The sequence below is a fragment of the Methanoregula sp. PtaB.Bin085 genome (assembly GCF_002067035.1).
In the GTDB taxonomy this organism is placed as follows: domain Archaea; phylum Halobacteriota; class Methanomicrobia; order Methanomicrobiales; family Methanospirillaceae; genus Methanoregula.
Genome location: NZ_MVQB01000060.1, coordinates 1 through 57671 on the forward strand (window position 1 = coordinate 1; position 57671 = coordinate 57671).

Here is a 57671-nt window from a genome sequence, read left to right on the forward strand (position 1 = left end):
AGTTGATCAAAGGAGAAATTTCCGACAAAAAACTGGCAGGGTTTGCAGGTAAACTGGAAGAGGCTCTGGGAAAGATTTCCCATTCATTGGAATTCGCACACAGTTATCAGGACATGGGTATGAAACCACCCCGGTGGTCGGAAGTAAACCAGATATTTCTCCTTGCTATCTCCCATCTGGATTTTTCGAGGATCAAACACATCGTGAAACTTGACGGGCTTGAAATTTTTGCAGATCCGCTGCTTGAACGGGCTTTCCAGATCCTTGCCGGAAATACCATCACCCACGGAGGTAATGCAAAGCAGGTTTCGCTTACCTGTGTTGAAATGTCCGATGGAGACCTGAAGATTGTTTACCAGGATGATGGTCAGGGTATTGCAGAAAATGTGAAAAGGGAAATATTTTCAAGGGATTTTTTACATAAGAAGGGGCTTGACCTCTATCTCGCACGGGAAATACTTGAGATTACCGGCATGTCCATTGTGGAAAATGGGGTACAGGGTGAGGGGGCACGGTTTGAGATTACAGTACCGAAGGGGGCATGGCGGTTTACCGGTAAAAAGGAATAATGTGAAAATCACACACCCATTCCCATTATCATCCCGACAATCTGCTGAGCTGTTGCCGGGTCCAGGACCTGAGTCAGGACCAGCCCAGCCATCGAGATGAACAGGGTCCAGAATACTTTCTTGACCTGCTCATTCTTCCCGAACGCTTCGATCGCTGCATCCGTATCTGTCTTCATGGCCTGCTGAATCAGCTTCGGCAGGAACAAGAAGAGCGGTAGGAATAGGACTGCAGCACCGATGAACGCAAGGGAGATCTCTGTCCGGCCTGCCATGAAGATCCCGAGCGGGACCGCAAACACCCCGGCCAGGATCGCTGCCATCCCGACCTCACCGAACCAGAAGTAATGCCGCTTCTCGGCATAGGTCAGCCGTTCGATATCTGTCAGCGCTGACAGATCGAAGATGCCGAGCGTGTTCAGCATCCCATACCATACCGCGTGCGTCTCTTCCGGGTCGGCAATGATGCCAAGGAAGAGGATGATGACCGGGCCGATGAGCAGGATGATCGGGAGGTGGGCCAGCACCAGGACCAGCCCGAGCAGGATCCCGGTCCCGCAGATAGCGCACCGGGTCTGCACCTCGTTCTCAAACATCGTCGTCCTCCGCGATCCGGATCCGGAAGACCGGGCTCGTGTACCCGCCATTGGCCGGGCTGAAGTCCCGGACCCGGCCCATCTGGGCCCACTTCCGGCGTCCCGTGCGGATCTGGACGGTATGGATGCCCGGGGCCCGGGGATACACCCGCCGCCCGTCAATATCGTGCATCTCCATATATGGCGGGATATCGAACCAGTCCGGCCAGAACCGGACACCGTGCGGGATATCCGTGCCCCGGTACAGGTCCTGCAGCCGCAAGGGCGACATGTTGTCGTAGATCAAATCGATGATCAGGTTTTCATCCTCCTGCTCCGGGTGCAGTTCCAGCTCATAGAAGATTGGGTTACGCCGCACTTCATCGCGGGTGAGCGGTGTATCGACCGTCAGCGGCTCTAGTCCGCCGAATTTCCCGCGATACAGGCCGGTCACGGTTGCAACCGGCTGCACATTCTCAGAATCCATGATATTCCTCCTTACATTGCTCGTGCTCGTCCCGGAGTTTCTTGAACTCCTCAACGACTTCATCGTATTTTCCGATCTTCTGGTAGATCGCAAACAGCATAGGATAGAGCGGAAGCACAGTGGCAAGCACTATCCCGAGGGTTTCCGTTTCCATAACGGTCCTCCGAAATGACGAGAGAACCAAAAGAGAGGGTGACCGGGGGGTCACATTCCCTCCCGGCTCTATTCGTCAGGCTGTTCAGGCGAGAGCTGCCACAGTGTCCGCCCAGGTCTCAACGTTCGTCCGGATTGCGTCATCCGAGTACGAGGTGATGGTGACCCGGTCGCGGCTGAAGTTCACCATGTAGATCTCACCGTTTGCGTCGTGGCACCGCAGGGTTGCCGAGAATGCGTCCTTCCCGAGATCGTGGACCACGGTGCCGCCGTGTGCCGTGCTGACCGCAGCGGCTGCAATGATCGCAGTCACACCGGCATTGAACTTTGCCAGGGTGTCGAACTTGTGGCTGCCCGTCCCGACGGACTTGGCTTCGGTGTCCTGATAGACGAACTTCGCGGTGTATGCCTCCTTGGTCTTCTCGACCGGGGGGTGGCTCTCACCGGCAGTCATATACGCTACACACTCAAAGGGATTGTCGGTGATGACCGACTGGACGATCGTGTTGAACGTCGCAACATCCGCAATGGGTTCTGCAAGGGTGCGGGTTGCACTCTTGACATTTGCACTCTGTACGAAATCTGCCATACTTCACTCCCGCCCTTGGGCCCTTGGGCTGAACAGTACTCTATTAGACAGGGGGCTTAGCCTTTGCTGAAGGGGGGAAAAGAGGGAAAACCGAACCTTTAACGCTCATAAAAATGAAGATTCAGCAAGGTGTTCATACGCAGGAAATTCAACCAGGCAATATTATCAAAGGTTCTCTCTGGCCGGAACCAATTGAGATTAAATCGATAAATAAAACTGGAAATTTTGTTCATATCGTTGGAGCCACGACGGTTTCAAAAAAACATATCGATCAGATAATCCCGGTTTCAGCAATTGATTCATTCGTAGTATTGGGAAAGGAATGCAATTGCTGTGAAGAGCCCCTCAAAGTTTTTCTTGCCCTTGAAACACTCCGCTATCGTTATGCATCAATGTATGATCCCCTCCTTGCGATGAATACATCAAAAGTCGATCCGCTCCCTCACCAGATCGAAGCTGTCTATGGTTATGTCCTGAAACTTCCTAGAATACGTTTCCTTATCGCAGATGACCCTGGTGCCGGGAAAACCATCATGGCCGGTCTCATCATAAAAGAACTTAAATTGAGAAATCAGGCAAACCGAATTCTCATTGTTGCCCCGGGGCATCTTAAAGATCAATGGAGACGGGAACTTCTGGAGCGGTTCAAAGAACACTTCACTCTCATAGACCGGAGCATTCTTGATGCTCATTTTGGAGAGAATGCCTGGGAGCGTGAGAACCAGATTATCACATCGATTGATTTTGCGAAACGAGAGGAAATTCTTCCCACAATAGCCTCAACACGGTTTGATTTGATCATTGTTGATGAAGCTCACAAGATGAGCGCATACAAGTATGGCGATGATACCAAGAAGACCGATCGCTATCAGATGGGTGAGACATTATCCCGCATTACTGAGCACATGCTATTCCTCACGGCAACTCCTCACCGGGGAGACCCGGAGAATTTCAGGCTGTTTCTTGATCTCCTTGAACCGGGATTCTTTGCAACGAATGACATGCTTAATGCATCCATTCGGGGAAAAGATAATCCCCTGTTCATCAGGAGGGTGAAAGAGGATCTCAAAGATTTCGAGGGAAAGCCACTCTTCCTCCCCCGCCATGTGAGGACCCAGCAATTTAATCTCGGGCGGGATTCACAGGATGAGATGCGGCTCTATAATGAGTTGTCGCGATATGTTAATACCGAATATAACAAGGTCCTGAGTAAGGATAAAAAACGGAATGTTGCCTTTGCTTTGGTAATTTTGCAGCGCCGCCTCGCTTCCAGTACATTTGCCCTCCTCCGGTCTCTCGAACGAAGAAAAAAACGGCTGGAAGAATTGCTCGAAGGAGCCCAAGAAAAATTGAAGGCACCAAATCTTGCCTCTGATCTGGACGCACTGGAGGAGTTAAGTGAGGAAGATCGCTGGAAAGAGGAGGAAATCTGGGAGACCCTCAGTGTCGCTGAGAACCGGGAGGATCTTCGGAAAGAGATCGGCATTATTGATCAGATGATCTCCCACTCGAAGACCATCATCCAGCGAGAAGATGAAATAAAATTGAGGGAGTTGCGCGATGCCCTCCAACGATTGAGTTCCACTTTCCCAAATAAACCTGACCGGAAGATCCTTATCTTTACCGAATCGCGGGATACCCTCGATTATCTGGAGAAAAAGATCAGGGAGTGGGGTTATTCTGTTAATGTGATTCATGGTGGAATGCGGCTCGATGACAGGATAAATGCTGAGAAGGTTTTCAAGAATGAGACCGAGGTGATGGTCGCCACCGAAGCGGCAGGAGAAGGTATCAACCTGCAGTTCTGTCACATGATGATCAATTATGATATTCCCTGGAATCCGAACCGGCTTGAACAGCGGATGGGGCGTATTCACCGGTATGGCCAGCAGAAGGAAGTCTATGTTGTTAATCTGGTTGCCGAAGATACCCGGGAAGGTCAGGTACTTGTTCGGCTGTTCGCCAAGCTCAAGGAAATCAAAGATGCAATGGGGAACGATAAGGTATTTGATGTGCTCTCGGAAGTGCTGTACAATACCAGCCTCACGCAACTGTTGATGGATGCTGCCGCGAATGCCCGTAATATCGACGAGATATTGAAAGACCTGGAATTCACCGTTGATGACGAGTATATCAGCAAAGTAAAAGAAAATCTCGGGGAGACCCTTGCGACCCGGTTTATCGATTATACTCAAATAAAAGAGATGGCGCAGCGGGCCCGCGAGTATCGGTTGATCCCAGAGTACACCGAGAGTTATTTCAAGAAAGCTTTTGTTAAAACCGGCGGAACTCTCAAGGAACGGAAGAATGGCGGTCTGACGATTGATACCATATCCGCTGACATTAAACGGATTTCAGAGCGGGATACCTTCAAGCGGGCCTTCGGGACGTTATTGAAACGGTATCCTTACATCGTATTTGACAAAGAGGTTGCATTTAAAAACTCGGAAGCAGAATTCGTATCCTTTGGTCATCCGCTTTTTGAGGCAGTCATGCTCTGGACCGAGGAAACATTTATCGAGGCACTTAGGAATGGTGCGACTTTTATTGATCCTGATGGCGTCCTTGATGGGTATATTCTCTACTTTGAAGGGGAGATCCGCGACGGCACCCTGGAAATTGCGGGCAAACGACTCTTCGCATTTTTCACTGATGGGAAAAATGTCACACCGATTGCCTCCGATGTAATCTGGGATCTCGCCGAGAGCACCATTACAACTCCACAATGTGTCGAAGTTGAGGACCTCAAAAATCTGGTGTTCACGTATGCTCTCGAAAAGCTTCAGCACTATCAGCAGGAACTTTTAACGGAACGGAAACGGCAGGCATCGATCAAGACAAAATACGGCGAGAAGTCTCTTGAATATTTGATCTACAAACTCGAAGAGGAACTTATCACGCTGAACGACCGTAAGGAGCGGGGTGAAGCCGTTGATCTTCCGATCCGGAATAAGGAATTGCAGAAATCCGGGTATCAGCATGCCTTGGTTGATCTCAAAGACCTCATCAAGAAAGAGACAAGCCTGACGATGTCTGCACCGCATTATGTCGGTATCATACGGGTGCAACCGCCCGAGCATATCGGTCGTGAGATGCGGAGCGATGCAGAAATCGAGCGGATTGGCATGATATTTGTCATTGAGCATGAACGCACAGCCGGGAGAATACCGGAGGATGTTTCGGTAGAAAATCTTGGGTTTGATATACGGTCAACAGCCAAAGACGGGAGCATTCGGTATATCGAAGTGAAAGCCCGGGCTGAGATTGGTAAAGTCGCGCTCACGCAAAACGAATGGTTCAAAGCAAAACGGTTCAAGAATGATTATTACCTGTACGCAGTCATGAATGCCGGGTCGAATCCGCAGCTCTATATCATCCAGAACCCGGTTGAACGAATCAAGGCGGAAGAGCGGGTTGATGTCGTGAGGTACATGATTGCTTTTGAGGAGATTCAGAAAGCTGGAGGAATACAATGACCACGGACAAACGCTTTATCGAAGAATCTTTCCCGGTCAAAGAAGTCGGACTTGAATCTGCTCGTGAGAAATCTATTCGACATGGCCACATCTCAACGCTGCATATTTGGTGGGCTCGCCGTCCCCTTGCATCATCTCGTGCGACTGCTTACGCGGCGCTTGTTCCTCCCAAAAAAGGGGAATCTGAACAGAAGAAACAAAGAGATTTTATTATTGAACTCTCGAAATGGGAAAACTCCAACAATCATCCACTTCTCGAAAAAGCCAGAGAAGATATCTTCAAGGCTAACGGGGGTATGCCGCCAAAAGTACTAGATCCTTTTGGAGGAGGGGGATCTATACCTCTCGAAACATTACGACTTGGTTGTGAAACATATTCTAACGATTACAACCCCGTTGCGGTATTAATTCAGAAGTGTACGCTTGAATATCCACAAAAATATGGATATCAATCACACAAAGACAATTGGGGCGAACTTTCAGGAAGAACTACAAATCCCCTTATTGAAGATGTAAAAAAATGGGGAAACTGGGTACTTCAAGAGACGATGAATGAGATTGGGAAATTTTATCCCCCCGATCCTGATGGATCTGTTCCTATTGGTTATATTTGGGCTAGGACGGCCTCTTGCCAGAACCCATCGTGTGGTGCGGAAATCCCATTATTAAGACAATATTGGCTTTGCAAAAAAGAGCAAAAACAGATTGCATTGTTTCCTTTTGGTGTTAAAGGAAAAATCCAATTCAAAATCGTTGGTGACGGTTATGAGGATATACCTGATGGATTCGATCCAGATCAAGGAACGATCTCTGGGGCAGTGGTGTCTTGTCCAATTTGTGGTTCAACTATAGATGCTAAATCCAATCGAAAAGTATTCCAAAACCAAACCTCACAAGAAAGAATGCTATGTATTATTTCTCATAAAAAAGGCGCACCCGGAAGGACTTACAGGCTTCCAACGAAAAAGGATTTGGATATTTTTAAAGAATCGGGTTTGTATTTAAGTAAAAAAGAGGAGGAATTAAGAATTAAATGGGGAATGGAAGCAGTCCCCGATGAACCTATTCATACACCGGACCATAGAGAATACCAACCGGGAAATTTATTGTATAATTTTACTCCTGTGGTTTTATACGGATTGACAAAATGGCGAGATCTGTTTAATATTCGTCAAAAATTAGCAATGGTTACTTTTTCAGAGAAAATCCGTGAATCCTTCAAATTAATGGAGAAAAACAATTTAGATCCGGAGTATTCCAAAGCAATTCTCACATATCTTGATTTTATTTTAGCTCGTCAGCTTGATTACAATTCGTCTCTCTGTGTTTGGGTACCGGTGGGAGAATTTGTGGCTCATACATTCGGTCGTCAAGCTCTTCCAATGGTGTGGGACTATTTCGAGTTATACCCAGATAGTAATGCTACTGGTGATTGGAATTCCGCAATGGAATGGATTTTAAGAGTAATTGAGCATACTTCATCGGTATCAAAAGAATTTGCAACGATTACACAATTCTCCGCAACGGCGTTGGAATATCCTGAAAATCACTTCGATGCTATTTTCACAGACCCACCTTACTATGATAATGTTCCGTACGCGGACCTCTCTGATTTTTTTTACGTATGGTCAAAGCGAGTAATCGGAGACCAATATCCAGAACTATTTTCGACTCCCGCAACTCCAAAATCCAACGAAATTATTGCTGAGTTACCCTTGTTAAGAGGATTGAATAAAGAAAAAGCTTCGAAAAATCTGAGTGGTATTAAGACCAAAGAACATTTTGAATCAATGCTAAAGAGAGCATTTAAAGAAATTTTCCGCGTATTAAAACCGAACGGCATTGCAATTATTGTTTACGCTCATAAATCCACAGAAGGGTGGGAAACACTCATTAATTCTTTACTAGACTCTGGATTGATTGTTTCAGGAGCATGGCCAATCAATACCGAAAGAGCAGGCCGCCTCCGTTCACATGATTCTGCTGCTCTCGCCTCTTCAATCTATATCGTCGCCCGTAAAATGGAACGGCAGCCAACCGGATTTTACAATAACGTGAAAGAAGAACTCAAAACCCATCTGAATAAAAAGCTCGAACGACTTTGGCACGAAGGGATTTCAGGAGCAGACTTCTTCATCGCAGCTATCGGTTCCGCCATCGAGGTTTTTGGAAAATATGAGCAGGTAATGGATTACGAGGGCAACGTTGTCAGAGCCGATCGGCTACTCCTGGATGTTCGTAAAATCGCGACCGATTATGCCGTGAGACAGATCCTCCACAATGGATTCGCTGGCGAGATATCGGACATGGCTCGGCTCTATGTTCTTTGGCGATGGAACTATTCTGAGGCAAGAGTGCCATTCGATGAAGCCCGCAAACTCGGGCAGAGCTGTGGTATCGATATCTCGCATGAATGGAGCCATACCGGATTTATCAAAAAGGATAAGGAGTTTGTCCGGTTGCTCGGTCCGCAGGAGAGGAAACTGGAGGACTTGGAAGGATCGAAGGATATGATTGATGTCCTCCACCAGGTCCTCCTCCTCTGGGAAAGAAGTAAACGGGATGAAATGATCAAAGTCTTACAACAGACAGGGTATGGTAAAAGTGAAGCATTCTATCGTGTGGCGCAGGCAATTTCTGAATCCTTACCAAATGAAAGCAAGGAGAAGAAATTGCTGGAAGGCTTCACTGCCGGACGTGAGCGGTTGACAGAAGAGGTAAGAAGAGAGGGAAGACAAGCGAGGCTGGATGTATGATATCAGAGAAAAATTATTGGATGAGAGGGCAGGGTAAACTATGAAGGCATTTCATACCGTAGCGGTGCCCCACAAAGATATTCTCGACGGCAGACTCACCATGGATGTTTTTGCTGCGGATCTGTGGGAAGTCAGCAAGAACCGGGGACCAGATGAATATCGCGATGCAAAGAGATTCTTCGAGCATACATATCGCACAGAAGGACTCTCTAACCTCCTCGATGTTGTTCAGAAACGCCTCGAAGGGAAAGGTGGAGATCCCGTTATCCAGATTCAGACTCCTTTTGGTGGCGGCAAAACCCATACTCTCATTGCACTCTATCATAATGCAAAAATCTGGGATTCAAAAACGATTGTCATCGTTGGAACAGCATTAAGTACTGATACCACGCTTTGGGGAGCACTCGAACAACAACTCACCGGAAAGATTACAAAATGCAAAGGACAGACTGCCCCTGGCAGAGAAGTGTTAAGAGATTTATTGGATTCTCACCAGCCGGTTCTCATCCTTATGGATGAGGTCCTCGAGTACGTTACCAAGGCTGCTGGCGTGAAAGTCGGGGACAGTACACTTGCATCACAAAGCATTGCGTTCATGCAGGAACTGAGTGAATGCGCCGGGATATGTGAAAAGGTCTGTCTGGCCGTCACCCTCCCTGCAAGTATTCTCGAACATTATGATGAGAAAGCCGAAACCCTCTATCAGCAATTACAAAAAGTATCCGGCCGCGTTGAAAAAATCTATACACCCGTCGAAGAACACGAGATAACAATGATTATCCGTCGCCGCCTGTTCTCAACTATCGACGATAAATACGCAAAAAAAGTCGTAAAGGAATTTATGGATTATGCCGATAAGGAGGGTATCCTTCCCGCTGGTGTCCAGCCCAGCGAGTACCGGGACCGCTTCGTTGCTTCTTACCCGTTTATGCCGGAAGTAATCGATGTACTTTATCACAAGTGGGGAAGCTTCCCGACATTCCAGCGGACCCGGGGTGTGCTTCGCCTTCTCTCCCTCGTAATTTATGCTATCAAAGGTCTGAACAAACCTTACATCAGCCTTGCAGATTTTGATCTATCCAACCAGGAAATACGCCAGGAATTACTCAAACATATTGGAGCGGAATACAACAGCGTACTCGCAGCAGATATTACCGACGCACACGCAGGAGCAAAACTTGTCGATTCACAAATCGGCAATGCATATCAGGGATTCCAGTTAGGAAGAAGAACGGCGACAACAATTTTTATGTATTCATTCTCAGGAGGGGCAGAAAGAGGGACAACCGTTGGGGAAATCAAACGCTCTGCAACAACTATGGACAATCCTTCCAGCGTGATTGTTGTAGCTGTTGACTTACTGAAAGGAAAATTATTCTACCTCCAGAACATCGGCGATAAATACTATTTCAAAAATCAGCCAAATATCAATCGAATAATTCTCTCAAAGATCGACAATATCAAGGAGTCGGAAATTGTTGAAGCGGAAAAGGAGAACCTTAAAGCCAATCTCAAAGGCGGGAAATTCCGAATATCGCTGTGGACAGAAAACTCTGCTGATATCCCTGATACTGATGAACTGAAACTGGTTATTCTTCGGAAAGAAAATAAGAAAACCATTGAGGATATCATTAAGAACAAAGGCGGGACACCCCGAGTCTATCGCAACACGCTCTTCTTCCTGTGTCCGCTAGAAAGTGAACGTCCTGTTTATCTCCAAACTTTATCAAGAAGCATCGCCTACGCCCAGGTTGAAGGAGATAAGGAACTGGGGATATCTGAAGAGCAACGGCGTGAAATTAGCAAAGAACACAAAAAATTCCAAGATACTGTCAAAGAGTGTGTGCAGCGGCTCTATCGTATAGTGTGGGTTCCCGGAAAGGAGCCATCTGATCTCGGCATTCCAACATTTGGAGAGAACAGGGGATTGGATGCCAAGATCTTTGATGATCTGCGGACCGCTGGGGAGATCCTTGAACGGACAACCCCGCTGTTCCTTAAAACAAAATATCTCTCAAAGAATGAATTCGTTTCAACCGAACAAATCTATCAATCAACACTCAAAACTCCTGGTGAACCCCGGTTTGTGAATAAATCAATCCTTGAGAATGCAATCTCTGAAGGAGTTCAGAATGGAATCTTCGGTCTAGGAATTCTTGAGAATAATACACCAAAATGTGAATATTTCAGGAAAACGCCCTCAGTCTCCTTATCGGCAAATGAAGTTATTATCGTAGAGGGTCTTTGCAGGGAGGCTCGGGAAGAACCACCTGCGGATGTGTGGAAGGATACCGGATCGCGGGGCGAAGGAGCAACGGGAGGGGCAACCGTAAAGGGCGGAAAAGAGAGTGGGGAATCCCAGACCTCATTAACAGACATGAAAAACCTCCGACTATCATTCACAATCCCAATGGGAAAAGTGTCCAACATCCTCGGAGTTATTAATTTCCTGACAAATCGGTTCAAGAACGTGGATATCATCATCAATGCACAGGACGGCTCACTTTCCGAACAGGATTATGAAAATAAAATTAAAGAGGCGTTTGAGCAAATTGGGGTTGAATTAAGAGAAGAATAATTTTATTTCTTTAAATTTTCAGTCATTTCATGCATTTTCATTGCTTGGTCTATGTCCAGATTATGATCTTCATCTAATTTTCTGCTTATATCGACTTTCCGATAGAATTGTTGTTTGATTTTTAAAAATTCAGAATCTGAAATATTAGTTGTGGGCAATAGCTGCTGTATTTGAGAATAACTATTCTGTAGTGAATCCAGTTTCATCAATTTTTTTTCTTCACCATATTTTTTTATTTCGACATGCCGGAACTGGTGACAATCCCGAATGAAATCAGTCAATAATTTAGTTCCTTGAATATGTCCCGCGTATCGCTCATTTATACCAAATATTCGGTCCGATATGGAAAGAAACAAAATTGCCAGGCCGGCAAGAGCAATTACGATTCCAAAGATATTTTTTCCGTTGTCGTCAAGTGAAATCAGAAAAGGAACAGCGAGAGAGAGGAACGTAATCGCCATAGTAAGGATTATTGTGAGAAGAAGAATGAGATCTGCCCATCGCTTACATTTTTTTGAACTGGCAATATGAATCTCCCGGGAAATCTCCGCCTTGCGTTCGAGATCCCGAACAACATGCTCAACATCGGTCAAATCAATCACTCTTCAAGATTTTTCTTTATTTTTTTTCATTGAAACATTGAGAGCTCAGGCATATAAGAATAATTCTGCTCGAATAAAGAACGGTTGTCTTTTTGTTCATAATTACCCCCATTTAGCGAAGAGAGCACATTCAGATAATCATGGTCAATTGTTGCGAATCTCCAGAATACAATATCAACAACCGGTATGGGATCTCCGGACATTCGGGAAATATCTCCGCAAAAAGACTGAACATCAGGATAATTTTCCTGTGTTGCGATTCTGACAAGATGGCGATCGGGTTTGGCAACCGGTAGTCCAATATTTTTGGCAAGGTGATAGACCGTAACAGGGCCGATATAATCAAATGTCTGCAGGAATGTTATCGGATTTGATTGAATTTTCCTCTTAATTGTTTTAAAACCAATATTGTTGATCTGATCCGCCGCATAAAGAATTGCTGCAATTTTTTGCTCATTGTTGAATATTTTAAGAGCCGATCTTTGGCATTTTTCACGGTTAGATAAAATTTTTTGAGCGGAAGACCACTGAAAAAAGCATCGGGAAATGTCTTCAAACCTGTTCCGAATAATGGATTCCTTCATTCCACATGTTAAAATCACCCATGCGATCTCCCGAAGAAATGTGGTCTCATTGAGATCATTAAAACAAAGAGTGGATTGCCAGGATATTTCATCCTGAAAGCCCTCATCTTGGACGATCGTTTTTGCAAATGCGTATTTCAGCATCAGACTATTGTCCATTGACATCCCCGAGTATCTTATCCCACTCTTCACTATTGGCGCTTGCATCCGCATTTTTCATTCTGTTGGAGATTCGGTAGAGAGTATAACTTGCACGTAACCGTTGAGGAGAATTTTCCGGTCCGAGATCATCATCTACATGGATAGATTGCTGAGTGCTGTCTTTGATGGGTATTTTCACCTCATCCTTTGCCTCTGCAAAAAAATATTTTAGCATTGCTTTCGGCGTTCTCGGGGCATCCTCGGGGTAATTCCTGAAAATCTTAATTGCGAGTGACTCGATGTGATATCCTGATAATTGCTGATCTTCAGGTAATTGTCCGTTAATGCTTTTGGCGATTTTTATAACCGGGACAACCTTTTGACCACATGCTTGATTGACTTCAGTTAATTTAGCCGCAAATTTATCAGGACGTGTCACATTGGACCAGGTATTTCCTTTTTCTGCCGGGATCCGGTATCCATCCCCTTTCTTAAGGGCAGGGAGTAATTGAATTTCAGTACCATCCTTAAAACGAACAGTAACTGCAAGACTTCCAGTGCGGATTTCTTCGACATTTGTTAATTTTTGCTGCAATCGGGATTTGATATATTCTTTTATTTCCGCGGGCGTTTTGTCCGCCAACTCTGAATTATTGACGAGGACTAAAACATCAACATCGCTCAGTCCATCGACATATGTATGTTTACTGACGGAACCGGCGAATTTTAATTCAACATCCCCATCCTTATCAGATTCAATTATTTGTTTGATATCATTCAGGTGTTCACGATGAGTTTCTGTATCCCTGGCATTATAGGATCCAAGTTTTTCATTGATTTTTTCGTTCACGCCGGTTTCAAATGCTTCATCTTTTGTTTTGTCACGAATTTCCCGGATCTCCCGTTTATAATCATCAGGAGATCTACTATGGAAAACGCCGCCTCCACCACCCATTACAAAACACCTCCCATTTTCTCGTTTAAATCGTTGAAAGCACTTTGAAAGAATTCTGACTTAACTCCTAATTTTGTGAAATCTCCGGTCGATTGATAATGTTCAAGATTGATCTTTAATCGTCCCAAATAGTTGTAATTCTGGTAGACACTCCGTATCCACACCCCGTCGGAATTCTCATGAATGCCAAATTTTTCAGGACCATATGTGTTAATATAATGAGTCTGTCCATCATCAAAAACAAATCTCAACCATGATAGCCCATCAAAAATGTCAGCCCCGGAAATGTAATACAAAGGTGTCGTTATTGTATCCAAACTGCCAAAAATATGTAATGGAATTTCAATAGAATGTTCTTCCAGCTGTTGCCTGATTTTCGCGATTGCGGTCATCCTGTCAAGGACTGATTTTCCGAGTTCCTTTTCCGTAAAACCCAAAATGTCAAAGTCTGAAATGCTTTCAATGTTATCAAAAAACCCTGCAAGCTTGACTCGTCTGGAGTTTTCGGATTCGGGTTTGATTAAGAGTTCTTTGATTATCCCTTCTTTCGTCCTGAATAGTTCGTTGGCATGCTTTATCTGTTTATCAATAGTCATTCTTTCGGAGGGATGATCATAGCTGATGATTACCTTAGGGATCTCCTCATCGAAACGATTGACAGCTTCGGAATGCTTGGCTCGGTTCCATTCAAAGGGGTCGGGTTTGTATAAGCCGAATTCCTCAACTTCTTTATCTATTGCCGATTCGTAACCACCACTATCAAAAAATACCAACTCAGAGAATGTGATTTTTGGAAACGGATCTGTGTGATAAAAATCATAGGCACTCAATAGGAACGGGCCGGTAATAACCTCGCTTAAAACATCCAATGTTTTTCGATATTCAATATTTACCCGGCTTGATAATGATGGAACGAGCATCGGGGTAGAACCGACTTCACCCCATTTTTCAGATTGTATTTTTAATTTTCTAGCAAACATTGAGTGCACTCCGATCAAGGCATGAAAGACATTTCCCGCAGGGTTCGTCCCCGGTTTCACAACTATAGGTCAAATGAATAGGAACTCCCGAATCCCGACAATACGAGACAATCATTTTTTTATCCCAATCGATGAATGGGGTGTCAATTTTAATCTGGCCATCTGAATATTCTGTTACGACACCGTTCATTTTTTTGATGAATTCTTTAGAACAATCATAATAAGGAACTCCCCTGTGAATGCCCAGGGAAAGCAATCCTGAAAAATCTGGCTTTGCAAGTAATGCGGCCATAATTAAAAAGCCATTTCTTCCCCTGATTTCTCCAGATGACAGATTCAGGGTGTTGTGGATTGTCAGCGTGTCAGAATTAATTTTGTAATAATCAGCAATTTTTTCAACAGACTGACACTCCTTTAGACGAGCTTTTTGCCCATAATCAACAAAAAAACCTTCAACTTTGAATCCGAGGTCCTGATAATATTTGATACAGGCGGTTGAGTCAATTCCCCCACTGATGAGTATCAATACTCTTGAAGGATTTCCGCCCATTACCGACACCGGTTATATAAATAATTGAGAAACTCACTTTTTTATTTATATTTAAATCTTCTCTAGATTTCGACCCTGGTTGGTACCACCCACACCGCCCCTATCCCCACAAACGCCTTCTCAAATCGTTCCGGTCTCTCCCCAACATAAAATAGCGCCGGTGAAAACGTCGGCCCCGACTCATTTCCTGCTGGTCCAACAAACCGGATGCGGGCCGAAGGAAAACATACCCGGCACGATATCGCTGTCAACGTCTTCCATGCCGAGGTCTCGGTCGCGGACTTCCATAATACAATCGCCTCCGTGGTCCGGCCTGCGGTTCGCTCCTGGTATAACTTTGAAAACCATCGCTCGATACCGGGTCCGAACGGAGGATTGAGAAAGATCCGGCCTACCCACGGCTGCACAAGCCCGTTGTCCTGAGCTGTATAGTGCCTCGCTGCCAGCACATTCGGGATCTCCCGGCTGTTGCTGGCTGGATCAAGGTCGATCGCGCCCAGGCACGCAATCACTGCATCGAGGATGTACTGTGGCGTGTAGTGCTCCGTGCTCTTATGGGAGAGCAGGGCTGGCGGGACCGTCATATGATGAGAGGATGTGTAAAATCACCGGCTTAGTCTTTACTGAAGACTGGCACGCAGGACGGGGACAAAGATCGCACATAATATTAAAAAGCATATTTACATCGGCCACCCAATATCTCATATTCATCTTATCAACATCTTCTGCTCCATGATGAGCACGACCATGACAATGATGATAACAACAAGCAGGACAACGACATGATTGGCATCTTCATCAGTAGCGTGCAGAAGGAATTCAGCGATGAACGCCGTGAAGTCCGTGAATTCATTCACAATGATCCTCTTCTGAAACAGTTCTTTCATACATTCATATTCGAGGACCTCCCTGCTGCCGATCATCGGCCGGATGAAGTCTATCTTGATGAAGTGAATCGGTGCACAATATATCTGGGAATTTACGGAACGCACTATGGACCAGAGGACGCAGAAGGACTTTCCCCGACTGAAAAGGAATTTAATCGCGCAACCGAACAATGCAAGCACCGGCTGATTTTCGTGCAGGGTTCCGATGACGCAGGAAGGCACGACAAGATGTCTGCTCTTATCCGGAAAGCAGCAGGGCAGGTAATACGGCGACGTTTCACGGATATTTCAGATCTGAAAACTCAGGTCTATGCGGCGCTTGTCCAATACCTCAGCGAGAATGGCCTTCTGCGACACAAGCCTTTTGACGAAGCGATATGTAACGGTGCATCGATCGACGATATTTCTCCGGAAAAAATCGCCTGGTTCCTCTCGGTCTCAAAGAAGGAGCGGAAATTTCCCCTCCGGGCAGGCACACCGGTAGAGGTGGTACTGTCTCACTTAAATCTGCTTGATGGATCACAGCCTACGCATGCAGCGGTACTTCTCTTCGGGAAAAACAGTCACCATTTTCTCCCATCAGCGGAGATCAAATGCCTGAGCTTCCGGGGCACAAAGATCGAGAAACCAATTCCCTCCTATCAGATTTACACTGGGACGCTCTTCGATCAGGTGGATGATGCTGCAGATTTTGTACTTTCAAAACTCGATCGCCGCGTTCCTGCACGTGATGAAACACCGGTGAGTGATACCGACTATGAGATCCCGGTCCCTGCTATTCATGAGGCAATTGTGAATGCTGTTGTCCACCGGGATTACACATCCAAGGCAGCAGTTCAGGTTATGGTTTTCACTGACCGAGTAGAAGTATGGAATCCTGGAGCCTTGCCCTCGGACCTGACACCCGACAGCCTCAAGGCAGAACATCCCTCAATTCCACACAACCCGCTCATTGCCCATCCACTGTATTTAACGCATTATATCGAGAAAGCCGGTACCGGAACGCTCGATATAATCACGTATTGCAAGGAGGCGGGTCTTCCAGAGCCAGGTTTCGAACAGCGCGGAGGACAGTTCGTTGTCACACTTTGGAGAGACTGGCTGACAGATGCGATAATGAAAGAATTAGGGATCAGTGCCCGGCAAAAAATCGCCATAGAAATTGTAAGAGACACGGGTCGTGTGAATAGTACTGAGTATTCCACTCTCGCGAAAATCTCTCGGCAGACCGCGTTCCGTGACCTGAACGATCTTGTTCATAAAGGGATCCTCGAAAAGCAGGGAATAACCGGAAAGGGTACTTTTTACACGTTAAGCAAACGACTCAGAAAGTAACATAAGACTCAGTGCACGGGGAAAGGTGATGGTACGTTTGCAACAACACACCGGATACCCGCTCCGGTCAAACGACTCAGAATGGTAACATCGGACTCAGTGCACGGGGAAAGGTGATGGTACGTTTGCAACAACACACCGGATACCCGCTCCGGTCAAACGACTCAGAATGGTAACATAAGACTCAGTGCACGGGGAAACATGATGGTACGTTTGCAACAACACACCGGAAACCTGCTCCGGTCAAATGACTCAGAATGGTTGGACTCGGTGCATTAAGTTTAAAAAACGCAATAGATTTCGATCATTCAAGTGATCGTGTGTGCGTATGATCGTACGATCATACGCACTGTAGGCGGATTAAGCTTTTCATTGAAGAAAATTTAGTCCATCAGCCCTAATTTCTTTAAATGCGCCTCAATAGCGCTTTCCTGACGCTGAAAGATTTCAGATAATTCCCGCATATTTTTCCCGGCAAGAAATTTTCTTTCCAGATCTGAATCCTCATTGGAATCCCATGGAGTGTAGGCATTTGAGAATTCTTTTCGTGCTTTTTCAACAGATGATTCAGGGTCTCTCAGATTATGAAGTCTTATCATCTTTGTCTTAATTTGTTTCTTAATGTCCAAGACTCCCGGATCAATCAGAAGAAACTGGTAATTTGATTCATCCAGGTAATTAAAGAAGGGGATATCCAATTGTTTAAGGATCACTTTCAAACACCTTTTTTTAAGAATTCTCGCTCCCGTCTCTGTCGTCTGAACATAGCGATCGGCTAATTCACGTGGTAGGAGAGAAGCAACTTCTTGACGAAAATAGAAAGTCGAGAATGAATAATGATGTTCAACCTTGTAGCCATTCAGGGTGATATTTGAGAAAATATGAAGACCCGGCGTTTCCTCGATCACTTTTTTTGCTTTGGCAGCCAGTTTTGCTCTTATTTTTTTGGAGTCATTTTGAATATGTTTCCATCCCATGAATTTTCCCTTTCAACATTTCATGGGCAACTTGCCAAACTATAAAGAAATCGGTTTGTTTGATTATTGGCGGAATGCCACTTCCTCGGATGATTGTCTGATTCAAAAAGCCATATTCACACCACCCCACTCTCCTCCGCCTCTTCTCTCAACCCTCTCCCGTAACAATGCTCACAGAGCTTAACGCCCGCTTCGGGGTCGAGCCACACCGCTTTCGCAACCCCGCAGATCGAGCACTTCCCGATATCAGCGGTCACCCGACTACATCGGGAGATCTCCACGGCTCCGGGCAGCGGGACCGAGGCGGTCTGCTCCGCTTTCACCGACTCGTTGAAGCACGTGCGGCAGATCCGCCGTGCCTGCTGCTGGTCCTTTGGCCGAGCCCGCCGTTCTGCCGTGTACTTCTCAACATAACGGGAGCCTTTCTTCCCACAGGACCAGCACGGACTTTTCGGCTCCGGGACCTCGAGTTTTTTGTAGTCGCGGGCTCTGATGGGTCGGACCTGGTCCGTGTTTACTGCAGGGGGGTCCGGATCCGGGTTCATTTCAGCAGTTTTACTGCACGTGCTGTAAGAATCCGGGGTGACCGGTAGGCCCGGATTCGCTGTTTGTCCAGCTCCGGTCCGAGATCGATTTTTATTTACAGCATTTTCAGAATCATGGAGATACGGATCTGTATTTTTCCCGGAATTTTGACCGTCTCCATAATTCCGGTTTTGCTGTAAATGACCTTCTTTTAGTACAGAATTATTTGTACAATCATCTTCTTTGCTGGAACCGGGCGCTCCGGGTTTGCCATTTTGATTTACAGCAGTTGCTGTAAAACTGCTGTAAACATGCTGTAATGCTGAAAACGAACCCGAGCCACCGTCGTCATCGCCGCCTTTCGGGTCGCGGTCGAGCCAGCAGGCCCCGCCATTCACCCACTCTCGGTAGATCTCGCGGCTCCATGTGAACGCTTCGGTCCTGCGCCGGACCGATACGCCTTCCTCGTCGCTCATCGTTACCGTCCGGTCCGTGAACGAGAGGGCCGGGCACTTCTCTAAGAGGCCCGTGTAGTTCTTCCCCCGGCTGTCGTAGCCCTTGAGCATCCGATAGATCCCCATGTAGGACCCGCCCGTGAACCGCTGCAGGTCCTGGATGGTGAACTCCGGCAGGTCTGCCTTCTCGATGATCGCGAGCAGGTCCGACTCCTTCTTCGTCATCTTCGATTCCTGCCCGCCCGCCGTGCCGTTCAGGAGTGTGAAGACATCGTTCGCTGCCGTGAAATCCGCCTCGTTCGCGTACACGCAGAGCGTCCCGTCCTCGCTCATCTTCTGCTGTCGCTGCATGAAGAACAGGGCTGCATGGCTTTTGATTAGGTCATAGAGCATGTCGGGGTTGCGCCGGTTGCAGATGGCGTTGAACCGGATCTGCCGCGAGTACGGGATAATGATCCAGATCAGCTTATCGTGCAGGATCTCCCAGATGGCCCTGCAGGTCCTGAGCTCATCGGATTCCTCAACAAAGAGGTCCGGGTCCAGCATCTCGCGGGCCTGCTTCGCCACAAGTACCCTGGCGTCCTGCTCCGAGGATTCGTCAATCCAGCAGGTGAGCATACGGTTCATCACCTGATCGTCCCCGGTCCCTTCTTTCTTCGCAATCCACCAGATGCACCGCTCAGGGATCGTGCAGACCCGCGAGGTAAGGTCCTTGGTGACCGTCGTATGCGTGATCGGCTCGTGGAAGTTCGAGGTCGCGGACTTCAGGATTTCCTGAATCCCGTCCGAGAGCTCAGTGTCGTCGCTCATCAGGACCGTGCGGGGCCGGAGGTCCTTCATGTAATAGAGGGCCTTGTTGCTCACCGTGCCCTTCACCTTGTACTCATCCGGCACCTGGCGCATCATCTTCCGGAAGGCATGGGTCTTGCCCTTGCCGGAATCCCCGGTCACGGAGACATGCAGCCCGTCCGAGTTCTTCACATGCTGCGATGCCATCGAAAGGATCATACACCGGGCTACAATCTCGTCGCCGACATGCTCCTGGGCGAAGGTCCGGAGCATCAGAGCCACCGGGTCGCCGTGTTCGAGAACGTCGAGAGCCGTAGCCTTAGTGTCGGGAGAAGCCGCGACCGGGGCCGGCCCCGGGTCGGTTCTCCCTTCCTGCTCGGCCTTCGCCCGGGCCCGGTCCCTCCGGGAGGTCTGCTGATTCTGCTCCCACTGCTTCCGCTTCGCTGCTCTGTCCGGCTCGTACCGCTCGCGGAGCTCCTGCCACCGCTGCGTTCCGCCGCCGCAGGATGTGTGTTTGCAGCCGGCGAAGACAGCGCCATTCGCAAACTGGATAGCAAAGGCCCCGTCCTTGTGGGCCGACGAAAACGGGCACTGGTCGAGGATGAAGAGAGTCCCGCCGCTGTACGGCTTCTCGGACCGCACCCCAATGCTATGATCGGAAAGCCAGCGGCGCAGGTCGAAACCCTTGCCCTTTGCCGTGGCCGGCTGCGGCTGCGCTGTGGTCTCTGTCGGCAGCCGGGCCGCGAGGTCCCTGAGCTGTTCAACTGTCGCGACTTTCAGCTCAGCGGGGGCCGAGAGAATCCGGCTTCTTCTGTGCGGGCGTTCGGGCGTACTATCGCCCTTCCGCGATATCGTGCCGTAGAGTTTCCAGATGCGGGCGGCGTTGAAGTTCGCCGTATCCACTGTCACGCGGTCGTCCGAGAAGAGCGCATCGAGCGTGGCAAGGCAGCCCTTCACCAGGGCCAGGGCCGCATCATCGTTCGGCAGGTCGATGCGGTACAGCAGGTGGGCCCCGTTGCCGGAGTCGGCCCGGACCGGGTCCGGGAAACCGAGCCCGGCGAGCCAGCGGGCAACCTCATCAACTTTCGCCAGCGCAAGGCCGTGCTCCTCATCCGTGCTCGACATTCCACTCGGGCGCAGCGGGTCGATATCGACCGGCAGCCAGCGGCGGCGCAGGATATCCGCATCGCTCGTCGTGCTGTCTTTCTTGCCCAGGCGCATCTTGATCCGGTTCGCCCGGCGCGAGAGCAGGGCCGGGTTCACCTCGTTCAGAGTCACATAGATGCCGTGAACCGTGTTATCGGCATCGAGCGGTTCAACGGCCCGCACAAGCGCGGCGGGATCGCTGAAGTATCCGCTGTGGGTGAACAGGTCGGTGAGCGCCCGGACCTCGACAACCTGCCCGGGCCTGGCTAGAAGGCTGACAGCATCACGGAGCAGACCATCCACACGTCACCACCCGGTTCCCCGCTCTGGTCTGCTGCGCGAAACATTCGGGATCAGCCATGCCCGTCGCCTTCTTCCGGGGCAGGCTCCTCCTGCTTCACCCGCTCCGCGTGCTCGTCGAAGGTCTCGACCTTCACGGTATAGCGGTGATGGAATTTGCGCTCGACAAAGATATGAAAGACCGATTCGCCCTTCTTCTTGATCAGGTCCGCGATCGCTTTCGGGATCAGGTAGAGCGGGATGCCTTCGATCTTCTCGGTCGTGACGTCAGGCTTCTGCTTCTCATCGGGCATAGGCAGCCACCTCCCGGATGGAGTCGGGCAGGACCTCATAGCAGTGGATCGAGCCGTTCGGCGAGATGACCCAGACCTCGCACCGGATGAAGACATTGCCCGGGTTCATCGTCAGGAGCGAGCGGAACTGGCAGATCTCAAACCGACAGAATGATTCAACATACGGCTCGCTGACGCTGCCGTAGGCCGCCCGGATCTTCACGCCGAGCATTTCATAATCGCCCCGCAGCCCGACCAGGTGGACCGGGATGTACCGGGCAAGGAAACTGCTCTCGACCGGCAGCACCGGCTCGTACCCCCGGGCCGCCAGCAGTTCGGTTGCCCGTTCCAGCGAGACAACAAAAGTGCTCTTCGCGATCATGCCACACCTCCGGCCCGGGATACACTGAGGTCCTGCAGCGTGAGCTTTGGGATCTCGCGGATGCTGTCCCCGAATACCTCGAAGCAGCGGAACCCATGCGTGAGCGAGTAGATCCAGATCTCGTAATGGTACCCGGCTTCGCGTGCATGTCGGGCGAGGTGTTTCCGGAATTGTGCCAGGTCCATCCGGCACTTCAGCATCACCGTGTCAATGGTGGACGGCAGATGCGACAGTTTCCGGATGCGGATGAACCGCGTCTCGCCCGTGGGCAGGGTCGCAACGAGATGAGCCGGCGGGTACTTCTTGTTGAACCCGGGCGGGATGACCTCGACTCCATAGCCGTGCAGGCGGAGTAGCTCGCGGGCCCCGTCCTCCACGAGCGTACCGCGACGGCTGGTCATGAGGCGACACCTCCCTTCTTCGGTGAAATTATCTCCGGCTCCGGAACATCACCTGGGACCTCGAAGAGGATGCAGGACACATCCTCACCGAGCGCAACCGCAATGAACCGGTCGCGGGGGAGCATGTACCGGATGCTGCCAATCGACAATATCACGGCCCGGCCCGAGGGATTGAGCGAGACGGACCCGGAGGTAACGGATGAGCCGGTCGGATCCGGATTCTTGTGCAGCAGCGGCACGGTTTCGCCGACAAACAACAGCATCCCCATATCTTCGGGACAGATGAAGTACGACTTGTCCCAGATCCGCACATGAACATAGCCGTCGCTCCCGGTCATGACGATGCCGGCAGAGAAGCGGGTCATGCTACACCCCGCTGGCGCGTGTCCGGATGACGGTTCGCGTGCGCCTGGGCCCGTGACCGTGCAAGCTCTTCTTTCGTGACGATGATCCAGTGCCCGTCCTCGACCATGATCCTCCCGATACCTACGAACCCGGTCCGCCGCTCGTAAGCCTCGATAGCTTCCTGGGTGACCATCAATGGTTCTTCAGTCGTCGTTCCATTCGATACGTTTGCCGGCGTGGGAATGTCCTTCCGCACCGCCGCGTGTGCAGATGCGTTCTGCATTTTTTTCCTCCATGTGTTGAATCGTTCTGTTGTTCTCCTCTGCATCCGGGGCGCCCACATCCACACGTCCCGCTTTTCCCGTGGTGTTCCGAAGGTCCGGGCCGAAAAGAGCCACGGCTATAATCCGGTCAGATGTCGTTCTTCTCGAAACGGCAGGTGGCCTATTGGATTAATGCCATGAACGGATCACGGTTGCCGGTTATCCGGAACTACTGACGATCACCAAAGAATGTAAAGAGAGAGAATATCGGGGCGTGGCTTTGCGTCAATCGGCTCCACTGTCCCGTGTTCATGCTGCATCCGGCTTTGGACGCGAAGCTGTTCAGCCCTGCCTGGCACTTCAGCTGAGTAACGGGGTCGGGCCTGCGGAACAAATCAATGATTCGATCACCGATCGATTCTGCCGCAGCCTTCAGTCGTTTACCCGTCTGTGTTAGGAAGTAGCACAGCATTGTAATACTTTTATAAATTCGTGGTTGTTTAAAGGGTTTTCTGAACCAGCGAGTTACATGGGCGCTTTTTGTCATACAAGTGTAAGACAAAGAGTTGATTTTACTGCACCAAAATGCATAGCGCGGCCAAAAATTTTGAAAATTGGAAAGGCTATCATCAAGATTGTGGTTGGAAGTTTTACAGAGGCGGGAGATGCCGCATTAGAACCTAAAACGTAAAAAAAATAATCACACATTTATCATATGAGCGAGAAGAACGATGTATTGAGGTGCGTGAATGGTAAAATTTTATACAACTAATGGCGTTTCAGCTGCCTTAGACGAGTTAGTGAAGAATGCTCGTAAGCAGTTATTTCTAATAAGTCCGTATCTTCAAATCTCGAAAAATTTGAGAAGCTTGATTAAAGAGGCAGACCGTCAGCCATTAATCGATATTAAGGTAGTTTGTCGGACAGACAGCAAATGGTCTCCCGATGATATTAGTTTTCTTCAAGACCTTGAAAACGCGAAAATCAAATCGATTGAAGGTCTCCATGCAAAAATATATCTTAACGAATCTACGGCGATAATCACTTCAATGAATCTGTACATGCATTCCCAGCAAAATAACAAAGAAGTAGGTCTGATTTTCGACGCTGCGGAAGATAAGGAAATCTACGACAAAATACTCAAAGAAGTTACACGATTAATCGAAGATGCTGATAAAATCCAATATAAAGTTACATACGACACTGAACAAACGAAACCTGCAAAGGCAGAACCAGCCAAAGAAAAGCCAGTAATAAAACCCCTCCCCAAATCAGAAAAAAATGTTGGTTTTTGTATTCGGTGTCACGCACAGATGGAACTAAATCCGGATAAACCATTGTGCTCAAAATGCTATCCGGTCTGGGCAAAATATTCTGACAGAACCTACCCAGAGAAATATTGTCATGTATGTGGAAAAGAATCGAAACAATCCGTTGAAAAACCCGTCTGCTATACCTGTTATAAAAAAATGTATAAGTAATTTTTTTCTATTTTGCCCCGGCCCTCGCCATCTTCTCCTCAACCATCTCATCGACGAGTTTCCTGAGGGACTGCGGATTCTCCCGAACACTCCGGGCGATCCTCTCGGTATCATCCATCGCTTCCTCTGTAAGTTCGCCGCCGCATTCCGGACAGTATGTGGCAGTCGGCGGCACCTCCTTGCAGAGACAATGCGGGCAGACACCAGGGACAAAAACCGATTTCTGCACTTCCATATCCTTTATTCCGGCGATACCCATCACCGCGTTCTCTACATCAACAGATGAGAGGTTCACGTACTTCTCGACCATACCGGATCGCTTGCCCCAGCCGATCTTGCAAAGGATTGATTCATTCATGTTCTGCTTCGCGTAATGGGTCAGCTTTGAGTGCCGCAACAAATGGAAGTGAATTTTGTCGGCCAGCACCTTATCGCCCTGCTGCTTCAGCTTCCTGCTGAATTTTTTCATGAGATACTGGAATCCGCTGTAAAGGTATGGCTTCCCCTCATGCGTCAGGAAAACAAAGTTATCGCCTTCAGGCGGAATGCCGTGGATTGCCGGATAATCCATCTTCCAGGTCTTCAGATAGGTCCACGCGGTCGGGCAGGGAATGTACCGGGGATAGCCGGTCTTCTTGTCGGTCGTGATGGAGATCCCGTGTTTGAGCTTCTGGATCTGCCGCCATCTCAGGTAGCCAGCCTCCTCGATGCGCAGGGCCGCATCAAAGACACACGCGATCAGGGCCCGCTCTTTGGAGTTCTCACAGACACCAATCAGCTTCTGCACATCCTCCTCCGTGAGCATGTCGTCAGGAGTTTTTGTCATCATCGGGGCCTTGGGGACCTTGATCTCCTTGATTTCCTCGATCGGGATATTAACGATCTTTTTCTTGACAAGCCATTCCGAGAAAACCTTGAGGGAGAGGATATAATCGTGAATCGTATTTTCCGAGAACTTGTCACCATTAAGCCGCTTGCCGGTCTTGATCTTGGAGATTGCCTCCATGTATGCGCCGGTTGTCATTTCATTGTAAGGCCCTGGTAAAAAATCACGGAGTCTGATGAGATGATCAACATAAAGTGCAATTCGGCCCCCGGATAAATTCTTCTTGGCCTTTCGCTCATAGAGGAATTCTTTTATGAGGGATACATCTGAGGGACTCAGCCGACCTTTTTCCATCTGTGGAGTCAGACGGGAATCAATGTATTCAGGACCGTCCCTTTGGTGAAAAACGTGATCCTGCATATATGAAATGAAGACTATGCGGAAGATAAGTGTAGTGGTCTTGATGTTCTACTACACTACGGGGGTTGGTGCTCTGCCCTGTCCTGAAACAGGAAAAAGGCGAAATATCATTGGAGGTCCGGTGTGATAAGGATACCTTCGGAATGATCCCGGACAGGCACGACAGCCGTCATCTGCCGTGCAATCCGGAGATTTAACGGCGAAGACTGGAGAGAAATGGAAAAACCGATATCATGACCCGATCATGATATCCGCAGGCGGCTTTTCGTGCCCCGGCTTTTTCACCGGCTCCTTGTGCTCCGGGGATCTGGGCTGTGCAGGAGGTTTCTGGATATGTTCCTCGGTCTTCGGTGTCCACTTGGGGAGATAGCCGAGAATCTCTTTTGTCACCTGCAGTTGTTCCCTGACAAGGACGGATATCTCAGTAAGGACCTTGTTCTGGGTGGCAATCATATTCACCAGTTCCGGAGGGATCGTTGCTGCCCCTTCAGGGATCTCGGGCTCCGGGTGGAGTTTTTTTATAAATTCCCCCCGGCGTTTCCATATCTTGCCGATGGAGTCAACGCCCTTCTTCTTGTCAGGAAAGGTTTCGCGGTAACGCTTGTAGAATTCGTGGCTGTCCTGGCACTGGACCACGAGGTCAATCTCGGACTGGTCGATCTTTTCGTATTTGCGTTTGTGGACACGGGGCATGTCAAAAGATTGGATTTTTTCTGATTTGAACGTTACTCCGTCATAAAATCATGCGACTTCATTCATTGGATCGCATACTTTCTGCCGTTGTCACAGAGATTACCTGAAAAATGGATTCGTTCAGGTCATGGTTTCTCTCCAGAAACTGATATTCATCGGAATGTCCGGATTACAATAGAAATCGAAAGTTTTCAATCCATATAGTCTCCATCCGATGAATTGAAAATCAAAATTCAGGTTTTTTCAAATAATGACGATGATTAAATGATTCAGAATAATCAGTGGCAAACAATAGAACCGGGAGAGGTACGCTGCAGGAGGTTTCCAGCCCATGGCTTGCCAGGGGCACAACTCCGTGAGAGAAAAATGAAGATGATGGATTTTCACGACTGCAATTTGAAAATGAAAAAATTTGCTTTTTAAAGTATTAAGATGTAAGAAATCAAAAAATTGAAAACAAAAAAATTCATCACAAACCGACAGGACAATGATATCGTCATTTCCAAAATTATAATTGGAAATCCAGGAATATCCAATGATTTACACCGATAATTAAATGTTTAAAAAATTAAGAGGGCGAAATTTTCAGATGTAGAATTTGAAGAATTCTGATTATGTTCACAAAATCAACGCCCTGAAATTTCACAATTCCATAATTTACGAAGGAGAAGAGAAGTTGATTCGATTACAATTTTCGGATGCTCAATGAAACCTATAACGAGGCCGGAATCCAGCCGGGGAATACCACCGGCGCTGTCAAAAGCCGCATAGCGAGATCAGAGTCCAATTGCCATCGTCCCTCACATGGATACGGGGGAAAGAATACCAGAATCGATGTGCGGGACGGAGCGACGCACATCCGGGAATGGAAGAAACCGCCCCTGGAGAAGATCAAATACAAAAATATAAGAGATCAAGGTCAAAAATACACCGATTTTATATAGCATTATGTGGTTTATGATAAGGGGCGACGCGGTTATTCGGGAGAGAAAAATATGAAATTAAAAGACACGGAATTTAAAAAGAGACCTTTCTGGGGGATTTCCGTACGAAAGGATTCACAGTCACCGGAACCGCAGGATGAACGCAAGAAACAGGGTGCTTATGCCTTCTCATCTGTCCCGGAGAGGGGGAAATACTGCTGGTAGACCTGCCGCCGTTCATCAATATCTGTGTGGAGATAAATCTCCGTGGTCTTGATGGAGGTATGGCCGAGGTTCTCCTGGACAACGCGGAGGTTCTTCGAACGCTTGTAGAGTTCGCTTGCATAACTGTGACGGATCTTGTGAGGGGTGATGCCCTGCGGAGCGTAGTGGCGGAAGATATGCTGGATGGCACGGGAGGAGATATGCTTTCCCTGCTGTCCGACAAAGAGCGGCCCGATGATCCGGTTGCCGATGAACTTCGAGATCTCGCCAAGGGTTTCCTCGTCAACAAAAACGGTCCGGATCTTATCACCCTTCCCGCGGATCCTGATGGTATGTTCATCGAAATCGATGTCTTCGATATTGATGCTGCAGAGCTCCGAGACCCGGACCCCGGTTGCGTAGATGGTCCTTACAATCAGCTTGTCCCGGATGTCCCCGATGGAATCGATAAGGCGGAGAACCTGATTGTGTTTCAGGTATTTTACTTCCTGCTGTTTGATTCGCGGCCGGTCGATCCCGGTCAGGGGATTGGCCCTGACAACATTCTGGGAGTAGAGAAAGCGGTAAAAGGAGCTGAGTGTCGAGATAATCCGGTGGAACGTCTTGGGTTTATAGGTCTGCATCGATGAGACAAACGATAAAAAATCATTCACCATGACCGGACTCACCTCAACAGGTGTGTCGAGCCGGGCCTTTTCGAAGTCCTTCCAGTAGAAAACGAGCTTCGTCACATCCGTGTTGCGGCGGAGCCATATATAGTACCCGAAGTGCCTGATGACCTGTTCGTAACTGTCCAGGGTACGGGGGGAATAGTTGCGCATACGGAGGTAATTCCGGTAGCTCTTGAGCCACTCAGAAAAATACCCGCTTTCCATGCTCTATTCTATCTTATCTCCAAATAATAAAGGTTTGCGCAGAATAGACGTTCTGCGAAGTGCCCAAATTGCGATATCTCCACAGGAAATCGCGCAAATTTTCTGATGGGATGATTCCTGCCTTCCCGCCGGAAACAAACTCCACTGGAAACAATGGTTGGGCCTTATCATGCAAAACGACCGATTTTTCATTTGCCGCTGACAATTCATCCAAAGTTTATAGGATCCTTGTACAGAACGCGAATATGAGGATTTTCAGTCGTTACTTCCAGGGGACCGTATTATTCATCGCATTATGGTGAACAGCGAGCGGGCATACTTTTATGGATTATGACCTGAAAACGGGATGCAGGAAATGAAAAAAAATCCCTGGCGGGTCTGCAGCTGGTCTTCAGGATATGCAACCGGAGGATACAGGGTTTTTCCTGCTTTCCTCCCGATCATCAGGGGCACGATCTGATATTGACAGGATTGCCATAACCTGTTTCTCTCCAGCAATCAGGCCCTGAAAGGATCTTTGTTGTTACTTTCCGGGGCTATGGCAATCTTGTATGCCGGGTTACGGTAACCTTTTCAGGAACGGTTACAGCACCGTAATTTCATACACGAAAAACTGGAAGATAGTACCAGGGAGATCAATTTCCAGGAGTGCGGTTCCCAAGCCACGCAAACCACATTTTCTGGTTCGGAATCAGATTTTTTAGACAATCTGCATCTTCACAGATATGGTTGTTGGGAATTTACTGGTTGAAATAACCGCAATGCAGGAATCCTCCCGTCCGCGTTTCAACCATGGCTTGTTTGGAATTGTGATGAAGGTCAAGAGCCACGGATAATCAGGGCAAGTTACAATAATCACTCTCGCCTGAGACAGAATGCATAATGTCTCATTCATGTAAACCAATGAGAATAGCAAATAACCATCGCTATCATCCCGAAGGAAAATATTGTCGAAGAGAGACTGGTGCAACCGAGGCCTGATTGTCGGAAGACAGTTATCCCAATTCCGCACATTTCCGAAAATTCCGGTTTTTTGCTTTGCTCCAATGCATTTTCGGGCATCACATATAATGATCTCCGTAAGAATGTATGAAACAATAGAAATTTCGGATTTCCAAAGTATGGGGTAAAAACAGGAATTCGTAGGATAAAAATGATCGGGGTAATAATTTTCCAGTATCACCGGGTAAAGGGGAAATCGTAATAGACACGGAATAGAGGATTGAAACCTTCTTGCTGGATGCCTCGGCTATCAGACAGAAATGCCATAATAAAAATGGGGGCACCATTTTTCCCGATTGTATCTGAGAAGGTTGTGGTATAGACCAGGCATCACGAGGGCAGATTATTTATCCTGACATATGATCCAGTTCAATTGGAATCCGAAAAAAATTGTATAAGATACGAGATAAAATAATTATCTAAAGTTTTGAGATTCACATTTCTTGTTTGGGTAATTTCAGGAAATTATTTCAATTTGGAATCATTTTCAAGGGAAAAAGGGTGTTATTGAGAGAGAAAAACGATGAATATCAATCTGACAGGATCAAACAGAATGTTTCCAATATATCTGAATCCAAAAAAATCTACTATTTACGACAATAACCAGAATTTTAAAAATTCAGCATTTCCAATTTATGACGTATTTTTCGCAATCAGCAATAATATTTGATGACTATCCCGGATTACTCCGATAAATATGAGTATTGAACGCGAAGTACCAAAAAATAGGTTTCCCAATGCTTTTATTCTTCATGACGATAAAATGGATATCTGAATATCAGGATTTTCCAATTAACATCAGGATTTTTATCCGATACGTATTTGGAATGAAATCATTTGGTCTGTTGAGCACGGATCTGATATCCACCGGGAGAAGTAGGCAGATGCAGGGTGTTGGAATATTGAGATTCGAATTTTCTCATTCAACCTGATTTGATTTCGAAAAATTTCGATATATGATGAGAGATTAGAGAATCGAATTCTTTTGATATACAAATAATTATCGGGAATAAACCGCCGCTGAAAAATCAGGAACGCAAAATAAATCCGCACTTTTTATCATTATACCAAAATCATACACGATTATTAACGAGGAAAATACCGCGCAATTAACAAAATATCAACAACCCGACAGAGGCCTGCCGGCTCAGGATTTATTGAAGACCGGAAGAATGGTGAGAGGATAATCAGAGCATTAACCGGAAACATCCCGGGATTTTCTTCGTACATGTGTCCGGGACATGTCATTTGACTCCGCCTGGCATTAGTGGTCTCATAGGACTCCCCATATCTCTCATCGATAGGATTCCGATACTTGTTGTACCTGTGTCTGATGGATTCGGCTCACCAGGGTTTCCCATTGTATCAACGGCCCTTAAAGATTAAAAATTAGGCTTCTTTTTGCGATCTAACCGAGATTTTTCGATATAAAAACAGAACCAATTGAAATCCCGGTTCTTATTATAAACCATATATTGCTATAACAAAAAGGGGAATTTCTAGCCCCCTTCCGCTAATAATTGCAGATTTCGCTTCTTGCAGGTATTTCTTCATGAAAGCCCTCTTACGAACCTGCCTTTATCACGGCAAATCCGAAAGTTGAAGCACCTTCATCATCATTCAATAAGCTGATTCGATGAGGATATTAGTCTCCGATGACCGGTTTTACTTCCATGGGCTTACACAAGAGTGTATTCGAACCAGCAGATCAAAATTTTATAACAACAGAAGAAATGACCGAGGACAAGTCATGGAAAATCACCAATTCGATTACATCAGATACCTGGTAGCGGCGCAATCCGATGAATCGTGTGCGTAAACAGCCGGGTGTTATTCGGTTAACGATCTGATAGGAGCGCATGACAGAATCAATCCGTTTCTGACAAGGCGGTCCCTAACTCCGGGAGAGTTGTGGAACGAGGTTGAACGATATATTGAACGAAGATGTCGCTGGCTGATACCACACGAAACGGTCATCGGTGCAATCCAATAGAAACAGATCAAACTGAGGTATTACCGATGGAGTTGCAAGCACCCTTCAGGAGTTAAGAGAATCGGTATGATAACTCTTGTCCGGAACGATGATGTCAATACTTACACGGTCGATTGCCGGATTTATGATATAGACGGCGATGCGTTTTCAAGGAACGATCATTTCCGGGACCTGCTCAAGGGAGCATCATGGAGAGGGTCCCAACCGTATTTCGTAATGTTTGAGAGTTGGTATTCCGGAATTGACAGCCTGAAATGTCGGAGGGAACTGATTCACACGCATCAGGAAGAACCGAAAAGTAAACCCGGACCATACCGACGATCGCCCGATATCTTCCCTCACAATTCCTGACGATGGCTTGAATGTTCATATGAAGAATCTGAGTTTGTTCGAGTTTTCGTATGGATTGGATGGGAAAGAGCGGTTCCGGGCAACGAATTTCCTCACTAGGGATCACCAGGGCAGAAGAAATCTTCAGGATATCAGCTGGTATCACCGCAATCTTAAAGAACTATGTTGCGTGGAGCATTCCAGAAGCTGGCCATGCAGATTATCTGGCTCAGCTGAAATATGCACTCGATATTTTTCTGGTGGACGACCCTAATTCCTTAAGATTAACAATGAACGACACATTGCGCGAGTGTATTATCATAGTACCTGCATGGTGACCGGCCTTACGCATTCCTGATGACCGGCAATATTCATTCTCCGACGTAAAATCGCATTTTTAATCCTTAATGTAAACCAAATACTGCTATATGTTATAATACCCTATAGGTAACCGGAATGACATCCGGTCTGAAAAAAAACCTTTATCGACGACATGGAAAGGAAGTAATGCAATGGATAATCTGGATTCACGGCAGGAGATAAATAAATATAAAAAATTCAAAAAAGTTGACGGAGCAGCATACCGGAAGGTTAATGCTTTCCTTCGTAAGCGGACATATATCACAGCCAGGGAATGGGCCCTCGCCCGTCTCTGCACGGATTTCCGTACCTCCGGCGGTGCTGAAATGACATTTATCGGTCAGCATCTCCCCGAACTTGTTCCATTCATGGAAGATACCTATACTCCCCAGGCAGTGAACCAGGCCCGCAACGCCTTCAAGAAAAAAGTGCGTAAATCGAGTGCTACCTTCTTTTACGGGGCCATGTGCGGTTTTTTTACCACTGACGAACTGGACGATCTGCTGTTTGAAGCAAGTGAGGTAGCACGTTTTCTACTCGAAGTCGAAGGCACAACGCTGGATATTGACGAAGAGATTGATATTGAGGATCGTATTACCAAGGTGATGCGAGGAGTAGGGGAGGCTGCCAAAACCCTCCTGAAAAATCGGGGAGAGGAAAGCCGCTCCCAAGATACACCGGAAGGATCGGTTGTTAAAGCAATTGCTGCAGGTGGGGAGGGGCAGCCAGGGGAATCCGGAAACCCTCCCGAGGGAACAATGGCTGATGATAGTAAAACCTCTCCTGCTTTTTTCCCGACACCTTCGGATCCTGCAGCGGAATCAGAAGTACATGATACTGAACGGGAAAATTCCCATGAAGTCCCTGTTTTTAATAAATCAGGAGACATGTCCGACCTTGAACGACAGGATACCGGGACCACACGATATTCCGCAGATATGAATAATCCTGAACCACAGACAGACAAGAACATACCTTCCGGTGAGAATGTCCCGGAAAAGGATGATGCATGAAAATCATTCAGGTTACCGGACGATCCAATTCCGGCAAAACAACATTCATTAAAACCCTCATCCCGCAACTGAATAAAAAAGGGAGGGTTGCGGTGATCAAACACCTTGCTGACCATGAATACATACTTGAAAAAGGAAAAGACACAACCTTGTTTTTCGCTGCCGGTGCAGATATCTCTACGGGTATCGACGGGGATAAATCAGTAGTTGCTATACGGAACAATTCGCTGGACACGATCCTCAAATTGCTCAAGGCACTTGGGATGGACTATGTTGTTATTGAAGGGTTCAAGGAGCGTAATTTCAAGAAAATCGTCATTGGCGATCTGCAGATTGAAGGATGTATTTTACGCGATCCTGCCGTAGAAGATGTAGTATCTTCAGTTGATCAGTTTGATACTTACAATTAATACAGGGTTCAAGGGAAGGGGTATGACTACACAAAAAATGCAAAAACGATTGTTCGGCACGAACGGTGTCAGGGGGATTGCAGGGAAAGACATGACACCGGACCTCGCTTTTTCTATCGGCCTGGCGCTGGGTAGTATGAGGAGGGGGAGGATAGCCGTCGGCCGCGATACCCGGACTTCTGGTGAAACGCTCGGCAAGGCACTCAAGGCCGGTGTGCTGGCAACCGGATGTGATGTTGACGATTGCGGTATTCTCCCGACACCAGCTCTCCAGTATATCGTCAGAGACGGGTATTCCGGAGGCGCGATGATCACTGCTTCCCACAATCCTCCTGAATATAATGGTGTCAAGATTATCGAACCTGACGGTACAGAAATGGGTGATGAAGAAACAATCCGCCTGGAGGGGCTGATCTTCTCTTCCAAATCGGAGGCAGCATCATGGGATAGGGCGGGTAAGGAGAAACAGGTCACCCATCTCATTAACCGGTATATTGAAGGAATCATCAGCCAGTTTCCTGGTTTGCCGGGAAACGGAATGACTGTTGTTGTGGATCCCGGGTCAGGCCCTGCATGTATCACCACACCAAAGATCCTGGAAGGACTTGGCTGCCGGGTCCTCACGGTCAACGGTATTATGGATGGAACGTTTCCCGGAAGACTTCCGGAGCCTTCTGCAGAAGGCCTGAAAAACCTATCAGATCTGGTAGTCAGCAGCGGGGCTTCCTTTGGAGTTGCCCATGACGGAGATGCTGACCGGGCGGTTTTTGTCGATGAGAAGGGCGGATATATTGAAGAAAATGCAGAATTTGCCCTTGTCGTACAAAGTATCTGCAGGAAGAAAAAAGGAATAATTGTTACACCGGTAAGCTCAGGTCAGGTAGTCGAAGAGACTGCCCGTGCCGAAGGGAGTACTGTCAGATATACTCCTGTCGGTAGTATCTATGTAGCGCGGACGATGCGTACACTCCTTGAGAACGGAGAACCGGTGATTTTTGGAGGGGAAGGAAATGGCGGCCTGATCTTTCCGGATCACCAGTTCTGCCGGGACGGGGGTATGACTGCTGCCATGATGGTGTCCCTCCTTGCCGAATCAAGGAAAAAACTTTCAGATCTTATCAGTTACCTTCCGGAGAGATACATCGTAAAAGAGAAAATTGCCGTAAAAAATGGTGCTGATATAATCGCTTCTCTCCCCCGGTGTTATCCCGACAGCAGGCTCGACCTTACAGACGGAGTAAAAATATATAACGGTGACTCGTGGGCCCTTGTCCGGGCATCGGGAACAGAACCGATTATCCGGATTATTATCGATACAAACAGTTCTTCAGCAGGTACTGAATTCTATCAGGATCTGAAATCCCGTTTAAAGACACTCCTGGAATAAGCAGCATCGGAATAATTATGGGTGATTACTCGATAAGATTCACCATACTTATATTTTCAAGGGCGAATCAAAACATTGTCGTTCCGGTGATTATACTGATCGGAACTTATCCGTGTAGATGAGATTTCCACGTTTCACTTTTTTAATGTCAGAGTTTGGAGCGTATCACCCTTAACATCATCAACAGCATCAATTCGGTTCTTTTCTCCGCGTTCCATGATTTCGAATACCGGGATCTTGTTGGCCGCTCCCATGCAACGTTTACCTTTTCTCCGTCCTCCAAAGGAACATTTATCACCTTCAATCTCTCCTTTGAATCGTTTCTTTCGAATGGTGCTTATCGTTCATTGGTAATACCTCAGTTCGATCTGTTTCGCCGCTAGCAGGAATTTGATGCAATCCGAATCGGTGATTTTCCATGACTTGTTCACGGCCATTTCTTCTGTCGTTATGAGAATCGAAAAATACCAATCTCATGGAACTTCTATATAAACACATACGGTTCGATTTTTCACAAATATTGTTCAGTATTCAAAATGAGATTAGATTTAAGGCTGAAACGATTCGAAAGGCATATTAATGGATTACTTCAAATTGTCTGTACCAACAATTATAATTCTCCTGTGATTCGCCAATGGTCCGATCGACAGAAATTATTGAAAAAATACAACACACCCTCTCAAAAGAGGATTGGCTCAGTGTTGAGGCTCCTGTTCTCGAATTAAAAGCCCAGCAGGTGCGAAAATCCCGGAAGATCCTTATCAGTCAGATCAATCAAATTATCATTGATACTGCACTTAAAAACGATAGACCCGGCATCCTTCTGGCCTTACCGGATATTCAGGGAAGTGAGATCGATGATCTCTTCTCACGGATTGTCCGTCAGTATATTTCATCGAAACGTGATAAGTGGTATACGATAATTTATTCACTCGCAGAAAAACTGGGTAAAAAAAGCAACCAGTCCCGCGTCTTCGCCATGGTTGCCCGTGATCTTATCGATGCCGGGGTATCTGAAAAAGATCCGGATTTCATTGGAAATGGTATGGAAATCCTTGGCCATATCAGTTTCCGGAAATACCGGTCTGATATCATGATAGATATCATCCCCCTTCTGATTGTCTGGGCTGTCACTATCCACGACAAGAAACTGCTTTGTACATCCCTTCGTCTGATCGGAGAGATCGGGGACATTTCAAAACGATCCGTGCTTCATGCAGAGCTTTCCAAGGCTCTCGCGACCATCGCCATCCAGAAAAGAGACCGTACTGCATTCTTCTACAGTATCCAAAGCGCTGCCGAGATACACCAGAAGATCCGAAGGCAGACCTGCATTGCAGCCATCATTGAAAGAGGTGCAAAATCGCTCTTTGGTAAAGAGATGGCAGATATCCCCCAGTTTATTGATAATTTCGGGACAATTTCACCGGAAGCACAACTTGAGATTATCAGCGCACTGACTGCACAGCTCCTGGAACGAATAAAGGATAAGGAACAGATCGAGACCGTCCTACAGGCTATCTGCGGGAAAAGACCCTCCGCAACGGGGACAATCATCATTGATCTTTTAAAGAAAGCAGAACGTTCCGGGGAACTCTGGTACCTTTCAACTGCACTTGATCTGCAACAGCATATCGGCGAAAGCAGATCCTATCCTCTGCGGGAAATGATCCATGCTGCAATCGCGGTTGCGACGGCAACAGGCAATATGCAGGTCCTGAATGACCTGATACCGGTAATTGAAAAGAACAGCAGCATTGTCGGAATATCGAGAACCTACCTCCAGTTTTCCCAGATAATGCTCGCATCAGGAGATTTCGGATCAGCACTTCAATTATTTGGTAAAATCAGCCATGATACCGAAACTCATCCCCAGTATTCCGATATTCTCACGCAGATCCTGAAAGGGGGATTCCGGGATGACAGTATACCTATCGTGGATAAAATTCTTCTTGCCAAACTCAACGAAACCACGGTCTCGGGAGCTGTGTACCGGGCTGCTGTTGAAATTGCCAAGGAAGCCCCGTTTGAGGACATAGTCTCTCATATCCGCTCGTTCAATGATTTGATCGTCCTCCACCCGCGGCAAGATCATCTCTTTTTTGAGTGTATCACGATTCTTGGTGACCGAGGCTTTCTCAATATTCATGATCCCGGTATTCTTATTCGTCTGGCAGAAGCAATTTTTGATCAAGGTATAAAGGAACGGGCTGTCTCATCAATTGTCATAAAGATTGCCAAGATTGGGGTTCAGATAAAAAACCGCGATTATCTGCAGCGGGCTGTCGGACTCACCTGTGAGATTGACGGGCAGGAGACCCGCTCAGCAACCCTGAGCAGTATCATCGACGAAGCATCGCTGCTTGCAGCACAACAGGGAGATCTCGACCTCCTCCTCCGGATGCGGGCCTGGAGCAGCTCACTCCTCAAACAGGAACTTGCCGTTTACGCGATGGCTAACATTATTGACGGCGTTGTTAAATACGCAATTGATAAAAAATCGTCCGATGCCCTCGAGGAAGCATATCTCATTGCACGAGAAATTAACGATCCCTCCCTGAAGGCACAGCTGTTCGAGCGGATCGCGGAATGTTTTGTCCGGATCGGATGTATAATCCTCAAAGAGCCCTCCACTTCTTCAGCTAAGGAAGATTTTGCATCAGCCAAGAGAGCCTTCTCCCGGGGTCTTGAGATCATCAATCAGGATATCAAATCTCCTCAGGTTTCATTGAAAATTGCCGGCATTATCGATATAATAATAAACCATTCAAAGTCCAGCAGCAATCCCGATTTTATTATTCCACTAGCAATGTACACAGCGGAAATTCATAATACGTTCGAGAGGGATGCGATGATGTCGCGGATCATCTCAAGCCTTCAGACTGATATCATTCACCCGAGTTCTACCGATCCCTATGAGATCATGGCATACCTCCTCCAGAGAAGTGAAATGGCAAAGGTGGATCCCGACGTCATCGATCTGGTATCGCGTATACTACGGATGATTGTCGATCCGTTTGTCAGGTTATCCGGCCTTGCCGGTCTCGCAGAGTCTGTAATCCAGCTGCAGGACCTCGCACAGGCAAAACCTGTTCTGGAAGAGATAAAAAACGGATTAAAAGATCTCCCTGCGGAATATCAGAAGATCCTCCTCCTTTCCGATCTGACAATCCTCTATTGCCGTATCGATACCGGAACAGCCTCAGAGTGTCTCAGGGAAGGAATACGGCGTCTTGAGGGGGTCGAGTATAACCGGGAAGCTCTTGCCCGCCGTCAGATTGTTTTTGCTATTGTCCGGCTTAACACTGTACTTCCCGAATCCCGCTGGGTGGATACTGCCCTGCAGGTGATCAGCAAGATAACCGATCCTATCGAATATATCAATTCCCTTATCGCGGTTTATGGTATGATCCGAGAGGACCATGAGCGGGGAAACGAGATTCTTGGCTACATGACAGATGCCGTAGAAAAGATCGCATCGCCATATGAAAAGGTCTCCACACTTCTTGATATCATCCCGCTTGCGATCCAGAGCACCAATGGTGACACACCCTCAAAACTTCTGAAGAAGGCAGAGGTACTGACAAAAAAAATCAACATCCAGTTCATTGCCGACAGGATGCGCGATAATATTGCACAAATCTATATTATGCTTGCACAAAACAATCCTGATAAGAAATACATTGACTCAGCAATCGCTGTCATCAGGAACATCGATGATGATAATCTCCGGCAGAATTACCTGACAAAGATCGGGTATCCGGAAACCTACGAGATCCCCCCGCAGTATGTCAAGATAAAAACTCTTTCGGAAAAAATGATCGCCGAGGGATTCCATCAGAACCAGGTAACAGTCCTGGAACGTCTGGTAATGACCGTTGCCGATCGTGGCCGGGAAGCCCTCTTCTTTTCAGAGCTCGCCATTTTTTTCAGAAAAGCAAAGGAAGAAAAGGTTGCATCACGGATGCTCCAGAATGCTGTCAGGGAAGCACGGATCATACGCCCGCTCTCGCGGCGATCCTATATCATGTGCGATATTGCCCTCAAACTCCATGCAGCAGGGTGTGTCCGCACAGCGCAGGATATCCTCGATAATGCTATCGATGCAGCTACCAACATCAGGCAGTCTGCGCTCAGGGATGAAGTTTTTGATGAACTCGGCCTTGCAATCCGGATCATGCAGGAGATGGAGCAGTGAAAACCATAGAGATCACTATCTCCGGACGGGTTCAGAGAGTCGGATTCCGAGCATGTGTACGGAAGATTGCTGCTGATCTCTCTGTTACCGGTACCGTATTGAATCTTCCGGATGGCAGGGTACAAGTATTTGCCACTGGAGAATCCATGATACTTGAAAAATTCATCTCAATGCTCTATGGATGTCCGCGTGCGGTCATCCGTGATGTAAAACATACAGAAATCCTTCCAAGAACATTTGAAGGATTTTCTATTATAAAAAATGAAGACAGAATCAGTACTGAACTGTAAATTCACTGCCTTTCCGGATCGCATCCGCGAGATCTGACACCAGGTTATTGATTTTTTCAGTATTGATTGACAAGTGGAGCCGCCGGGTGATCTCTTGTATAAGATCGTCAGAAAGCATGCATCTGTTTGGCGTCAGCTCATAATCCTCGCTGTTAAGACCTTCATTTACTCTCCGGAAGATAACGGAATCGACCATTCCGGGTCTGAAGGGATCGGCGAGATCATAAATTAGGCCGTTTTTTCCGTCATGCAGAAAACCTGCATCCGGATCGAGCCGGGCACCAAACGATGCTATAGTGCAGTTACCTAACAGCAGTGCATATCCAAAGGAGAGCATGGCATTGACCGGATCTACGTAAGGCCGGGGGGTCCGACGCCTGAATCCCAGATCCGGCGGCAGACTGCGGGCCATTATTTCATAGTACATATCCGAGACCAGCCGGTGCAGGCGCCGGATTTCATCTATTTTGATGAGAAATGCGAACTCATCCCTGGACTTGAGGAGAAATTCCAGTTCACCCTCATAGAAAAGGTGAGTGTTTTTCAGCTGCTCTTCCTGTTCCATGAGGAGAATCCGCGCCTGGGCGGAGTTCTTCGCAAGTGCAGTAGCAAAGCGCTGGTGAGGAATCATTCTCTGAAGTTCGCAGAGTTCAGAAATATTCCGGTCACCAGAAGGGAGGATGGTACCGGCGGGCGTTCCATCAGCCTCGAAAAATGATATCAGAGCTCCGTGCCGGATCAAGTTCAACACGGTGGATGAGTGAATTGTGTGCCCCCCAACAATGAGGAGGTTTTTCACATCCGTTATGGGGTACTCCTCTATTGAATTTTTCTTATGGATGATCAGGGTTTTCGGAGTCGATTTGATATGGGCACCAAAACCGCTGACGGTAATCCACGGGTACTCTTTCACAATCAACACCAAAAATGGTTCATCTGTTCTAATTACTACCACATATCGCCTGATTAAGCCATCGTTTTTTTCTGACTGCCGCTTCAAGAGACCGCCGTGATTTCGGTGGATATAAACCGAATCAAGGGTCATATATACCGTTGTCATGCAATAGCATAACAGGGAGTGTTCATGTACTGGGACAAGAAGATGGAGACCCTGAAAACAGCTGACCTGAAGGAGATACAGCTGAAACGCCTGAAAAAGACCTTAAAGCAGGTGCAGAATGTAGGGTTTTACCAAAAAAAACTCGCGGACGCAGGGATCAATCCATCGTCAATAAAGACGCTGGATGACATCACGAAGATTCCATTTACAAAAAAACAGGATCTTCGGGATGGGTATCCGTTCGGTTTTTTTGCTGTGCCGATGAAGCAGATCGTCCGTATTCATACCACATCTGGTACCACCGGTAAACCTACGGTCGTGGGGTATACAAGAAACGATCTTGACGCATGGTCGGATCTTATCGCCCGCAACATGACGATGGTCGGGATCACCGCAGATGATATCTTCCAGAACATGGTTAACTACGGGATGTTTACCGGGGGTCTCGGATTTCACTACGGGGCAGAAAAGATCGGTATGACCGTCATTCCCAGCGCAACGGGCAACACGAAACGCCAGCTTGAGATGATGCATGATTTCGGCGTCACGACTATCCATTGCACCCCCAGTTATGCCATGCACCTGTCGGAAGTCGCAGAGGAGAACCACGTCTCTCTCGGAAGCCTGAAGACCGGCCTCTTTGGCGCAGAACCCTGGTCTGAGAGCACGCGTAAGATGCTCGAGAACCGGCTCGGTATCACTGCGTATGATTCCTATGGTCTCTCAGAACTTTTTGGACCGGGCGTGGCTTTTGAATGTCAGGAACGGGATGGCCTGCACATCTGGCATGACTGTTACCTCGTCGAAATCATTGATCCGCAGACGGGAGAGCATGTTGCAGATGGTGAACACGGTGAACTCGTCGTGACTCCGCTCGTTAAAGAGGCTATGCCTCTGCTTCGCTACCGTACCGGAGACGTGACAATGTTGATGGAAGACGGCTGCCTCTGCCGCCGCGGGAAGAAGATCGCACGGATCACCGGACGGAGCGACGATATGCTGGTAATCCGCGGGATCAATGTCTTCCCCTCCCAGATCGAGCACGTACTCCTGAAGATCCCCGAAGTCGGGAACCAGTTTATGGTTTATATTGACAAAATTAATCATCTGGACGAGATGACAGTTGAAGTGGAGATAAACCGCGAATACTTCAGCGGTGAGCTGGCCGATCTTGCAAACCTCCAGAGAAAGGTTGTGAAGGAGCTCAGGGATGCCCTAGAGCTGAGGACAACCGTGAAACTTGTGGAACCTGGTTCGCTCCCGCGATTCGAAGGCAAAGCCAAACGCGTTATCGACCGGAGGGAAAAAGAGTAATGGTATGCTGGGATCCGCGCATCGAAGAGATGCCAAAGGAAGAGCTGCAGCGGATGCAGTACAAACTTTTAAAAAGCCTTGTCTACCGGCTGTACAGCTTTTCGCCATTTTATCATGACCGTATGAAAGAACAGAAAGTCCACCCGGATGATATCAGACAATTATCCGATGTAAAGATACTTCCGTTCATGTTCAAGCGGGATCTTCGTGACGGATACCCTGATAAGATCTTTACCGCTTCGCAGGACGAACTTGTCCGGTATCATGTATCTTCGGGAACAACCGGCAAACCAACGGTTGTCGGGTATACCCAAAACGATATTGATCTCTGGACAACATCGCTCGCCCGTGCCCTGACATCAGCCGGTCTCGGGCGGGGGGATGTAATTCAGGTAAGTTATGGGTACGGGCTTTTCACCGGAGGGCTGGGCCTCCACTATGGAGCAGAACGCATCGGTGCAACGGTTCTTCCCACAAGTGTCGGGAACACGGAACGCCAGATCGAGCTGATGCAGGACCTCGGGTCCACGGCAATCGCATGCACCCCCTCGTACCTCCTGCATATGGGAGAAGTTGCAGAAAAGATGGGAGTCAGCATTAAAAAGGACACAAAACTCCGTACCGGGATTCTCGGGGCAGAACCCTGGACAGAGAGTATGCGCAACAGGATGCAGGAGTGGCTTGGTATCCGGGCAATCGATATCTATGGCACAAGCGAGCTTTCGGGCCCGATGTTTACTGAATGTACTGAGCAGAAAGGATTCCATGTCTGGGGTGACTTGGCCCTGACCGAAGTCATCGATCCCAAGACAGAGGAGCCGGTTACTCCCGGGGAGAAAGGCGAACTCACCATCACAATCCTGAAAAAAGAAGCCCTCCCGATGATCCGGTACCGTATCGGAGACATCACATCCATGGATGACAGTCCCTGTACCTGTGGGAGAACCCATCCCCGCATCCAGCGGATCACTGGCCGTGTTGATGATATGCTGATTATCCGGGGTATCAATGTCTTCCCTTCGCAGGTCGAATATGCCCTGATGACGATCCCCGAGGTGGGGCAGCACTTCCAGATCGTAGTTGAACGGAAGGGAGCTCTCGATGATATGCTCGTCCGCGTCGAGCTGAACCGGGAATCGTTCTCCGATAAAATCACGGATATCATGGCCATACGCCAGAAAGTCGAACACAGACTCCTTAACGCACTGAATGTAAAAGCAGACGTGGAATTGGTCGAACCGGGATCGCTGCCCCGGTTTGAGGGAAAATCAAAGAAGGTTATTGACAAGAGGTCGATGTAAATGGACACCCATAATTACATTATCAGGCAGATCTCGATATTCTCTGAAAACCGCCCGGGGCGTCTGGCAGCCATTGCCCACGCGCTGGGAGAGGAGAAGATCAACATCCTCGCTTTCAGTATTGCCGAGGCAAACGGATTTGGCGTAGTAAGGGCGCTCGTTGATAATCCGGAAAAAGCGCACAACAAACTGCAGGCGCTCGGTTTCAATATCGCATTTACGGATGTAATCGCAGTCAAGATGAAGGACCAGCCCGGCGGATTATATGAAGTTGCAAAGATCCTTGGCGACGCAGGAATCAACATCGAATATTCCTATGCCTACTCCGGCAAAGACGGTGCGGTCCTTATTCTCCGGGTCGATCAGGTAGAAGATGCTATCAGGAAGATCCGTGCTTCGGGAGCAACCCTCCTTGAGCGATCGGTCTTCCATTAAAATGGTACTTACCTTTTTTCCCATTTGATAAGTTCAGTCACCTTGGAGAGAGTGCTCCCTCTCCGGATCTCCTCCCGGATCCGCTCCTCATTTTTCCGGACTTCGAGTGCTCGCCTCGCGATCTCGTAAGCCCGCTCCTGTGGAACGACAACAATCCCGCTTTCATCGCCAATGATCCAGTCCCCCGGGCGGACATACTGGCCGGCGCAGCGGATCTCGGCATTGATCTCTCCGAATCCCTTGGGTTCTCCCGCGTTAGGAACGATAGCCTTCGCAAACAGGGGAAATTTCATTGCCCGGATATCATCGATATCCCGGACAGCCCCGTCAATAACGACACCGGCGATTCTTTTCCTCCTGCAGCTTTCTGTCGCAAGTTCACCCCATGGGGCCACATCAGTGATGCCGTCGTTGTTGATGACAATAACATCCCCCTCACCTGCAACGTCGATAGCCTCGACCGGCTTTGCCCAGTCACCACCGATGGTATGCACGGTTACTGCCCTGCCAGCCATCTTCACGTTCCCGCAGAAGGAAAGGAGTCCGGCCATGGCTCCTTTACGGTGCATCGCGTCCGTGATGTTCGGTGTTGATACTTTCATAAAAATTGTCCGGATTTCGTCATCACCGGACTTCTTTGTCCGTGTTTTTCCCACAGGTTTATCCATCGCTTCCCGTATCTTCCGTGCCGACGCGGTGACATCAGCAGACCGCACAATCCAGCCGCCAACGATGACAATATCTGCCCCGCGCCTGACAGCCTCTTTTGCTCCATCCGCATCGATGCCCCCCGCAACGGCAACAGGGACATGGACCTTTTCCGCGATGGCTGAAAGGAGGGAAAGCGAATCCTTTCCTGTCATCTGCTGATCGATTCCTGTATGGGCACAGACGATATCGATCCCCATCTTCTCAAGCTGCACAGATCGTTTCTCTGGATCAGGTGTATTGATCAGATCCGCCATCAGCCGGATGCCATAGAGCCTGGCGGCGCGGATAGCATCAGCTACAACCGCATCGTCAGCATCGGCAAGGATACAGACGATATCTGCCCCTGCTTTAGCGGCCATCTCCACTTCCATTGCTCCGGTATCGGCAACCTTCATGTCGGCAATAATCGTTGCCTGCGGAAACCTGTCACGGAGTTCACGGACTGCCTGGATTCCCTCGCTCTTAATCAGGGGTGTTCCGGCTTCTATCCAGTCGGCGCCACCGTCCACTGATTCCTGTGCTATCTGCAATGCCCGTTTCAATTCAAGGAGGTCGAGCGCTACCTGCAGAATCGCCTTTTTCATAATCAATGATTGGGTTCACCTGATGTTTAATCATTACCCGTAACAGGGTATATTTCTGCGATGCTGGCCGCGCAAATGCAAAAAAATGGTGATGATGTATAACCCACCACAAAGACCAGTTAATGCAACATCAAATCAACAAGAATTTCAATTGAATCTTTCTCTCCATTGTTGTATCTCCATTCCATCTTTTTGAGGGAATAGAGAAACTTTTCTTTTGAGATCCATGATATTTCATCAGACGTTCTTTTGGCAAAGGACCGGAATCCTTCGATACCGTTGATGTTCACTTTTCCTTGCTTGAACTTGTATTGATGATCGATACGGAGGTGACGATAACCGCAGAACATGATCGAGTCATAACCGCACCATTTGTCGGCGTAAACAATTGAGCCCCGTCGTCCTTACTACACAGTGTCATTCATTGGAGATTCGGTATACAATGGTTCTCCCCGTTTTCTCCAGATTCCAGGGAGTGTTTATCTTCAGAAACCAACTCCCAGATATCCCGAAAATTCATACCTCTCATTTCATCCACCCTGCCTTCAGATCAGTCGTGGACTTTACTCAATCACCAAAAATTTATTCCTTTTCGAATTTTTCAAAGAACGTAATATGCTTCATTGTCTTTTTCTGCACAATAGCAATATCTGCCGGGTTCCCTGCTGCTATCAGGGAGACAAGCGTATACTCTTTGGGAACATCAAGGAGTTTACGGACATCCTCTGCATAGGGTTTCTTGTCACCGGCCACCCAGCACGAACTGATCCCGTACGCCTGCAGCGCGAGAATCAGGTTTTCAGTCGCTGCACAGCAGTCCTCGAGATAGTACGGGTGTTTTTTATCGCCGAAAACCGCAAAGCAGAGCGGGGCATCTCTGATGAACTTCCCGTAATCAGTCATGGCTGCAATCTCAGAGAGTGTTTTCTTATTCCTGATGACGCCGAACAGCCATGGCTGCACATTCATCGCCGTCGGCGCCCTTGCTGCACATTCCAGGGCATCGTTGACAACGAGATCCGCCACCGGGTCAGGTTTGAATTTCCGGACACTGTGGCGTGATTTTATCACGGTTGTTACAACATTCATATTCCGGAATAGGAAAGAGGGGTAAATATAATCTCGTAAAAAAATTAGTTTCTCCTGAAGATCAAGGCTGTTGCAATAAGTAACGCAGTGCCTGCAAGGACAGATTCAAAACCGGGGGATTTTGCCGGGGTTGTTGTTACCGGGACTGTTGTCTGAACCACAGTCGCTGTTGTTGGGAGAGGTGTCGGCTCGAGGGTTGTGGTCACACTAGTGGTAGCTACCGTTGTAGGTGTTGTTGTTTTAACTGTCGTTGGAGGTGAAGTGATAATGGTTGTCGGTAATGCTGTCCGGGTAGAAGCACCAATCAGCGGATTCCTCTCCTGGTCGAGAATACCCCACGCAGAGGTGTAGGTTTTCCCGACATCTCCGTAATTATCTTTCATGGAATTTGCATTGCATTCTGCCCAAATCCTGTACGTCCCGTACGGATAGAGAGCCGATCGTGCAGTATCCCATATGGCACCGGTTGAATAGGGTGACGTTGGGACTGCGATATTGTCGATGTTCGTAGTGACTCCATTCTTGTTGGTCAGGGCTGAGTAAATTGCCCCATCTGGTGCCTGGACCTTGATAGTGACAGGGGCACCTGTCACTCCGGGGCGCTGGCTCATCTGGTAGAGGTTTGTCGTTATTTTGAACGAGACTTCGGAACCCGTGGTGATCCATCCGTTTTCGGATGCATCAACACCAAGTGTTGCATCCATGACCCGTAAGTCCAGGTTCGGATCTGACACGATGAAAGCGGTGCCATTGACTTTTCCGGATGTGTTAAGACGGTACCATGGACCAAGTTTCCCTGAGAATTCCGTCGGGGAAATAAAAAAGGCTGAAGGATTTGCAACCGAGATTGTATAACTCGGGGAGCTTGTCTGAATTGCTGCAGCTGAAGCCCACCAGGCGATCGTGGAATCCCCATCCATCGCGGCAACGATATTCAGGTTTTCTTCACCAAGAAAGACCACGTTACCCGGTGTGATTGTATTAAGGGCGGCAAGAACCCCCGCAGGGATGACAAGCAGTATGAGAATCGATACTGCAAAGATTTTTCCGGATCTGTTGATCATAAGGAACCTTGACATTTCCCATTATATATACTTGTCAAATCAGCCGTTAGCATCACCAGAAAAAATCCAGGATACAAAAAATGGCTGATGGTAGGATCAACTATTTTCCCGGATAATACTGTCAAAATTCAGAAATACCCGGTTCCCCTCGAACGTATGGCTGACTTCCGGGTGCCACTGGAGCCCGTAGATATGCCGGTCGGGCTTTGCAATCGCCTCTGCGCCACAGACACCGGAACGGGCAAGAAGTGTGAATCCATCAGGAATCCTTGTTACTTCGTCTGCGTGCGATGCCCAGACAGTTACCTGGTGCGGGTACCCGCTGAGAATATCGTTATGCTCACAGATCTCGACCTCGACTGGTCCGTAGCCTCCGGATTGACCTGGATGAACGCTTCCGCCATATTTTGTTGCAATGATATGAAGGCCCAGGCAGATGCCAAGCACGGGAAGGCCAAGATTCAGGTATTCTGCACAGTTACCTGCCCGGGTGATATCCGGCCCTCCACCGAGGATAATCCCCCGGCACTCCTCACCAATCCTTGCAGCCGGTGTGGAATTTGGGACCAGCACGGCATCAAGATCAAGATCTCGGAGGGCCCGGTGGATAAGGTGATTGAACTGCCCGAAGTTGTTGATCACATAGATAGGGAGCATGGTTTATTCACTAAGAATGCAGTGCGATCCTATAATATTGTTCAACTATAGGAAGTGACCATATTCAGGATCTCCTGTCGGATTGATGCCGGAGAATGTCCCATCAGAAACGCGAGATACATTGCCCCTCCGGCCCCCATCCCCTCCTTGACTTCACCGATACAGTACCGGGCAAGGCCGGCATGTCCGAGAGAATCGAAGCCGGGATTAACATATGAGACATGGACACCAATCTTTTCTGCAAGCGACTGCACGTTGGCTGAAGTATCATCCCGCACATAGGATGTTGTGACAACGCGAGGGAGAGGCTGGTCCAGTGCCCGGATAAGCGCACTGACCGCGAGCATCTGCGTCCCTCCGGCAAGAATCAGTGTGCCGGAATACGTCTTCGAGATCCCGGCAGCGACCGGCATCATGGGATCGCCAAGTGCACGGACCAGATCATGAGGAGTTGTATACCCGGTTTTCATAACCCGCTCAAGTGCCTGCCGGCAAACCTCTTCTTTCAGCGATACCGGATTGTTAACGTAACTGCTACTCACTGATGCATTGTAACCCAGCGCCCGCAGCAGACAGAGTGCTGTGGTGGTTCCGCCGGGTACGCTCTCACCGAGAACGAGAAGATCGCAGCGGGCTGACAGGAACTTACCAATACGCTGGCCTTGTTCATATAATCGGGTGGCAGCAGGCAAGGCATCATTCGTGCGGGGATCACCGGCCGGCTCGCCATACACGTCGAGACAGGGGACTACCGGTGCATGACGGAGCCCTGCATTGATCAATAGCGGTGTCTGGCCGGTCAGCATCATCATTGCTCGCGTTATGGTAGCTGGCGTGGGGCATCCGGTTGGCGTATCGGATTTTACCGGCACACTGGTAATCGCGCCGTTCACGATAAGTTCTGCATCGAGATTCGGTGTCAGAAGAGTCTTTTCCGGAGAAGGCCCGGCGCCTGATATTCCAGGTACCGTGGAGAGGATCGTATTCGCGAGAATGCCTGCAAAGAGGGGCGACCTGAAGGAGAAGTCCGGTTTTTCCGAGATGAATTCCATGCGTATCAGTCAATATACTAATGGTTCCTGACCGGTTTCAAGATTGCGATCGGTTCCAAACCTCTAATACTGCCCCGGCCGTATCTCATGGTACATGTTTGAGATAGAAAAGCGACTTGCCGACCGTGGCATCACGCTTGACGACATGGTCGACGCTGCCATGGGACTCTACGTTTCCCACGGTATGTCTGACAGAGACGCGGCGATCGAGATTAGAAAGAAGATCCGTAAGTATCTTGACGATCCGAACGTTGCCTCGCTCCTTCTCGGTGCGATCCTTCTCGAGGACGAGCTCTATACAAAACGGAAGAACTCTGAGATAGCTGACGACCCGATCTTCTTATTAAGCGACGAGATCCTCGGTATGGCGATCGCTGAATGCATCGGCGGTACCTATGCACGTTTCGAGTTCACGCGATACGACCAGAAGAAGCCTGGCATCCTTGCACGCCTCGGGCCATTCCTTGACGATGCGGTTGCTGGTCTGATCGCTGGCTGTACCTCCCGCCTGTACAGCGAATGCCTATGAGTGCCGTTGTTTCCCTCCTGCAGTTTGCCACAATCCTCCCGCTCGGGAAACCGCAGGATCTCGAACAATTTGCGCGCCACTCATGGATCTACCCCCTTGCCGGGTATGTCATCGGCTGCCTTGCCGCACTCCCCGTCCTCTTCATTGCGGACCATGCAATCGCTGCTGCAGTCGCAATCGCGGTCGTACTTCTTCTCTCCGGTGCCCACCATTTCGATGGCCTTCTCGATCTCGGTGACGGTCTGATGGCACATGGCGACCGGGAGAAGCGGGTCAGGGCACTCACCGACCGTCAGGTAGGGGCCGGGGGTGTCTGCGCCGGTATCGTCACGACCCTCCTCCTTTTTTCCGCTTTACAGGCCTCCGCTTCAATCGCCGCTGCCATTATCATCGGAGAAGTCTGTGCCAAGGTCTCCATGACCTACCTCACGGCATATGGGGAACCATTCCGCGAAGGAATCCACAGTTATCTTCACGGGTTCGCCCGCCCCGATTTTCCGTTCCTTGCCATCCTGCTCTGCATTCCCCTCTTCCTTCTCCCCGTTCCACCGGTGAAGATCGGCGCTGCCGGTGCTGTGATGATCCTCTGCCCGGCGGTCCTCCTTCTCCTGTCCCGGAGGCTCTTTGGAGGGATAAACGGAGACGTTGTCGGTGCCTCGAACGAGATTACCCGGGCGCTGGCAATCATCGCGATGGTGCTGGCTTAGAATTCCGGCTTTAATTGACAGTAGGACGATCTGATCAGGTAATCAATCCGAGAGTAAGTGAGGGGGGAGGTACCTCCACCCCCCTTCTCTATTTTTTCCGGAAGGTGGTGACCACTCCCCAATCCCTTGGGGGGTGGGGGAGGTAGGGTACTCCCCCCCCTGCCATGCAGGTTGAAACCGAACCATCTCACTCAAACCCCGATAGCCATTTTTTTTTCGGATTCGCGCCGGATTTTCCATGCGAAATACCAGAGCGGAAACAGTGGCAACAGTACAAAACTCCATTTCCGGGTGGGGGGGGGTACCCCCACCCCCTTCCTGTTTTTTTCCGGAGGGGGTACCCCAGCCATAAGGGAGTAAGGGGGAGGGGACACCTCCCATTTCAAATATGAGCCGGGATTACAGGTATCGACGGCAATCCCTTGAGGGTCAATGGAGGAAAGCGGGAGAGGGGGGAGGGGGTACCCCTCCCCCTCTCCCTCCTGTACGGATCCCTTCCGGAGTCCGGTGACGCACCAGCGATTCCGGGTTTTTATCCTGCAATGCTCATATGTGGCAATTTTTCGTATTCCGATGAGTAACGTTTCGGCTGAATATCCACCGTTCGAAACCATTTTCAACGTAAAATAGGGTTGGTTGTTTTTTCACAGGAATGTCTGAGATAAAAAATACGTCACGATATAGTATACCAGATTCGGGGCATATCAAAGACCCGATCATCAGTATAACTTTGCATAACCTGTGTTTGCATCGTCATCGCAGGCGATTGCGTGGCCGTCGCGGACAAGCGTGTTGAACATCATCGCTGCGTTCATGAGGGTATCATCAGACCCTCTGCCCGAACGGATTGCGTCCAGCGCTTCCTTCTGGGGTGCAGGTGCTGTGCGCTTTCCGAGAATAATCCCCGTACAGTGTCGGCAGTATGCACATTTACTGGTGACAGAGACCGGCCCATCCGCGCACGGAACGGTAACACGCCCCTTTTTCTCATCCCTTACAAATTCGAGTGTCTTCATAATTCAGGATTTTTTTCGCTTCCGATATCAGGGTTACCATTTCAGATTCAGGATCATTTTCCATTGCATTTTGTTACAGGCATTTCTCCCGTAAACCGGTAGAGTTTATATAGACCGGGCTCATATAAGTAATACTCGCACAAACTGACTGTAAGCGCACAGTCCTGCTTTGGAGGAACGATTAAATGGCATCTGACAAGCCCCACATGAATCTCGCCGTAATCGGCCATATCGACCACGGGAAGTCAACCACCGTGGGACGGATGATGTTCGAGACCGGTGCAGTACCGGCACATATCATCGAAGGTTACCGCAAGGAGGCCGAGTCCAAGGGTAAGGCTACCTTTGAATTTGCATGGGTTATGGACAACCTCAAAGAAGAGCGTGAGAGAGGTATCACCATTGATATCGCCCACAAGCGCTTCGACACCCCCAAGTATTACTTTACGGTTGTCGACTGCCCCGGGCACCGCGACTTCGTCAAGAACATGATTACCGGCGCATCCCAGGCCGACGCCGCCATCCTTGTCGTCGCAGCTCCCGACGGTGTCATGGAACAGACCAAGGAGCACGTTTTCCTTGCAAGGACCCTTGGCATCACCCAGATCATCATCGCAGTCAACAAAATGGACGCCGTCAAGTATGATGAGAAGCGGTTCAACGAGGTCAAGAAAGATCTTTCAGACCTCATCAAGATGGTCGGTTACAAGCCCGACGAAACTCTTTTCATCCCCGTCAGCTCCCTGCAGGGGACCAACATCAAGACCAACAGCCCCGAAACCCCCTGGTACAAGGGTCCGGCACTGGTCCCGGCACTCGATACCTTCAAGGAGCCCGAGAAACCAACCGACAAACCGCTCCGTCTCCCCATCCAGGACGTATACAGTATCAGCGGTATCGGCACCGTGCCCGTTGGTCGTGTTGAGACCGGTATCATGAAGAAGGGAATGAAGGTCGCCTTCATGCCCGCCAACAAAGACGGGGAAATCAAGTCAATTGAAATGCACCATGAAGAGATCCCGCAGGCAGTACCCGGTGACAACGTCGGCTTCAACGTCCGCGGTATCGGCAAGGGCGACATCCGTCGCGGCGATGTCTGCGGTCCTGTCGAGGCTCCCCCGACAGTTGCAGAAGAGTTTACAGCACAGATCGTTGTACTCCAGCACCCGAGCGCACTGACCGTCGGATACACCCCGGTCTTCCACTGCCACACTACCCAGACTGCTTGCACGTTCACCGAGCTCAAAAAGAAACTCGACCCCCGTACCGGTCAGACCAAGGAGGAGAACCCGACATTCCTCAAGTCCGGTGATGCGGCAATCGTTACCATCACACCGACAAAGCCGATGGTCATCGAGAATGTCAAGGAACTCCCGCAGCTCGGCAGGTTCGCCGTCCGTGATATGGGATCGACCATTGCGGCTGGTATGTGCATCGCAATCAAGCCAAAGCAGTTGAGATAAATTTTTTTTGGATGTGAAAATGATGCAGAAAGCCAGAATTCGCCTGACGGGGACGGACTTCAACAAGGTAGAGATGGTCTGTAACAGGATACGGGAGATTGCAGAGCGCACAGGTGTAAATCTGGCCGGCCCGATACCGCTTCCGACAAAACGGCTCGTTGTTCCCATACGGAAAAGCCCCGACGGTGAGGGGACCGCAACCTGGGACCGCTGGCAGATGCGTGTTCACAAGCGCCTCATCGATATTGATGCAGACGAGCGTGCACTCCGGCAGCTTATGCGCATCCAGGTTCCCAAAGATATCGGCATTGAAATAGTCTTAGAGAGTTGAAGTTACTCGCGTGCAGTAAGCCGCGGGCATATCCCGGCAGAAAAAATTAATCTTAACTTTTAACAGAATCTTAATCCTCATCCTCCTCTTTGCGTTTTTCCTTCGCTTCTTCTCTCCCGACCTCAGACTGTCACCATGATGAGGCATTCCGTGCGTTATTTGTTATGATCTCCTGACAAGATTGCAGGCCTTCATAACTTATTTACCGCTTCGTGCAGACCTTAGGTATCCAATGAGTGGGTGCATTCCCGACATGAGCCGAAGCGGTATTTCGGGCACAATAACTGCTGGTACTGCCATCGCGAAAAATTCGATTGGGATTACGAAATCCGCTGGCAGGAGAATACCATGAAATATTCCAGGACAACAATCGCATTTTTCCTCATCCTTATCCTCGCATTCATCCTCCGCTTCTGGCAGCTCGACCTCAAACTGCTGCATCACGATGAGGCGATCCATTCATGGTTCTGCTTTGAACTCCTGACCAAGGGTGCGTGGCAGTACGATCCCAGTTATCACGGGCCGTTCCTGTATTTCATAACTACCGGGCTGTTTGCGCTGATAGGACCATCCGATATCGCTGCCCGTATCCTTCCATCGCTCTTTGGTTTCGCCATCATCCCGCTGGTTTACTGTATCTACCGGATTGGTTATATCAACAGGAACCAGATGCTGGTTGCCTCCCTGTTTATTGCCATATCCCCCGATATGGTGTATTTCTCCCGTTTCCTCCGTCATGATATATTCATGTTGTTCTTCACCATGCTCATGCTGGTTGCAATCCTGTATTATTTCGAACGGGGCCAGACGCGGTTTGCCGCACTCGCGGCTGTTGCAGCAGCAGGAGCGCTCTCCTGCAAGGAAGAGATGCCGGTAATTGTTATCATTTTTATTTTGTTCTTTTCCTTCGCTGCATGGAAAAAACGGTTTGTTCTTCCATCACAGTGGAAAACCGACCTTCTTGTCTCATGTGTGCTGGTAGTCGCTATCATGAGCGTCCTTTACTCGGCATTCTTTTATCATATCGACACGCTGATCGGCCAGAACTTTTCGATCACGGCGCAGGGACTGCATTTTGAGACGAATACAACTGGATGGTACCGTGCTATCGAGCACTGGACGGCAATGCACAACCAGCAGCGTCTTGGCGGACCGATGTATTACTATGTGCCGCTGTTCCTCCTGTACGAGCTCCCGATCTTCATCCTTGCGATCATCGGGACACTCCAGTTTCTCCTCGCGGGATTCCACCCCCTGATCTTCCTGAAAAAGGTAAAGAACTGGATCCGGGAACGCAGATACAGCCTCCCCATACGCGATCTTGCTGCTGTCACGCTCATGCAAATTCGGAGCGGTGAGAATTTGGATCGGAAATCCGAGGAATTCTTCCGATTCTGTATTGTCTGGATGATCGGGACGATGGCATTTTATGCATACGTGGGAGAGAAGGTCCCCTGGCTCATCATCGCCCAGCTGCTTCCGATGTGTTTCGTTGCCACATACAAACTGAACTGGCAGAAGGCTGCATTCGCACTTGCAGGATGCATCTTCCTCATTGTAATGACCTGGCACGTGGCTTTCATCCCTGCTGATATCAACGAACCCATCGTCCAGGTCCAGAATTCAGAGGATATGCGCGAAGTGATGGCCCTGATGGATGCATCCGACCATGTTGTCATTGCTTCAAAGGACTACTGGCCGCTTCCGTGGTATTACCGGGGCGACCGGTGGAACAAGATAGAATTCTATGGCAGTCAGATGAGCACGGATACGCTGACGCAGAAGAGTCCCGGAGTGATTATTCTTCATGATACGGAGAGTTACCCCTCCATACCCGGATACCAGAAAAAGACCTATAAACTCAGTTACTGGTTCTCGTTCTATGACAATGAAAAACGACTGCCGGAATACTACCTTCGCCGGGACGGGAAGATGGGGAGCATCAATATCGATGTCTTTACCCCTCTGCCGGCATAATCCGTTTTTTGCCCTGCCGTTTTCCGCTGTGGATTTTCTTGTGTTTTCTCCGGTTCAGCATCCCGAGACTTTTTTCAACTGCAGGAAAGTCTTTCATCTCGAGGACTGATGTTGCACCGGTCCGTTCAAGCGCCTTGAAAACCGGCGCAAAATCGATCGAACCCTCACCGATTGCGCTATGGGTATCCGTTTTTCCTCTGTTATCATGGATATGCATATGACAAAAAGGGATTTTCAGAAATTCATCAAGACACCCGTTGAGGTAAGCATGGCCGGTATCCAGTGTAAGGCCCGAACCCTTGATCAATGAAAGGCTTTCCGGTGTTCTGAGGTTGAAATAGTTCATGTTGCCCATATTCTCGAACCAGAAGGTTACTGAATATTCACGCGCCGCATGGTTCAGTTCCCGCAGGGATTTTTGAAATTTCCTTTCTACCGCATTGCGTTCCTGCTCCCAGGCATAATATCCCGGGTGAACGACAACACCCAATGCCCCAACCGCGGCTGCCCGGGCAAAACAATCCGATGTCACCTGTACGCTTGCTTTCCTGATAGGTTCCAGGAGTGAGGCAACATTGACGCCATGAAACGGTGCGTGGAGAATATATTTTCGATTATAACTTTCAAACAGGCTGGCATCACGAATAAAATGGGGGCCTTCATCCATAATCTCGATGAGATCCGTCAGCGGGGAGAGCCGGTCGAGTGCTTGTGCAAGCGGTTCACTCATCAGGCAGCAGCTCGATATACCCGGCATGATGAAGCGGTACGCCCGGGGGAATATAATGGTATTGAAGGGATCTCCCCGTTCACCGCTCTGCCTCGGAACGCGGGATCGCGACTGTCATCGGACATGAATTATTTTTCATAGACCAAAACAGGAATCAAGGTTTTGTGGGGGATAAATCGGTACTTTCCAGATCTTTTACGAGGAAAAATCAATACAGGCAGGGAGAATTCAGCTGTTACGGGGGCCCAGCCCGTCAAGCCAGCAGAGATATCCTGTAACCGTGCCGATCGTGAGAGCGGTGATAAGCGCCGGGAGGAACCACGTTCCCCGGAAGAGAATAATGACAACGCAGACGGCAAATCCGAGACCTGTGGCGAGTGCGAGCATGCTCATGATAACCCGGGTATCGGTGAACAATGTTGAACCGGAACGGGTATTGATATCAAAAGGGCTGTCGGCATGGATCAGTATACGCGTCCCTGCCGGCGTTCCTTCGGATATAACTGCCAAAACAACTTCATCTGTCCGGAACTCCTGGCGATCCAGCCAGACCATGTAACCGATGACGGTCCCGAGTATCACAGCCGCAAATCCAACCGGCAGGAACCATGTTCCCTGGAAAAAATACAGCAATCCCGAAAGGAGAAGACCGAGGCCGATACCGGCGAGCAGCATGCTGGTCACGACTTTCGGGTGAGTGAAGGTGTCGTAAAGAGCCGCCGTATCCATGATTACTCGTTGTTTGGCGGGGGGGACGATAAAGGATTCCGGGGAACTTCGCACGGTCCTTGACAAACGAAGAAGATGAAGGAAGCTTTCGCTCCTCACCTAGGGACGGATACTGCGACTCCATCACCACAAATACCATGTAAATATCGAAATAGAAGATGGGCAGGGGAATGAAAACAACCGCCCGGACGATCCGGTTCCATCCCCGGACATCCACGCCATCGTTCGATGAGACTCTGCAAACGATATCTCACCAGTCAGCCGGTATATGGCGCTATCTATCCGCAATACTCATCTTCTCTGATTACCAATACAACCCAACCATGGATAATACAGTTGACATCAGGCGAGAAGGATTCACTCTCCTGATTCTCTCCATTTCTCTTGCCATGTTTATGTCAAGTCTTGACGGCACAATCGTCAATATCGCACTTCCGGCTATCTCCGAGTCATTCAGAATTTCCGCAACCGATGTGAGCTGGGTTGCAACCTCCTACCTGCTGGTTCTGGTCGGATGTGTGCTGGTATTCGGGAAGATCTCCGACATGATCGGGTTCAAGAGGGTCTTCCTCGCCGGCTTTACCATCTTTACGCTCGGCTCTCTTTCGTGTGGTGTCCTGCCGGAGATCTTCGGGGGATTCTACGCGCTTATCGCGTCACGCATGTTCCAGGCAATCGGCGGTGCGATGATCGCTGCAATCGCCCCTGCAATGATCACGGCCTATATCCCCGTTGACCTGAAGGGGAAGGCGATGGGAATCATAATGATCTTCGCGGCGCTTGGCACGGCACTCGGTCCGACAATCGGAGGAGTGCTGACTCAGTATCTTTCATGGCACTGGATCTTCATCATCAATGTACCGGTGGGAATTGTTGCAGTCCTTCTCGGGGCGAAGGTCATCCCGCCTGCAACCCCGGCAGCAGCTTCTGCCCCGTTTGACCGGTCGGGTGCCATCCTGGCATTCGCCGGTCTTGCATCGCTGGTCTTCGTTGTTTCGGAAGGTGAAACCCTTGGCTGGACATCCCCGGTTATCCTCGGACTTGCCCTCATTGCTGCCGGTTCATTTGCAGGATTTATCCGACATGAACTTTCTGCTCCCGATCCGCTTCTTGACCTTAACCTTTTTTGGAACGGGAATTTCCTCCTTGCAAACCTGCTCCTCTTTTTTGTGTTCTTCAGTTTCTCCGGGATAAACTATCTTCTCCCGTTCTACCTGAAATACATCGGCAACTATGATACATCGACCGCCGGCCTGATCCTGACGTCGCTGTCGTTCGCGATGATGGCTGCAGGTTACCTTTCAGGACAACTCTTCAACCGGCTCGGACCACGGAGGCTCTGCATCCTTGCCGGAATCCCCCTTATCATCGGGTATTTCATGATGACCCGGTTGCACATTGATACATCCACCCTCTATATCGTCACC

General features: G+C 48.8%; 52 protein-coding genes and 2 pseudogenes (1 of these 54 running past the window's edge). 22 read left to right on the forward strand and 32 right to left on the reverse strand.

Annotated features, from left to right (window positions below):
* Nucleotides 1-569: ATP-binding protein (locus A4E33_RS12445; protein ID WP_292348554.1), on the forward strand; the 569-nt coding region annotated here is incomplete at its 5' end.
* An 8-nt stretch (nt 570-577) separates the two neighbouring features.
* Here the strand turns inward: A4E33_RS12445 and A4E33_RS12450 are convergent.
* The 4 genes from A4E33_RS12450 to A4E33_RS12465 form a co-directional block, all read right to left on the reverse strand.
* Nucleotides 578-1162, reverse strand: a complete 585-nt coding sequence (locus A4E33_RS12450) for a hypothetical protein (RefSeq protein ID WP_292348555.1) — start codon at nt 1160-1162, stop codon at nt 578-580.
* Nucleotides 1155-1628 (reverse strand): hypothetical protein, encoded by a 474-nt coding sequence (locus A4E33_RS12455; RefSeq protein ID WP_292348556.1) that lies wholly within the window; start codon nt 1626-1628, stop codon nt 1155-1157. The genes A4E33_RS12450 and A4E33_RS12455 overlap by 8 nt, the downstream gene beginning before the upstream one ends.
* A complete protein-coding gene (locus A4E33_RS12460; protein ID WP_292348557.1) occupies nt 1618-1782 on the reverse strand; it encodes a hypothetical protein in 165 nt (54 codons plus the stop codon). Before A4E33_RS12460 ends, A4E33_RS12455 begins: the two co-directional genes overlap by 11 nt.
* 84 nt (nt 1783-1866) lie before the next feature.
* Entirely contained in the window at nt 1867-2370 is a 504-nt protein-coding gene (locus A4E33_RS12465) for a hypothetical protein (RefSeq protein ID WP_292348558.1), read from the reverse strand.
* Between the two features lie 113 nt (nt 2371-2483).
* On the opposite strand from A4E33_RS12465, the gene A4E33_RS12470 reads away from it, so the two are divergent.
* The 3 genes from A4E33_RS12470 to A4E33_RS12480 are packed head-to-tail and all read left to right on the forward strand — an operon-like array spanning nt 2484 to nt 11180.
* Nucleotides 2484-5846: a helicase-related protein gene (locus A4E33_RS12470; protein WP_292348559.1), complete on the forward strand. Its 3363-nt coding sequence runs from the start codon at nt 2484-2486 to the stop codon at nt 5844-5846.
* Nucleotides 5843-8602 (forward strand): DUF1156 domain-containing protein, encoded by a 2760-nt coding sequence (locus A4E33_RS12475; RefSeq protein WP_292348560.1) that lies wholly within the window; start codon nt 5843-5845, stop codon nt 8600-8602. The genes A4E33_RS12470 and A4E33_RS12475 overlap by 4 nt, the downstream gene beginning before the upstream one ends.
* A gap of 40 nt (nt 8603-8642) precedes the next feature.
* Entirely contained in the window at nt 8643-11180 is a 2538-nt protein-coding gene (locus A4E33_RS12480) for an ATP-binding protein (RefSeq protein ID WP_292348561.1), read from the forward strand.
* Between the two features lie 2 nt (nt 11181-11182).
* On the opposite strand, the gene A4E33_RS12485 is transcribed toward A4E33_RS12480, so the two are convergent.
* The 7 genes from A4E33_RS12485 to A4E33_RS12515 form a co-directional block, all read right to left on the reverse strand.
* Nucleotides 11183-11773, reverse strand: coding sequence for a hypothetical protein (locus A4E33_RS12485; protein ID WP_292348562.1), 591 nt, complete (start codon nt 11771-11773; stop codon nt 11183-11185).
* 35 nt (nt 11774-11808) lie between these two features.
* Nucleotides 11809-12525: a hypothetical protein gene (locus A4E33_RS12490; RefSeq protein ID WP_292348563.1), complete on the reverse strand. Its 717-nt coding sequence runs from the start codon at nt 12523-12525 to the stop codon at nt 11809-11811.
* Entirely contained in the window at nt 12515-13462 is a 948-nt protein-coding gene (locus A4E33_RS12495) for a CBASS oligonucleotide cyclase (RefSeq protein ID WP_292348564.1), read from the reverse strand. Before A4E33_RS12495 ends, A4E33_RS12490 begins: the two co-directional genes overlap by 11 nt.
* The gene (locus tag A4E33_RS12500) at nt 13462-14442 is read right to left on the reverse strand and encodes a hypothetical protein (RefSeq protein WP_292348565.1); all 981 of its coding nucleotides are present in this window, start codon (nt 14440-14442) and stop codon (nt 13462-13464) included. The genes A4E33_RS12495 and A4E33_RS12500 overlap by 1 nt, the downstream gene beginning before the upstream one ends.
* A complete protein-coding gene (locus A4E33_RS12505) occupies nt 14432-14992 on the reverse strand; it encodes a 7-cyano-7-deazaguanine synthase (protein WP_292348566.1) in 561 nt (186 codons plus the stop codon). The genes A4E33_RS12500 and A4E33_RS12505 overlap by 11 nt, the downstream gene beginning before the upstream one ends.
* Before the next feature lie 62 nt (nt 14993-15054).
* Nucleotides 15055-15576 carry a DNA N-6-adenine-methyltransferase gene (locus tag A4E33_RS12510; protein ID WP_292348567.1) on the reverse strand — a complete coding sequence of 174 codons (522 nt, stop codon included), beginning with the start codon at nt 15574-15576 and terminating at the stop codon, nt 15055-15057.
* 123 nt (nt 15577-15699) lie between these two features.
* Nucleotides 15700-15879, reverse strand: coding sequence for a hypothetical protein (locus A4E33_RS12515; protein ID WP_292348568.1), 180 nt, complete (start codon nt 15877-15879; stop codon nt 15700-15702).
* Here A4E33_RS12515 and A4E33_RS14770 point away from each other — a divergent pair.
* Together A4E33_RS14770 and A4E33_RS12520 are read left to right on the forward strand one after the other, a co-directional pair.
* Nucleotides 15799-15981, forward strand: a pseudogene (locus tag A4E33_RS14770) (DUF4062 domain-containing protein); the annotation flags it as partial. The gene A4E33_RS12515 and the pseudogene A4E33_RS14770 overlap by 81 nt on opposite strands.
* Nucleotides 15982-16107: 126 nt before the next feature.
* Nucleotides 16108-17214: an ATP-binding protein gene (locus A4E33_RS12520; protein ID WP_292348569.1), complete on the forward strand. Its 1107-nt coding sequence runs from the start codon at nt 16108-16110 to the stop codon at nt 17212-17214.
* A 383-nt stretch (nt 17215-17597) separates the two neighbouring features.
* Here the strand turns inward: A4E33_RS12520 and A4E33_RS12525 are convergent, their stop codons facing one another.
* The 7 genes from A4E33_RS12525 to A4E33_RS12555 all read right to left on the reverse strand — a co-directional run bounded on the left by A4E33_RS12525 (nt 17598) and on the right by A4E33_RS12555 (nt 23089).
* Complete coding sequence (locus tag A4E33_RS12525; RefSeq protein ID WP_292348570.1) at nt 17598-18191, reverse strand: hypothetical protein; 594 nt, start codon at nt 18189-18191, stop codon at nt 17598-17600.
* Nucleotides 18192-18307: 116 nt separating this feature from the next.
* A complete protein-coding gene (locus tag A4E33_RS12530; RefSeq protein ID WP_292348571.1) occupies nt 18308-21409 on the reverse strand; it encodes a hypothetical protein in 3102 nt (1033 codons plus the stop codon).
* 50 nt (nt 21410-21459) lie between these two features.
* Nucleotides 21460-21699 carry a hypothetical protein gene (locus tag A4E33_RS12535; RefSeq protein WP_292348572.1) on the reverse strand — a complete coding sequence of 80 codons (240 nt, stop codon included), beginning with the start codon at nt 21697-21699 and terminating at the stop codon, nt 21460-21462.
* Nucleotides 21689-22060 (reverse strand): hypothetical protein, encoded by a 372-nt coding sequence (locus tag A4E33_RS12540; RefSeq protein ID WP_292348573.1) that lies wholly within the window; start codon nt 22058-22060, stop codon nt 21689-21691. The genes A4E33_RS12535 and A4E33_RS12540 overlap by 11 nt, the downstream gene beginning before the upstream one ends.
* On the reverse strand, nt 22057-22461 hold the full coding sequence (locus tag A4E33_RS12545; protein WP_292348574.1) for a hypothetical protein: 405 nt from the start codon (nt 22459-22461) through the stop codon (nt 22057-22059). Before A4E33_RS12545 ends, A4E33_RS12540 begins: the two co-directional genes overlap by 4 nt.
* A complete protein-coding gene (locus tag A4E33_RS12550; protein WP_292348575.1) occupies nt 22458-22826 on the reverse strand; it encodes a hypothetical protein in 369 nt (122 codons plus the stop codon). The genes A4E33_RS12545 and A4E33_RS12550 overlap by 4 nt, the downstream gene beginning before the upstream one ends.
* A complete protein-coding gene (locus A4E33_RS12555; RefSeq protein ID WP_292348576.1) occupies nt 22823-23089 on the reverse strand; it encodes a hypothetical protein in 267 nt (88 codons plus the stop codon). Before A4E33_RS12555 ends, A4E33_RS12550 begins: the two co-directional genes overlap by 4 nt.
* A 729-nt stretch (nt 23090-23818) precedes the next feature.
* Between A4E33_RS12555 and A4E33_RS12560 the strand changes: the two genes are divergently transcribed.
* Nucleotides 23819-24550 (forward strand): phospholipase D family protein, encoded by a 732-nt coding sequence (locus A4E33_RS12560; RefSeq protein ID WP_292348577.1) that lies wholly within the window; start codon nt 23819-23821, stop codon nt 24548-24550.
* A gap of 7 nt (nt 24551-24557) precedes the next feature.
* On the opposite strand, the gene A4E33_RS12565 is transcribed toward A4E33_RS12560, so the two are convergent.
* The 3 genes from A4E33_RS12565 to xerA all read right to left on the reverse strand — a co-directional run bounded on the left by A4E33_RS12565 (nt 24558) and on the right by xerA (nt 28512).
* Nucleotides 24558-25574, reverse strand: coding sequence for a site-specific integrase (locus A4E33_RS12565; protein WP_292348579.1), 1017 nt, complete (start codon nt 25572-25574; stop codon nt 24558-24560).
* 453 nt (nt 25575-26027) lie between these two features.
* Nucleotides 26028-26489, reverse strand: a complete 462-nt coding sequence (locus tag A4E33_RS12570; protein ID WP_292348580.1) for a hypothetical protein — start codon at nt 26487-26489, stop codon at nt 26028-26030.
* A 1102-nt stretch (nt 26490-27591) separates the two neighbouring features.
* A complete protein-coding gene (xerA, locus tag A4E33_RS12575) occupies nt 27592-28512 on the reverse strand; it encodes a site-specific tyrosine recombinase/integron integrase (RefSeq protein ID WP_292348581.1) in 921 nt (306 codons plus the stop codon).
* 3396 nt (nt 28513-31908) lie between these two features.
* On the opposite strand from xerA, the gene A4E33_RS12580 reads away from it, so the two are divergent.
* The 4 genes from A4E33_RS12580 to glmM all read left to right on the forward strand — a co-directional run bounded on the left by A4E33_RS12580 (nt 31909) and on the right by glmM (nt 35007).
* Nucleotides 31909-32175 carry a hypothetical protein gene (locus A4E33_RS12580; protein ID WP_292348583.1) on the forward strand — a complete coding sequence of 89 codons (267 nt, stop codon included), beginning with the start codon at nt 31909-31911 and terminating at the stop codon, nt 32173-32175.
* Nucleotides 32176-32349: 174 nt separating this feature from the next.
* Entirely contained in the window at nt 32350-33210 is an 861-nt protein-coding gene (locus tag A4E33_RS12585; RefSeq protein WP_292348584.1) for a DUF5806 family protein, read from the forward strand.
* Nucleotides 33207-33620, forward strand: a complete 414-nt coding sequence (gene mobB / locus A4E33_RS12590; protein ID WP_292348586.1) for a molybdopterin-guanine dinucleotide biosynthesis protein B — start codon at nt 33207-33209, stop codon at nt 33618-33620. The genes A4E33_RS12585 and mobB overlap by 4 nt, the downstream gene beginning before the upstream one ends.
* A 22-nt stretch (nt 33621-33642) precedes the next feature.
* Nucleotides 33643-35007, forward strand: a complete 1365-nt coding sequence (glmM, locus tag A4E33_RS12595; protein WP_292348587.1) for a phosphoglucosamine mutase — start codon at nt 33643-33645, stop codon at nt 35005-35007.
* A gap of 217 nt (nt 35008-35224) precedes the next feature.
* Here the strand turns inward: glmM and A4E33_RS14800 are convergent.
* Nucleotides 35225-35324: pseudogene (locus A4E33_RS14800) on the reverse strand (IS1595 family transposase); the annotation flags it as partial.
* Between the two features lie 317 nt (nt 35325-35641).
* Here A4E33_RS14800 and A4E33_RS12600 point away from each other — a divergent pair.
* Together A4E33_RS12600 and A4E33_RS12605 are read left to right on the forward strand one after the other, a co-directional pair.
* Nucleotides 35642-39205 (forward strand): hypothetical protein, encoded by a 3564-nt coding sequence (locus tag A4E33_RS12600; protein WP_292348588.1) that lies wholly within the window; start codon nt 35642-35644, stop codon nt 39203-39205.
* Nucleotides 39202-39495, forward strand: a complete 294-nt coding sequence (locus A4E33_RS12605) for an acylphosphatase (RefSeq protein ID WP_292348589.1) — start codon at nt 39202-39204, stop codon at nt 39493-39495. Before A4E33_RS12600 ends, A4E33_RS12605 begins: the two co-directional genes overlap by 4 nt.
* Here the strand turns inward: A4E33_RS12605 and cas1 are convergent.
* Entirely contained in the window at nt 39479-40540 is a 1062-nt protein-coding gene (cas1, locus tag A4E33_RS12610) for a CRISPR-associated endonuclease Cas1 (protein ID WP_292348590.1), read from the reverse strand. The two genes, A4E33_RS12605 and cas1, sit on opposite strands and share 17 nt — an antisense overlap.
* A 39-nt stretch (nt 40541-40579) precedes the next feature.
* Here cas1 and A4E33_RS12615 point away from each other — a divergent pair, with 39 nt between their 5' ends.
* The 3 genes from A4E33_RS12615 to A4E33_RS12625 are packed head-to-tail and all read left to right on the forward strand — an operon-like array spanning nt 40580 to nt 43605.
* Nucleotides 40580-41869: a phenylacetate--CoA ligase family protein gene (locus A4E33_RS12615; protein WP_292348592.1), complete on the forward strand. Its 1290-nt coding sequence runs from the start codon at nt 40580-40582 to the stop codon at nt 41867-41869.
* A complete protein-coding gene (locus A4E33_RS12620) occupies nt 41869-43170 on the forward strand; it encodes a phenylacetate--CoA ligase family protein (RefSeq protein WP_292348593.1) in 1302 nt (433 codons plus the stop codon). Before A4E33_RS12615 ends, A4E33_RS12620 begins: the two co-directional genes overlap by 1 nt.
* On the forward strand, nt 43171-43605 hold the full coding sequence (locus A4E33_RS12625; protein ID WP_292348594.1) for an ACT domain-containing protein: 435 nt from the start codon (nt 43171-43173) through the stop codon (nt 43603-43605). It begins immediately after the preceding gene.
* 8 nt (nt 43606-43613) lie between these two features.
* Here A4E33_RS12625 and hxlA read toward each other — a convergent pair whose 3' ends face one another.
* The 6 genes from hxlA to cobT form a co-directional block, all read right to left on the reverse strand.
* Nucleotides 43614-44900 (reverse strand): 3-hexulose-6-phosphate synthase, encoded by a 1287-nt coding sequence (gene hxlA, locus A4E33_RS12630; protein ID WP_292348595.1) that lies wholly within the window; start codon nt 44898-44900, stop codon nt 43614-43616.
* A 119-nt stretch (nt 44901-45019) separates the two neighbouring features.
* Nucleotides 45020-45289, reverse strand: coding sequence for a transposase (locus A4E33_RS14775; RefSeq protein ID WP_363054447.1), 270 nt, complete (start codon nt 45287-45289; stop codon nt 45020-45022).
* A gap of 193 nt (nt 45290-45482) precedes the next feature.
* A complete protein-coding gene (locus A4E33_RS12635) occupies nt 45483-45989 on the reverse strand; it encodes a nitroreductase family protein (protein WP_292348597.1) in 507 nt (168 codons plus the stop codon).
* Nucleotides 45990-46033: 44 nt separating this feature from the next.
* Entirely contained in the window at nt 46034-47053 is a 1020-nt protein-coding gene (locus tag A4E33_RS12640; protein WP_292348598.1) for a DUF3821 domain-containing protein, read from the reverse strand.
* 96 nt (nt 47054-47149) lie between these two features.
* Nucleotides 47150-47710 carry a GMP synthase subunit A gene (locus A4E33_RS12645; protein ID WP_292348600.1) on the reverse strand — a complete coding sequence of 187 codons (561 nt, stop codon included), beginning with the start codon at nt 47708-47710 and terminating at the stop codon, nt 47150-47152.
* Between the two features lie 41 nt (nt 47711-47751).
* On the reverse strand, nt 47752-48762 hold the full coding sequence (gene cobT, locus A4E33_RS12650; RefSeq protein ID WP_292348601.1) for a nicotinate mononucleotide-dependent phosphoribosyltransferase CobT: 1011 nt from the start codon (nt 48760-48762) through the stop codon (nt 47752-47754).
* A 94-nt stretch (nt 48763-48856) separates the two neighbouring features.
* Between cobT and A4E33_RS12655 the strand changes: the two genes are divergently transcribed.
* Both A4E33_RS12655 and cobS read left to right on the forward strand, forming a co-directional pair.
* On the forward strand, nt 48857-49291 hold the full coding sequence (locus tag A4E33_RS12655) for a phosphatidylglycerophosphatase A (protein WP_292348602.1): 435 nt from the start codon (nt 48857-48859) through the stop codon (nt 49289-49291).
* Nucleotides 49288-49998 carry an adenosylcobinamide-GDP ribazoletransferase gene (gene cobS / locus A4E33_RS12660; protein ID WP_292348603.1) on the forward strand — a complete coding sequence of 237 codons (711 nt, stop codon included), beginning with the start codon at nt 49288-49290 and terminating at the stop codon, nt 49996-49998. Before A4E33_RS12655 ends, cobS begins: the two co-directional genes overlap by 4 nt.
* 719 nt (nt 49999-50717) lie before the next feature.
* Here cobS and A4E33_RS12665 read toward each other — a convergent pair.
* Entirely contained in the window at nt 50718-51014 is a 297-nt protein-coding gene (locus A4E33_RS12665; protein ID WP_292348604.1) for a hypothetical protein, read from the reverse strand.
* Between the two features lie 185 nt (nt 51015-51199).
* Here A4E33_RS12665 and tuf point away from each other — a divergent pair, with 185 nt between their 5' ends.
* From tuf to A4E33_RS12680, 3 genes are all read left to right on the forward strand, one after another.
* Nucleotides 51200-52477 carry a translation elongation factor EF-1 subunit alpha gene (gene tuf, locus A4E33_RS12670; protein ID WP_292348605.1) on the forward strand — a complete coding sequence of 426 codons (1278 nt, stop codon included), beginning with the start codon at nt 51200-51202 and terminating at the stop codon, nt 52475-52477.
* 22 nt (nt 52478-52499) lie between these two features.
* Nucleotides 52500-52808, forward strand: coding sequence for a 30S ribosomal protein S10 (gene rpsJ / locus A4E33_RS12675; RefSeq protein WP_363054449.1), 309 nt, complete (start codon nt 52500-52502; stop codon nt 52806-52808).
* A gap of 348 nt (nt 52809-53156) precedes the next feature.
* Complete coding sequence (locus A4E33_RS12680; protein ID WP_292348607.1) at nt 53157-54785, forward strand: flippase activity-associated protein Agl23; 1629 nt, start codon at nt 53157-53159, stop codon at nt 54783-54785.
* Here the strand turns inward: A4E33_RS12680 and A4E33_RS12685 are convergent.
* Both A4E33_RS12685 and A4E33_RS12690 read right to left on the reverse strand, forming a co-directional pair.
* A complete protein-coding gene (locus tag A4E33_RS12685) occupies nt 54766-55542 on the reverse strand; it encodes a sugar phosphate isomerase/epimerase family protein (RefSeq protein WP_292348608.1) in 777 nt (258 codons plus the stop codon). The genes A4E33_RS12680 and A4E33_RS12685 overlap by 20 nt on opposite strands.
* Nucleotides 55543-55743: 201 nt before the next feature.
* The gene (locus tag A4E33_RS12690; RefSeq protein WP_292348609.1) at nt 55744-56244 is read right to left on the reverse strand and encodes a hypothetical protein; all 501 of its coding nucleotides are present in this window, start codon (nt 56242-56244) and stop codon (nt 55744-55746) included.
* Between the two features lie 170 nt (nt 56245-56414).
* Between A4E33_RS12690 and A4E33_RS12695 the strand changes: the two genes are divergently transcribed.
* Nucleotides 56415-57671, forward strand: the 5' portion of a protein-coding gene (locus tag A4E33_RS12695; RefSeq protein WP_292348610.1) for an MFS transporter. The gene runs 378 nt beyond the window's last position; only the first 1257 of its 1635 coding nucleotides appear in the window; the start codon lies at nt 56415-56417; its stop codon lies off the right edge, out of view.

What these genes read in the sequence shown, in the direction of transcription:
- A4E33_RS12450 (WP_292348555.1), bottom strand. Translation starts at nt 1,162, where the DNA reads ATGTTTGAGAACGAGGTGCAGACCCGGTGCGCTATCTGCGGGACCGGG.
- A4E33_RS12455 (WP_292348556.1), bottom strand. Translation starts at nt 1,628, where the DNA reads ATGGATTCTGAGAATGTGCAGCCGGTTGCAACCGTGACCGGCCTGTAT.
- A4E33_RS12460 (WP_292348557.1), bottom strand. Translation starts at nt 1,782, where the DNA reads ATGGAAACGGAAACCCTCGGGATAGTGCTTGCCACTGTGCTTCCGCTC.
- A4E33_RS12465 (WP_292348558.1), bottom strand. Translation starts at nt 2,370, where the DNA reads ATGGCAGATTTCGTACAGAGTGCAAATGTCAAGAGTGCAACCCGCACC.
- A4E33_RS12470 (WP_292348559.1), top strand. Translation starts at nt 2,484, where the DNA reads ATGAAGATTCAGCAAGGTGTTCATACGCAGGAAATTCAACCAGGCAAT.
- A4E33_RS12475 (WP_292348560.1), top strand. Translation starts at nt 5,843, where the DNA reads ATGACCACGGACAAACGCTTTATCGAAGAATCTTTCCCGGTCAAAGAA.
- A4E33_RS12480 (WP_292348561.1), top strand. Translation starts at nt 8,643, where the DNA reads ATGAAGGCATTTCATACCGTAGCGGTGCCCCACAAAGATATTCTCGAC.
- A4E33_RS12490 (WP_292348563.1), bottom strand. Translation starts at nt 12,525, where the DNA reads ATGGACAATAGTCTGATGCTGAAATACGCATTTGCAAAAACGATCGTC.
- A4E33_RS12495 (WP_292348564.1), bottom strand. Translation starts at nt 13,462, where the DNA reads ATGGGTGGTGGAGGCGGCGTTTTCCATAGTAGATCTCCTGATGATTAT.
- A4E33_RS12500 (WP_292348565.1), bottom strand. Translation starts at nt 14,442, where the DNA reads ATGTTTGCTAGAAAATTAAAAATACAATCTGAAAAATGGGGTGAAGTC.
- A4E33_RS12505 (WP_292348566.1), bottom strand. Translation starts at nt 14,992, where the DNA reads ATGGGCGGAAATCCTTCAAGAGTATTGATACTCATCAGTGGGGGAATT.
- A4E33_RS12510 (WP_292348567.1), bottom strand. Translation starts at nt 15,576, where the DNA reads ATGACGGTCCCGCCAGCCCTGCTCTCCCATAAGAGCACGGAGCACTAC.
- A4E33_RS12515 (WP_292348568.1), bottom strand. Translation starts at nt 15,879, where the DNA reads ATGAAAGAACTGTTTCAGAAGAGGATCATTGTGAATGAATTCACGGAC.
- A4E33_RS12520 (WP_292348569.1), top strand. Translation starts at nt 16,108, where the DNA reads ATGTCTGCTCTTATCCGGAAAGCAGCAGGGCAGGTAATACGGCGACGT.
- A4E33_RS12525 (WP_292348570.1), bottom strand. Translation starts at nt 18,191, where the DNA reads ATGGGATGGAAACATATTCAAAATGACTCCAAAAAAATAAGAGCAAAA.
- A4E33_RS12535 (WP_292348572.1), bottom strand. Translation starts at nt 21,699, where the DNA reads ATGCCCGATGAGAAGCAGAAGCCTGACGTCACGACCGAGAAGATCGAA.
- A4E33_RS12540 (WP_292348573.1), bottom strand. Translation starts at nt 22,060, where the DNA reads ATGATCGCGAAGAGCACTTTTGTTGTCTCGCTGGAACGGGCAACCGAA.
- A4E33_RS12545 (WP_292348574.1), bottom strand. Translation starts at nt 22,461, where the DNA reads ATGACCAGCCGTCGCGGTACGCTCGTGGAGGACGGGGCCCGCGAGCTA.
- A4E33_RS12550 (WP_292348575.1), bottom strand. Translation starts at nt 22,826, where the DNA reads ATGACCCGCTTCTCTGCCGGCATCGTCATGACCGGGAGCGACGGCTAT.
- A4E33_RS12555 (WP_292348576.1), bottom strand. Translation starts at nt 23,089, where the DNA reads ATGCAGAACGCATCTGCACACGCGGCGGTGCGGAAGGACATTCCCACG.
- A4E33_RS12560 (WP_292348577.1), top strand. Translation starts at nt 23,819, where the DNA reads ATGGTAAAATTTTATACAACTAATGGCGTTTCAGCTGCCTTAGACGAG.
- A4E33_RS12565 (WP_292348579.1), bottom strand. Translation starts at nt 25,574, where the DNA reads ATGACAACCGGCGCATACATGGAGGCAATCTCCAAGATCAAGACCGGC.
- A4E33_RS12570 (WP_292348580.1), bottom strand. Translation starts at nt 26,489, where the DNA reads ATGCCCCGTGTCCACAAACGCAAATACGAAAAGATCGACCAGTCCGAG.
- xerA (WP_292348581.1), bottom strand. Translation starts at nt 28,512, where the DNA reads ATGGAAAGCGGGTATTTTTCTGAGTGGCTCAAGAGCTACCGGAATTAC.
- A4E33_RS12580 (WP_292348583.1), top strand. Translation starts at nt 31,909, where the DNA reads ATGGATTGGATGGGAAAGAGCGGTTCCGGGCAACGAATTTCCTCACTA.
- A4E33_RS12585 (WP_292348584.1), top strand. Translation starts at nt 32,350, where the DNA reads ATGGATAATCTGGATTCACGGCAGGAGATAAATAAATATAAAAAATTC.
- mobB (WP_292348586.1), top strand. Translation starts at nt 33,207, where the DNA reads ATGAAAATCATTCAGGTTACCGGACGATCCAATTCCGGCAAAACAACA.
- glmM (WP_292348587.1), top strand. Translation starts at nt 33,643, where the DNA reads ATGACTACACAAAAAATGCAAAAACGATTGTTCGGCACGAACGGTGTC.
- A4E33_RS12600 (WP_292348588.1), top strand. Translation starts at nt 35,642, where the DNA reads ATGGTCCGATCGACAGAAATTATTGAAAAAATACAACACACCCTCTCA.
- cas1 (WP_292348590.1), bottom strand. Translation starts at nt 40,540, where the DNA reads ATGACCCTTGATTCGGTTTATATCCACCGAAATCACGGCGGTCTCTTG.
- A4E33_RS12615 (WP_292348592.1), top strand. Translation starts at nt 40,580, where the DNA reads ATGTACTGGGACAAGAAGATGGAGACCCTGAAAACAGCTGACCTGAAG.
- A4E33_RS12620 (WP_292348593.1), top strand. Translation starts at nt 41,869, where the DNA reads ATGGTATGCTGGGATCCGCGCATCGAAGAGATGCCAAAGGAAGAGCTG.
- A4E33_RS12625 (WP_292348594.1), top strand. Translation starts at nt 43,171, where the DNA reads ATGGACACCCATAATTACATTATCAGGCAGATCTCGATATTCTCTGAA.
- hxlA (WP_292348595.1), bottom strand. Translation starts at nt 44,900, where the DNA reads ATGAAAAAGGCGATTCTGCAGGTAGCGCTCGACCTCCTTGAATTGAAA.
- A4E33_RS12635 (WP_292348597.1), bottom strand. Translation starts at nt 45,989, where the DNA reads ATGAATGTTGTAACAACCGTGATAAAATCACGCCACAGTGTCCGGAAA.
- A4E33_RS12640 (WP_292348598.1), bottom strand. Translation starts at nt 47,053, where the DNA reads ATGATCAACAGATCCGGAAAAATCTTTGCAGTATCGATTCTCATACTG.
- A4E33_RS12645 (WP_292348600.1), bottom strand. Translation starts at nt 47,710, where the DNA reads ATGCTCCCTATCTATGTGATCAACAACTTCGGGCAGTTCAATCACCTT.
- cobT (WP_292348601.1), bottom strand. Translation starts at nt 48,762, where the DNA reads ATGGAATTCATCTCGGAAAAACCGGACTTCTCCTTCAGGTCGCCCCTC.
- A4E33_RS12655 (WP_292348602.1), top strand. Translation starts at nt 48,857, where the DNA reads ATGTTTGAGATAGAAAAGCGACTTGCCGACCGTGGCATCACGCTTGAC.
- cobS (WP_292348603.1), top strand. Translation starts at nt 49,288, where the DNA reads ATGAGTGCCGTTGTTTCCCTCCTGCAGTTTGCCACAATCCTCCCGCTC.
- A4E33_RS12665 (WP_292348604.1), bottom strand. Translation starts at nt 51,014, where the DNA reads ATGAAGACACTCGAATTTGTAAGGGATGAGAAAAAGGGGCGTGTTACC.
- tuf (WP_292348605.1), top strand. Translation starts at nt 51,200, where the DNA reads ATGGCATCTGACAAGCCCCACATGAATCTCGCCGTAATCGGCCATATC.
- rpsJ (WP_363054449.1), top strand. Translation starts at nt 52,500, where the DNA reads ATGCAGAAAGCCAGAATTCGCCTGACGGGGACGGACTTCAACAAGGTA.
- A4E33_RS12680 (WP_292348607.1), top strand. Translation starts at nt 53,157, where the DNA reads ATGAAATATTCCAGGACAACAATCGCATTTTTCCTCATCCTTATCCTC.
- A4E33_RS12685 (WP_292348608.1), bottom strand. Translation starts at nt 55,542, where the DNA reads ATGCCGGGTATATCGAGCTGCTGCCTGATGAGTGAACCGCTTGCACAA.
- A4E33_RS12690 (WP_292348609.1), bottom strand. Translation starts at nt 56,244, where the DNA reads ATGGATACGGCGGCTCTTTACGACACCTTCACTCACCCGAAAGTCGTG.